Genomic DNA, 57,671 nt, shown 5'->3' on the forward strand with positions numbered 1-57,671 from the left:
ATCTACAACAGTTCCAAGTCAAGGACCAAGGACATTTGCGGCGAAACAAAATGGCCAGCAGGTAGTAACTCAAGCGACAACACGAACAGTTACACCGCATGTTCCTCAGGCAGTGTCTACAACAGTTCCAAGTCAAGGACCAAGGACATTTGCGGCGAAACAAAATGGTCAGCAGATAGTCCCCCCAGCGACAACAAGAACAGTTGCACCACATGTTCCTCAGGCAGTGCCTAGAACAGTTCCTAATCAAGTGCCACGGATATTTGCGACGAAACAAAATGGTCCGCAGGTAGTACCTCAAGCGCCAACAAGAACAGTTACACCGCATGTTCCTCAGGCAGTGTCTACAACAGTTCCAAGTCAAGGACCAAGAATGTTCCCTGTAGCACAAAGTGGACCGCAACACGTGACAGCTGACCCTCAAAAGGAACGTCGTAAATCGAAATGCAATCCTATTTCAATTCCTGGAAATAGTTCCGGAAGCTGTTCGATTTCGTAAATCATCCAAAGCTAATGCCAATCGTACATGCCGGTACGATTGGCAAATTGATACAGACTCTAGTGAATTCCTGCCTATGTAAGTTATTATTTATTTTCAAAGAGAAGGATTAGCCTTCGAGCTAGAGTAGGAGCTCATTGTCATGAAACGCCTGAATTTTTCATTGCTGTTGGCTTTAGCCAGTTCTGGTGCATTATATGCTGCGCAAAAAACGGTTGTTTGTCACATGCAAGGAATGGAAAATGCTATTTCCTTTGTAGTGCCGAATAAAATCGGGGATTTACCTAAAATTGATTTTGATTATCCAGTCGATGTGACGCGATTTAGTATGCGAACAGGAAACTTATTGCTCGTAGCCATGGATCATGATGAAAAAGATCGCCCAAGGATTTTCATTTCAGCGCAATTAAACAAACAAGCTCAAACCTATGCTGGGCAATTTATGACGGATTTTGGTGGTAATGAATTGCAACTTGATAACGGTCCGGTTTCTTGTGCATTAAAATAGGATAAGTATCCCAAATGCAATCTTTTAACGAAAATTTAGGTTGCTTGTGATCACTGTAGCCTGGGTGCAGGTCTGAAGGACCGTAACCCGGGTTTCACATTGTTTCACCCAGGCTACATATACCCTGCTTAATCTCAGAATTTGCAGAAAATATGGATCGGATCCCATTATTCAGAATGAGATCGTTTAAAGAATTTGAGCATTTCATAAAAAACGAAGGGTGCAGCATCCCGATGGTCGAGTGTGTCACTGACTGATTGGATAAAGACAGCACTGCTGTATTTTGTAAATTGATCATAAGCGAGTTCTGCACCACGATAAGGAACATCTTTATCACCTTTAGTGCCAACGAGCAGCAAAGGTGCTGTGGGTGAAAAATCATAATGATTGAAATAGTTCTTAAGCTCCTCTGAATTGCCATCTGTATGATCTAAGATGGCATTGAAGAATTCATATTGAAAAATTAATGCTGGATTTTGAGGTAGCGCCTTAAGTATTTCTTTAGAGGAATGAAATCCATCGAATACTTCTGGAACAATGGCATTATAGGGACTAACAAAAATCTGATTTAAATCAGTCCAATAGTTTTTATAAGTTTGTAGGGAATAGAAAAAATACGCTAAATAGGCAGTTGCTCTTGGTCCAGGCTCAAGCATGACAAACTTCATGGTTTCATCCCAGTCATAAGGTGCGGAACCTAATGCAACCGCAGTAACTGGTATGTTTGGATACTGTTTGACAAGTAATTCAAACATCACTAGAGAAGAAAACCCACCCTCTGAGTAACCACCGATATAAAGCTTATCATTTACTTTAATATGGATTATTTTGGCGAGCTCTTTGGCAGCTAAAAGCATATTCACACTGCTGCTGGCAAGCGTTTCATGTTGTACGTAAGGATGCAGAATTAACTCGCTGTCTCCGAAGCCAAGGTAATCCGGCATAACAGTAAGATAACCACCATGACTAGCAAACAAAGCAGGATAAATCGCATCGCCTTCGTTCATTCTGGAAGGAGCATCTTCATGGTTAAATCGGGTTCCATGTTGATAACTTACAATTCCCTTATCACCTGGTACTGAGGGTACAGCTACGAGACCAGAAGCAATAGTCATATGTCCATCAGGTGCAGGGGTTTTATAGACAATTTTATAAAGTGTTACATCGTAATTTGCTGTAAGCACATCAAGTGGAGGCATTTTTTTTAATGATATTTGTGCCACTTCTTTAGGAAATGTCCCAAGATCAGTATAACTAACTAGGATTTCCTGATGGCTTTTTTGTGATTGGCTATACGCATTAATACTTAAAAAGAAATAGAAAAAAAAGAATATTATTTTTTTAAAATGGACCATAGCAATCTTATTTTCTTTGAAGTATTTGATGGTTCAGCTTATTTAAGTTTTAGTTAAATATCAAGGAATAGAATAGATCAAATACCTCGCAAGGATTTCATTTCAGTTCTTTATTCTTCTCTATGAAGCCAAAGGTTTTATCTTATAAGAGCTAATGTAAACCTGTAGACAACCAATAAGATTCTGTTAATCTATAGCCGCAGAGGATTTCTGATTTAATTTAATCTGTTAAATGGAGTGAACGTGATAATTTTAAAACAAAAAAGGAAGTTTTTTTTCAGCTTATTTCTTGTGAATAGTACCTTGGCTTTTTCTGGCGTTATGGGGGGTGGTCAAGACCTTACTCATGGCTTTTTCGTTACTGGGGCTCCAATCTATGGCTCTTTAAGTGATGAAGGAATTAATAAAACTTTATTTGCCGATACCTTTGATGCTAATGGTGCAATTGAGGGACACCAAATAAGCCTTGATTCACGTTGGGGTTTTTTAGTAGGTGTAGGTTATAAATTTAGTCCAGACAATGATATCACCTTGACGTATACCAATTTAAAAAGTAAAGGTTTTAGCGATATCGATAATACTGGTCCTGATGGGGTATTGTCTAATCGATTAAGTCAAATCGTACAAAATGAAACAAATTTCGTTGCAAATAATCCTGTAACTAGTATATCGTTTGATGGGCAGCAAATGCTCGATGCGAGCGCATCTGTTAGTTCTCATTATGATTTTCAAACGGTTGAGTTACTCACCCATCATTATTTCCAAAACTCATTTTTAAATAATGTTCGATTCTCACGTTTTTATGGAATAAAGGCTACTGAGTTTAAAAAAGGATTTTCTGCTGAGTATGCTGGTTCATGGGCATTATTCGATACGGATGTATTTCCACCTACTACAGTTCTAGTCCCATTAGAGGACGAAATTGATTACGCTGCAAAATATTTCGGAATTGGTCCCCAAATTGGTATGGGTGCAACTTGGAGTCTAAATCGTTATATTAGTATACTTGGTGATGTATCTGCGTCTGTTTTAGGTGGTTCATATAGTTCTAGCTGGGATGAGGATTTAAATACTGCAAGAGCCATTCCTAATGTTCCAGTTATCCCAACCAATGGTCATTATAGTTACGATCAATCTACGCCAACAACTCTTTGGACTTCTATTGTAGTAGGCTCGAATTTAGCAGTTGCGGCACAGATTCCTTTCAAGAATGGCAGCAGTTTTGGCATTCAAGGTGGTATTAATACAGAGCAATATTGGTCACAGGTTAACGCCGATTCAATACGTAGCAGTATCACTAAAAATAATGTCTATTTTGCTCAAAGATTTGCTGTTCGTGATGTGTTTATTAAGTTAAGTTACATGAGTTAATCTAAAAACGTGATACCCAGAAGTTCGTTTTTTAGATTTAAAAAGCTTTTTAAGGTGCATTATGTTTGAATATTTAATGTACCTTTTAAAAGCTTCGTGGTTTTCGGATTTAAGTTGTGGAGGTAAAAATGCTAGTGAGTCAATTAGATCATTTAGCAAGTAATGTTATTCCTACCCCGAATCAAATTCATCCAACTGCATTGATTGCTCCTGGTGCTAAAATAGGCTCTAATGTCACAATAGGCCCTTATTCTATTATTGGTGAAAATGTAAAGATTGCTCAAGGAACATCAATCGCATCTCATGTAACCATAGAGGGTTGGACAGAAATTGGAGAATGTAATCAGATAGGATCTGGGGCAATTATTGGAGGCATCCCTCAGGACCTCAAATTTAACGGTGAGATCAGCAAGGTACTCATTGGCAATGATAATATTATTCGAGAGTACGTTACTATAAATCGTGGAACAAGAGGAGGGGGCGGTAAGACCTGCATTGGTAATAATAATGTTCTTATGACTTCGGCCCATGTAGCCCATGATGTACTTATTGGAAATCACAATATCATTTCAAACGCAGTTGCTATCGGTGGGCATGTGGTCATTGAAGATTGGGTAACTGTGGGTGCGCTTTGTGGTTTACATCAATTTATTAAGCTGGGTCGCATGTCTATGATAGGAGCCCTTAGCTTAATCACGAAAGATGTTTGTCCTTATGCTTTGGTTTCAGGAAATCCGGCGAAATTATATGGTATTAATGTAGAACGTTTGCGTCGAAGAGGATATTCACCTGAAGCAAAAAGTTGCATTAAGCGCGCTTATAAAATTTTATTTAATAAGGGATTAAGTATTGCAGAGGCAATGGTACAAGTACAATCCGAATTTGCAGATAATATTGATATCCACCACATAATACAATTTCTTAAAGGTTCAACTCGTGGATTGTATCGTTAAGATTCACTAATTAAAGGTATCTACATTGTGTCGTTTCGTTTTTCAACTCCCAAAGGCCCTTTTAGGTTGGCTTATTTAGCTGAGTGTTCTGGCGCATCACTTCATCATCATGATAGTGCGACATATAATGTTTCAGATGTTGCCCCCCTTGCGAATGCTGAAGAAAATCATCTTTCTATGTTGCATGATAAAAAATACATAAAAGCGTTAAAAACCTCTCAAGCAGGAGCATGCATTATTTCACCACATTATGTCCACCATGCCCCCAAACACATGCATTTATTGGTTCATCCTAATCCCTATAAAGCTTATGCACTCATTGCACAGGTTTTTTACCCAACTGATTCGATTAAAAGTTTTATTGCTCCCTCCGCTTTTATTGCTGCAAGTGCTGTCCTTGGTGCAGAGTGTTATATCGCTCATGGTGCTTATATTGGTGAGCATGTTCGCATAGGTGCCCGTTGTAAAATTGGCGTCAATACTTTTATTGGTGATGGAGTAGTCATAGGTGACGATTGTTGCATTGAAAATAATGTTAGTATTAGCCATACCGTGATGGGAAATAAAGTATTGATTTATCCAGGAGCTCGTATTGGCCAAGATGGTTTTGGTTTTGCTGGTGATGCGCAAGGATATTATAAAATACCACAAGCTGGCGGGGTTGTTATAGGAAATAATGTCGAAATTGGTGCTAATACGTGCATTGATAGAGGTTCTATGGAGAACACCGAAATTGGTGATTGGTGTCGTTTGGATAATTTGGTGCAAATTGGCCATAACGTAAAAATAGGCAAGGGATCCATTCTTTGTGGGCAAGTTGGCATTGCAGGCAGCAGTAAATTAGGTGAATACGTTACTTTAGCGGGTAAAGTAGGAGTAATTGGCCATCTTACAATTGGTGATCGTGCAACAGTTTTAGCAGGTTCTAACGTACTTCAAGATGTTGACACAGGCGCGCGCGTGGGAGGATATCCTGCTCTTCCCGACCGTGAATGGCACAGACAAACCTACTTTTTAAAAAAAAGAATTAAGAACGAGAAGACTCCAGAAGTTGATAAATAGCTAAGGCGGCGTTTTCATTTGCTTTTTGTCTTAAGCAGTGGTGTATCGATGTAAAATGCTTTTTTAGTTCCTCGGCATCTGGAGCGTTTAACAGCTGTACTACTTTTTGTGCAATCGGCTTGGCTGATGCTTCTGATTGGATAAACTCAGGAATTAATTTTTGGTTTGCTAAAATATTAGGTAACGAGATAAAGGGTATTTTAACCTGGGGGGCGATGATGGCGTGATTCAAAGCACTCCATTTAAATGCAACAACCATGGGACGCTTTAATAACATTGCCTCCAATGTAGCCGTTCCTGATTTGACCAAGGCAAAATTTGAAGCAAGCATGGCTTCACGAGATTGTCCATCCAGTATCTTAAGTTTTAAATCATAACCCTTATTCTTTACTTGTTGTAAAAAAAGAGCTTTTAGATTGGCATTGGCTGTTGGCACAATAAACTGAAGTTCAGGCATCTGAGCCGTGAGCTCATGCATGACGTCAAGAAACAAAGGCCCCATGTATTTTATTTCACTGGCCCTACTTCCTGGCAGGACACTAATTATTTTATCTTGAGATGAAAAACCAAATTGCTTTCTGATGGGTTCTGCATCAATATCTAGCTCAATGTGATCAGCAAGAGGATGACCGATGTAGCGTACTGGGACATCGAATTTCTTATATAAAGCTTCTTCAAAAGGAAATAAAGTAAGAATTAAATCAACGGCTTCCTTGATGTAAAAAACTCTTTTTTGCCGCCAGGCCCAGATTTTGGGACTGACTAAATGTACTGTTTTAATCCCCAGTTTTTTTAAACGCAATTCCAGCGATAAATTAAAATAAGGATAATCAATGCCAATAAAAACATCCGGTGGATTTTTCTGCCATTCTTTATAGAGCGTTTTCCGGATTTTAAATAATTTGGGGTAATGAAGTAGGGTATCACTAATCCCCATAACAGAAAGGCGTTGCATAGTGATCATGGAGTTAAAACCTTCCCGTATCATCTCAGGACCACCGATCCCCATCCATTCAATATGTGGCAGGTATTTTTTTAACTCCCGTATTAATCCTGCGCCTAATAAGTCTCCGGAAGCTTCTCCGGCAACGATTGCAATCCGAGTTGGGATTTTGAGTGTATCCATAATGATTCAATGCGATAGATTTTTAATGGGTTGATATTACTGAACAGGGATCTAAAAGCCAAATACTATTTTACTTTCTAAACTACCGCAGGTAGACTGCGTGAGCAAATTTTCTGCTTGTTTCAATCTACCGATTTAGGATGCTATATGCTCGAGTTGAAACGCAATTTTAATATGCTTCCAGTGAATTGGGTGGGATGGATTGTTTACTTCCTAATGCCTGCGAAGTACAGCATGGCTCAAAAAAATATTGAGCGGGTATTCCACGGCCTCCTTTCCGCATATGAGAAGAAACGTATTACTATTGCCTATTACTCACACATGTTTCTTTGCTTCAAAGAACTTTTTTTAATGAACTTCCTCAGTAAAAAAAATTTGGAGAAAAGGGTTAAACTTGTTGGAGTCGAACATCTATATAAGGCCCTCAAAAAAGAAAATGGCGTGCTTATTTTAACGGGACATTTGGGTAATTGGGAATTTGCTCCTCTTTTCTCTTTGAATCAGGTTGAAAAAGGAACACATTATTTCTATTGTGTTCGTAAATCATTGCGACTCCGTTTTTTAAATTCTATTTTTTGGGGCCGTTTTGAAAAAGCGGGCTTTAAAATAATTAACAAAAATAATGCTCTTGCTGAGACCCGTCTTGCATTAAGAACTAAAAATGTTGTTTTTTTCCCTTTTGATTTAAGACCACCGTGTCATAGTAAGTCCAGTTTAAGAACCAGTTTCTTGGGACAATCAAGTAAAACCTATGGAAGCCTAGCTTATCTAACCCATCGTCTGAATTGTCCTGTATTGTCTGTTAGTTTTTATAGACTAAACAAAAAACAACACATTATCGAATTTTACCCTGAAATTCCCAGTGATGCTTCTAAAGACAAAAAACAAGCCTATCTGGAAAATACGGAAAAATATAATAAAAGACTGGAGGAAATGCTGCTTGCATATCCTGAGCAGTGGCTTTGGTCGTATAAGCGGTGGTGATGTCGTAGGAGATGTAGTTGAGAAGTAAGTGTCGCATTAGTATTTCAGGGTTTCTATTTTATCATTTATTACCGATACGTCGAAAAATCGTACTGGAAAATATCGATCGAGTTTTTAAGAATCAGCTTTCTTCAAAAGAGAAAAAGCATTTGGCTTGGGCGTTCTATTCGCATGTGGCTTCTACTATAAAAGAGTTAATCTTTATGGATTGGTATGCACGCTTTGATAATTGCGTGGAAATTAAAGGGATTGAGCATCTTTTGGAAGCAAAAAAACAAGGGCAAGGATGTTTTCTTCTTATGGGACATTTAGGGAATTGGGAGTTAACTATTTCACTGGTACTTTCTCAATTGAAATCTTTAATAGGTCCTATTTGGATAATTAGGAAGGCTATTCGAATACAGTGGCTTGAACGACTTATTTTTAACCGTAATCTTCGTTATGGTGCACAACGAATTGATAAAACTGGAGCCCCGCTAAAAATAATCAAGGCACTAAAAAATAAAGAAACGATTTTATTTGCCATGGATCAGCATGCTGAACTTAAAAATAAAGAAGGTATTGCCGTAAATTTCTTTCATGCTAAGGCAGGAACGTTCCGAAGTTTGGCTCTTTTTGCAGGTAAATATCAAGTTCCGGTGGTTCCTCTTGCGTGCTATCGCCAAGCCGATGGGAAACATGTGCTGGAGTTTTATCCCGCTATGTCATGGGAGCTTCACCCGAATGAAGAACAAGCAATCTACAATAATACCTTACGCTATAACCAAAAATTAGAACAATTAATTCTCGAACATCCTGAACAATGGTGGTGGGTTCATCGTAGGTGGAAACTGTGAGTATTGAAATTGCAAGCTCTTTACCGATTAGTTTTAATAAGATGAAAAAATGAAAATATTGGTCATGCAACATAAAAAAATTGGTGATGTTTTAATAAGTAGTATTATTTGTAATAACTTAAAAAAAATAATGCCAAATGCGGAGATTCATTATTTAGTGAATAAAGAGGCTTTGCCTGTACTCGAAGGAAATCCTAACATTAATCGGGTCATCACTCTTCATCCAAAGCATAGGACAAATGCTCGCGCTTTTATAAAGTTTGCTTTGCAAATCAGACGAGAACACTATGATATTGTGATTGATGCATACACCAAGTTGGAAAGTTGGATTATTGTTTGGCTGTGTGCAGCAAAACGTCGTATTTCCTACAAAAAAAAATATAGAACTTTTCTATATACCGATAATCTTTCCCGGGAAGCAGTAAAGGTTACTCAACCTGGCCGGGTAATTGATTTAAAGCTTCTTTTAATTCAACCATTTTTAAATAATGTGTTACCGGATCGTTATCCGCAGATCTATCTTTCTGAGGATGAAAAACGAAACGCGGCACTTTTATTTAAGAAACATCATATTCCTACTAAAAAAAGTCTCATGCTTAATGTTGTTGGGAGTTGTCCTTTAAAAACATACCCCCTGGAGTACATGGCAGCTTTAGTGAATCAAATCGCAAGTCAGGTGGATGTAAATATTTTATTTAATTTTTTGCCTCACCAAAAAGAGGAAGCGCAAAAAGTCTATGAGTTATGTAATGATGACGCGAAAAAAAGTATATTTTTTGAGTTATCCAATTATGACTTAAGAACGTTTATTGCCATAATGAATCAATGTGATGCAATTATTGGTAATGAAGGTGGCGCGATCCATATCGCTAAAGCCCTAAACAAACCTTCGTTTACGGTTTTTTCTCCCTGGATAAATAAACATGATTGGTCTACTTTTGAAGATGACTTAAATCATGTTGCTGTTCATCTTTGTGATTTTAAGACGGAGTTATATGCGAATACTCCCGACGCAGAATTTAAGGAGAATGCGCTTGAGCTTTTTAAAGAGCTAAAACCAGAATTTATTTTACCCAAGCTAAGCTCCTATTTAGCTTTTCACCTTGAACAAGATACTGATTAAGCAGCATTTTTATTTTTATCTACTGTAATTGAATCTTTCTATTTTTCACAGAACCCATTAGAGTACGGAATAATTATTTAAGGGATCAATTTTTAAAAGGAACTTATTATGAAAGCATTTGTATCTGGATTTGCTCGTTCGTTTATATCCGGTCAGCCTATTGCGGATGCAACAATTACCGTCCTTGAAAATAAGCAACTAAAATTTCAGACGGACTCTTCCGGAAAGTTTGGACCGATTGAATGGACTGTTGGAGAGCCCATTACTTTAGTTTTTGAGAAGCCTGGATCTTTTTGGACTGGTTACAAGACAACACAAACAGCAACTTTGATTGTCCCTCCAGAAGGAATAAACAATGAAGATTTCTTAAAAAATATTTCATTCCAAGTTGCTTCAAACATGGCTTATAAATTTCTTGCTTTTGCTATGGGGGAAACTGAAGATCCGGAAGCGTGCCAAATTGCCGCGACCGTGACGCCTCCTAATACGACCATGGATGATATTCCTCAAGGAGTCGAGGGGGTTACGGTTAGCTTATCCCCTAAAGTAGATGTAAGAACATTTTATTTTGGTATTTTTCCAATTGTCCACAAAACAAATCCTTTTATCCGAACATTAGACAAGACTTCGTTGGATGGCGGAGTGGCCTTCCTCAATGTTCCACCCGGTGATTACACCATGGAAGCAAGAAAGGATGACATTCCTTTTTCTAAGGTAACTATCAGAGCACGCAAAGGAATCGTTGTGAACGCAAGCCCACCACAAGGGCCGACTATGCTTATGGATGCAAGTTTGGCACACGATACGACAATGACTCAAAAACCGAAAATGCATGGAGTAGAAAGGAAACCCAATCAATTTAGTTTTTTTAGGCCTGCTTTAGCATTGGGATTAACTGCGGCAGCAGTGGGAGTCCTTGCTGCAACTACACTAAGCAAGTCTTGTACCCCATAAATTCGCTAATGAACAAGTGAGCTATAATGTTAGATACTCACTAAAAAGATAATACTTAAACATTAGCGAATAGTGTGAGAGCCCATCAAGGAACAAAAAACATGACTACTACAGCAATGGAAAGAATCGTTAGAAGAGTTTTTGATGAAATGTGGAATCAGCAAAATGCTGCGGTAGCCGATGAGCTCTTTTCAGCAAAGACAGCAATTCATTTTAGCTATGAGCAAGCAGCAAATTTGCAAGATTTTAAAGACGCCTTGCTGCAATGGTATAAGGCGTTTCCCGATCTTATGCATTCTATTGATGACTTGATTGTGAGTGGCGATAAAGTGGTGACGCGCTGGCATGGTCATGGAACCCATCGAAGTGAATTTTCAGGAATTCCTGCAACAGGGATGCCTGTATTCTATAGTGGCATTACCATTTTTCGTTTGGATGATAAGAATCAAATTGTTGAAGCTTGGGTATACAGTGATTTAAGTGACATGATTGCCAAAATGCAACAAAATCAAAAATAATGAGCCTAATTATGGAAAAAGATAGAGCAAAGCGTTACGAGAAGTCAAAAAAATTTCTTCCTCAAAATGTTGTTGGTTTAATCAAGAATTTACAACCTGCGATCGCATGGTCACCCAGTGAAAAGCTTATTTGCTATCGTCATGATACTGCAGAAGGTTATGAGTATCTTATTTTTAATCTAGAAAGCAAAAAGAAAGGGCTTGCTTTTGACCATTCATTACTGGCAAAAAAAATTTCTGAACAATTAAAGAGAGAAGTAAACGTTCATGCATTGCCTATCAATAAGGTCGATTTTTTTAACGAGCAAATTTTACAGCTTTATATTGAGCAATTTATTTTTCAATATGATCGAACAACTCAGACGCTTGAGCTTATGGCGGATACATCAAAGCAAACGACCATGTCCCATTGTCCTACGATTATGGAAATTTGGGGATTTGTTCCTAGTTCAATCGCATCACGAATCAGCTCACCGGATCAGCGTTGGGAAATATACAGCAAAGAACATAATCTATTTCTTTTTTCATTGGATGAGCATAAAGAATATCAACTGACTGCAGATGGCAGTACAGCCAATGCATATGCTGCCTCTCCGGATACGAATTTAACCTCGTTAACCCTGCGTCGTATGCAGGTAGTCCTTCCACCTATGGCTCTTTGGTCTCCTGATTCACAAAAGATTGTGACATTCCAATGCAATCAAGAGCATGTAAAAAAATTACCTTTACTACAACATGCTCCAGAAGATGGTTCTTTGCGTCCGCAAGTTTTTGAGGCACATATTCCTTTTGTCGGGGATAAAGTTATTCCAGAAATTAAATTGTGCTTGATTGACGTCTCAAAAAAGAAGCTGCGAGTTCTTGATTTACCTCCCTTGATGCCCGCATTAGTTGGGTCTCCGATTGAGGCAGGTTATGTCTGGTGGAGTGACGACAGTAAAAAAATCTTTTTTTTAAGAGAGGAACGGGGAAATCATCAACTTTCTTTATGTGAACTGGATGTTGCTACAGAACACCAGCGGGTTATTTTAACGGAACAATCCACAGGGTATGTCGAACCCAGCCAGCTCATTCTGTGGCAGAATTACACACGCATACTCGAAGCCGCGAATGAGTTTATTTGGTTATCCGATCAGAACGGCTGGGCGCATCTATATTTACATGATTTACAGACTGGACAAGTAAAAAATCCGGTAACTCAAGGCGAATGGATGGTACGCAAGGTATTCCATGTCGATAGCACCAATCGGTGGATCTATTTTTTGGGTAATGGCAAAGAACCAGGTGTTGATCCTTATTTCCGTTATTTATATCGTGCTCGTTTGGATGGGAGCGAGGTGCAATTGCTGACCCCAGAAACAGCAGATCACACGATTGTTTTCTCACCAACACAGGAATATTTTGTCGATTATTATTCGTCTATGGAGTCCCTACCAGTAACAAAATTACGCGATAAAAATGGTCATGAGATAGTCACCCTGGAAAAAGCCGATTTTTCCCAATTATTTGCATTGGGATATAAGCAGCCTCAGCCTTTCTGCCTTAAAGGTGCTGATGGGGAAACTGATCTTTATGGCCTTATCTATTTCCCTACTGATTTTGATCCAAAGAAAAAGTATCCAATCATTGATGAAATTTATCCTGGACCACAGTTGACTCGTGTACCTAAAACGTATTGTTCTGACCTTCCAGAATACATACATGGTTGTTGGTGGCCTCAAAGTGTAGCTGAATTAGGGTTTATCGTTATCAATGTGGATGGACGTGGCACCCCTTTTCGCTCTAAAAAGTTTCATGAGTACTCTTATCAGCATTTAGAAACTGCCGGAGGATTAGAAGACCATATCGAAGTCATTAAAAATTTAGCAAAGCAGTATTCATATATTGATAGGGATCGGGTTGGTATTATGGGGCAGTCAGCAGGAGGATATGCTGCAACGCGAGCATTATTGGCTTATCCTGATTTCTATAAGGTGGGCGTCTGTATTTCTGGCTTACAAGATTTACGGAGCTATTTGGCATTTTGGGGCGAGCGATATCACGGTTTGCCAAGCGATGTAGATTATACTGCACAATCAAATTATCTTCTGGCGGACCAATTGAAGGGTAACTTATTTTTAATTCATGGTGATTTAGATGATAACGTTCACCCAGCTAATATGATGCAACTCGTTGATGCTTTGATTAAGGCAGATAAAAATTTTGATATGTTATTAGTACCCAATGCGAACCATTCTATTTATTTCATGGACACTTATGTTTTGCGTAGAATAGGGGAGTATTTTGTTGACCATTTAAAAAATAAGCTATAACTTGCGTCCTTTGAAAAGCGATTTTTTAGTGATCCCAATAGGTAAATCAAGGGAAAGCGAAGTTCGAAGAATTCCTTGAAGAAAGAACAACCCACTGCCATAATGAATTTAATTCTCTCTCAGTATTTCAATGAAAAGGATTCCTTATGGCTACTGTAGGCACTTATCTCGCCCAACGTATTCAAGAGTTAGGAATGAGTGATTATTTTGCAATTCCTGGGGACTATAATCTGGGTTTGTTAGACGAACTACTCAAAAATAGCTCGCTTAAAATGATCAACTGCTGCAATGAGTTGAATGCAGGTTATGCTGCAGATGGTTATGCGCGCATCAAAGGCGTTTCTGCACTGGTTGTGACGTATAGCGTTGGGGGCTTAAGCGCAGTTAATGCGGTTGCTGGTGCTTACGCTGAGAATTTGCCGATCATTGTTATTTCGGGGGGACCTAATACGAACTCGGTGCAGGATGCTGAGATTTTACACCATACCCTGGCAACGGAAAATTACAGTTACGTTCGCGAAATATTTGCGAAAATTACAGCACATAGTGTTTTTATTCATAGGCCAAGTGATGCGCCCATGCAAATTGATACGGCGATTGCGATTGCACTTGAAAAGAAAAAACCTGTTTATATTGAAATTGCATGCAATATTGCTGGAGCAAATGTTTCCCCACCGACACAACGGGCGCTTAACGTCAAGCGTTTGAGCGATACTTCCTCTCTTGCTGCCGCAATTGACGATGCAGCCAATCAACTTAATGCCGCAGTCAAGCCGGTGTTGGTCGCTGGAAGTAAATCGCGTTCTTGTGAAGCAACCGCTATGATTGAAGTCCTAAGCCAATCCTGTGGTTATGCCCTAGCAGCAATGCCTGATGCTAAGGGCTTTATCTCGGAACAACATCCCAATTATATTGGCATTTACTGGGGACCAGTAAGCTCTCCTGGATGTGGAGAAATTGTAGAATCGAGTGATCTCTATTTCTTTATAGGGCCCAATTTTAACGATTATACGACTGTTGGACATGTGTGTAATATTCAGCCTAAGAAGCTCATCGTTATTGCCGATGGAAGTGTTTCTGTTGCAGGTAAAGTATACACCGAAGTGTATATGAATGAGTTTTTGCGTGGTTTAAAAGACAAATTGAAATTCAATGATGCTTCGGTTAAAGCATACAAACGTATTGCAGGATCTGCGCCCTTGTATCAAGAGCCGGACGATTTAAATTCACCGCTCACTACTCGCTTCTTGTTTGGACAAATTCAGAAGCTTTTAAGTAGTGATTATGGAGTTTTGGCGGAGACGGGTGACTCATGGTTCAATGGCATGCGTCTCAATTTACCCGAAAACTGTCCGTTTGAAATTCAAATGCAATATGGATCGATTGGTTGGTCAGTAGGCGCACTTCTGGGCATGCAAGCCGCGCTTCATAATAAAAAGCGCGTTATTGCTTTGATCGGTGATGGTTCATTCCAAATGAGTGCTCAAGAACTGTCAACCCTCATTCGTTATGGTTATAAACCAATTATCTTTTTAATGAATAATGCTTCTTATACGATTGAGGTGCAAATTCATGATGGTCCGTATAATGTGATTAACAATTGGCATTATGCTGATTTAGTGGATGTTTTTAATGGAGATCAAGCTAAAGCCAGGGCTTTTAAAGCACCTACGCATCAAGCACTTCTCGATGCAATCGTAGAAGCAAAAAAAACAGACGCCCTATGCTTTATCGAAGTGATTTTAGATAAAGATGATTGCAATAAAAATCTGTTGGAATGGGGCGCTCGAGTCGCATCATACAATGGCCGTTCCCCAAGAGCGAATTAGCTGTTTTCAATAAAGCTACTCAAGGGCAGATGTGCTTCTGTCCATCACACGGCGTACTTACCTACGTGAACGTATGCATGCCCGTGAGCGCGCCCGAAAAAGATTGTACCTATTTTGTGGTGAGCATAGACACGATTTTTAATAAACCCGCTCATTGGAATTATCAGCAAATATGCACGGTCTCAGAGACAATCCTTTTCCGGACACGCTCACGGGCACGCATACGTTCACGTAAATGATCTTTTGCTAAAAGGACTATACTTAGAGACACACTCATGATTAAAAGGACTTTTATGAAAAGCTATCTCAATCCCCAACCATATGCCGTGGAGCGCATTAATAAGCTTAAGAATAAACCCAGTAGTATGCCAGTTCCTAAACATGAAAAAGTAGCGGTAGATCGATCAGAAAAGTCAGATACAGAAATTTTTGAGACTGAATCTGAAGAGCAGGCTTGGAGAGACTCGCTCGAAAAGGATAAAACGCACTAAAAGACCAAGTGATCAAAAGTTGTGACGGTCGATGGGATACAAAAACTGATTGTCTCGCACACTGAGAAAGCTCTGCAATTTGCACTATATTAATAATAAGCTTCAATAGCTTTTACAATGTTTCTGTGCCCATGCAGCGACAAAAAGAATTTTTTAATCTTCTGTTTGACATTATTACGAAAGAATATGAATTTACTGAGAAAGAAGAGGCGCGCAATTTTTTTGTGAAACTGACGGGCTTATTAAAGAATTTAAACTATTCACCACTCAATTCTGATAGTTATACCAGCTATTACAACAATATTATTAAATTAACCAAACTGTAATGGTTTAATCACTACAGTCTAAGCAGATACCTCCACAAATTAACACCCAAACTCATTACGTTCCACGCATAAGGCGTGTAACGTGCTTGAAGTAAGGTCTAGCTTTGTCCTGACTTACGGCATCATTGTCCAGAGGGCGAATTCCTTTAAATGCTCTACTCCTCATTAAGTTTTTAATTAATTCGTTTTGCAAATTTATTTGTTTTAATGTGCTAAATTTATCATAATGGCTGCTTTTTCAGTCTAAGGGTCCTATGTCATCATTGCTTACAGTCAATTTGTTAGAAGATTTAGTTTATGCCGCACAGTTGAATCAAGAAGGTAAAACTGCAGATTACATTCCAGAGCTCGCTAATGTGAATCAAGACTTAACTGCAATTGCTGTGCAACCCTTGGGTGGGCAGCCTCTTTCTTTCAGCAACAGCCCGCTGAATCCAGTAACATTGCAAAGTACAGCCAAGATGATTCCTTTGATTGGACTACTTGAAGAATATGGGGATCAAGTGTTCGAATGGGTTAAGGTAGAACCGTCTGGGGACGATTTTGCTTCAATTACCCGCTTGGAACAATTTGGTCCTAAACCCTCAAATCCCATGTTGAATGCGGGGGCGATTACCTTATGCTCACATATTCCAGGAAAGGGTGAGCAACAATTTGGATGGTTGGAATATTGGACACAAAAATTATTCAATCAACGCCTCAGCATTAATCCTTTAGTTTTTGCTTCTGAAAAACGAACAGGAAATCGAAACCGCGCTCTTGCCTATTTACTCAAAAGCAGAAGTAATCTTGCCGCGGATGTTCATGAAACCTTGGATTTATATTTTGCCCTCTGTTCTTATGAAGCCAAGTTAGAACAAATGCTTTTCCTGCCTACACTATTAGCCAATGCAGGAAGAGACCCAGACACTGGGGAACAAATCATCTCCACTGAAACCACTAAAATTACCTTAGCGATTATGGCAACGTGTGGACTCTATGATGAAACGGGAACCCATATGGTCAAAACTGGGATGCCCGCGAAAAGTGGGGTGTCCGGCTATACCATCGCGGTTGTTCCTGGCAAAGCAGGAATTGTGGTACTCAGCCCAAAAGTCAATGCGAAAGGCAACAGCATCCGCGGTGAAATCATGCTCGAAGGTTTGTCAAAAGCAATGAATTGGCATTTTGCATTGCCTTAATTTTCAAAGATCAGAATTGAGCCTGGGTGCAACGCAGCATAACCCTCGTTACACTCGGGGTGTCAGTAAAAAAACCCGGGTTAGCTGTGCTGCACCCAGGCTACAATTCTATCCTATACTGATTAAAATGAAGATTTTTTAATGAGTGAGCCGAGATCTTCAAATACTTTTTCGAAGTCCACTGGTGTTGCCTCATCTTCCTCGGAGTCGTAGTCTTTAGTCGAGGAAAGAGCCGTGGCGTCATTGGATGGGGAGGAAAATATACCGGAAAATTGAGTCAATAAATTACCCATTCCCTTTAAAGATTCAAGATCTTGACTTAGGGTTTTAAGCTGTTCACTCAGTGAGGCAAGTCCTTCCAAAACTTGTGAAGAATTGTCCATCGCTTCAAAAGCTTGCAGCAAAGGATTTTTTTTCTCTAATTCGCTTATTTCTTGTAGTAATTCATTTTGTTCCCTCAGTAGCGCTTTGTACTTTCTATTTTTGCTATTATGGTGACGTTTTATCTCTTTCTGAAGATCGATGAGCAGTGATTGTTTCTCGATCAATTGTAAGTTATTGTTAAAACCTTTTAGAACTTGAGTTTTAAGGAAATCAAAATCAAAGCTCATTACATCGATTCCGTCTAAAATCTTCTCCAAATCCTCGAGATTATTCGATAAAAGAATTTTTGCTTGTCTTTTTTGGGCCTTACTGAGTTTAGAATTTAACGCAGCAGCAGCTTTTTGAACTTTTTGGTTTAATTCCATTACATCAGAATCTTGGCGCAATTTACTTATGAACACCCCAAGGTATTTTTCTTCCAGATGGTTTGCACGTTTCATTAAAAAACGTGAGCTTGGATCTTCCAGATGGGCATTTTGCAAAATCTCCAATTGATACTCAAAGCTTTTCAAGTCGAGCTCTATGGTGTTTTTTTCATTTTCACTAAGGCTATCTTGTGTTAAGCAGGCTCTCAGCAAGGCAATCAATTTTTTGAAAAAGTCTATGGACTCAATCGTTCTGGAGCGATTCATAAATAATGCTTTACGCAGTGGATGCATGTCACCGGTGAGTATTGAATAAACAAGAGGTAGTCCTTTATTGTCGGGGGCAAATAGTGATGCACCGTGTTTAATAAGAACAGAGAGACATTCACTCATAGGATTTGAAGGGCTATCTCCTTGCACACAGGCGTGTACAGCAGATGGAAATGCATGATGGTGCACGGTAACGGGTTGATTGTTTATATCAATACCACCATGTGTCAAAATAAAATCAAGCAATTTTGTATTGCGTGTTTGTAACGCAACAGAGAGGAATTTTTCAGCGCGTAACATGTGGTGGCTTGAAGTTAATAAGGCAGCCAGCTCAAATTGGCCTTTGAACAGTAAACTAGGTAATAAATCAGCTTCAAGTTTTTGTAAATCTCGACGTATCTTTTGTAACTGATGTAAATCATTCAATTTGATTTGATGTTCGTAAGTTAGGTTAATTTCATAGGTTTTAGCCAGTAATTGTTCGATTTTTTTAGCCTGAACCTCCATAGGCGCCATACTCAGCTCTTCGAATTGAGTCCCTAATGTCCTGATTTCCTTTTCTAACTGCTGAATAACCAAATTTGTTGGTTTTGTAATTTGGCGCATTTTTTCATGCGAGAATGGAGCTTCCTTGGGATCACCTTCATCATGTAGGTCACCTTGTAAAGGGGATTCATCTTGGGTATTAGAGTTTTCTTCCGCAATATCTTGAACATCCTCACTCGCTTCAACCCCGTTCCTATCTGGTTTCTGAGTGCTGGTAATGTGTTCAAGGGCTTTCTTAAGAGCACGAGCACTGGCTTCATGAAAACGAAGAAATCCTGGGTAGCTTGAAGAGCGAATAAGAGGAATAAGTTCTTTTAATACCTTACACGCTTCTTCTGTTATTGCTAAAATTTCGGCTGCATTTTTCTGATCTAAATCAAAATATTTTTCGAGCTTTTTATCACAATCCTTATAATGGGCTTCTAAACCTTTAATTTTTTCATAATGTTGTTGTCTCAATTCCTTGATTAGAGGCTCTGTATGCTTCAGTGCCAAAATGATTAATTGGTTCCGCATAGTTTTACTATCAACCAATTTATAACCATCAACAGTTTCTTGCTCAAAGGCAATGTTTTGGATTAATTCATCGAACGCATTGAAGTACACATGAAGACGATAGCGTTCACCTGATTGGTTTATAAATTCGGCAGTGTAATGATATTGGCTTAATTTGGGATTATTATGATTTTCATTCTCGTACACACTAATGTGATGATTATCCAGTAGATAATGGTTTTCTTGGTCTTCTACCATAAATTTTTCTATAGGAAGTTCGATACGGTAATAATAGTGCTGGCTGGTTTTATTGAAATCTAATACTAAGCTATGTTCGGGGAGTAAACGGACAATATCTTCATTTTGGGAAAGGAAATTAAAAAGAGTATTTTTAGCCATTTTTTGGTCCTATAATAAAAATTTGGCCCACATTATAATCAAAAAATACTTTTAGTAAAAAAATATATTATTTTGGGCTTTTGAAGTTCCTTTTGGAATTATAATGATCTTTTTTCCTATAAATGATCAAAAAAAACAATAGCTTATAAAATAAAACTTTTGCTTAGTAATAATTGATTAAAATTCGTTCGCTGCGTTTGTCGCACGCAGTTTTCTTACATCTCTAAGTAAAAAAATTGCGGGCTGCTGCTTGCAAAGGAATATTAAATTTTTATAATGCGCATAAATCTTACTCACATTAATTTTACTATGATTCTCTTTGCCAAAGTATATTTCCCCCGTTTCTTTAAAGCACCCTCTGAAAAAAGCATTGATGCAAAGCTTTCGGCTAGGGAAACTTTGAACTGGGAACGAGATAAATATCAGTCTTTATTGAAATTAAAGCAGCATGGCTCAAGAATCATAACAAGTCTTTGTGAGTTAAAAGCGATCACCAAGACACAAGAGACTGATTCACTATATGCATGCGTTGAGGGAGTAATGCAAAAAGCGATTTCCAATCGTTCTTTCAATCCCGCTTTATATTCTAATGAATTGAATAATCGATTTACGCTTTTAAAAGCAAAGATTGCGGAGGATAAAAAATTAGATAAGTGTTTTTCTGGGCTTAATATAGTTACGAATTCAATCTTCTCTACTGTAGGATTTTTGGGTGTTGTTCTATTTGGAATGGCTATAACTACTGGACCATTAGGTGCGGCCCTTTTCGCAGTAGGAATGACCATTGCGTCTGCATTGGTAGCGACAATTACAGCGTATAGTGCTTATGTTGATGCACGCTTTATAGGCGATAAACAACTCAAAGAAATTGAGGCCGGTATAAACTTCATAAGCAATTATCCTAATGGGGCGCTGCTTGATGAAGTAGACGAGCGCAACACTTTATTTTGTATATAAAAAAGCAGGTTGGGTCTTGACTCAACAGCCTCGCGAAGCGGTACTTTCAAAAAACAAAAGGTTAGGATTATGAAATCAATGATATTATGGGGCATATTTTGCTCTATTTGATTGATAAAAGAATAGAAATTATATTGAGAAAAGCTTAAGGCTTTATTGTTGATGGATATGAATAAAGTTCGCTCATAAAGTTAAGGTGTTAAGCAAATAAGCCCCCAAAAATTGCTAAATTAGAGTACACTTAAAATAGTTTCAATTGTTTTGTAGAGAATAAAACATGGAAGAAAAAAAAGTCAGCGAACGCGAACCTAGAGTTATGTGGATTGCAGGTCAAAATGAAACAGTTAGAAAAACGGCTGCTCAAAAAGGCTTCCCTGCAACGGTAGGGTTGGAGGGATGTGTGGCACTAATTATTGCTGATAAAAAAGGCAACGTCAGTATCACTCATGTGGACGCAGAATACCGATTTATCGTTTATTATGAATGAAGTTGCTTTGATGGATGGGGACTACACCATTGATTTAATAAAAAGACCTGATAAAGGTGAGTTACATCTAAAAGTCCTTGCTGCTTTAGAGGACTTGGGCTTATCAAAAATACCGTCATCTGGTAAACAGAGAGTTATCGAAAGTGATGAAGGGACCGTGGTTTATAATTATTTAAAAGGAGTTCCTCAGGTTTTTTCTTTTAATGATTTTAAAGAAATTGCTACTCCAGGTATGATCCCCAAAGAAACAAATAAGTTACATACCTTAGGTTATAGCGCTGAGACATGTGTCGATGATCCTTTAAGATTCCAGTTAAGAGTGTATACCCGTCAATTAAATCAGGCTTTATCCTCTAAGGCTACGGCCTTACCAGTAGTAGTGCATGATGCATCAGGTTGGTTAGAAACAGATACTAAATTAGATAAGGAAGTAGAGTTAATTGTAAGTAAAGGAGCGGTGCATCACGACTCATTTTTTCAACCCTCTAAAATGATCTCTTTAAATCATGTTTTACCGCGCTACATCGGACTTATGAAGCACCTTGAATCACTGGAAAAGAAAGATCCTTCTTCTGATCTTTAAAATTGAGTAAGTCCGTCCGAAATCCAAACCATTCCCAACAAAAGAATAGAATCTTCATGAGTTCTATCGTATGAAACTTCATTGTTAAAATATTATGCTATATTTATATTTGATGAAGCTAATGCTAACCTCTTAAATGTAAGTAATTTAAGAGCTCACTTTTTCAACGTGCATCTCTAAAAATAATGGAGTATGTTAGATGAGCACTCAGCAATCTATCCGTATTGGACAGTCATCTTCAAAGGATCCACAGGCCGCAGTCAAAGAGTTCCATGCTGCAGTGTATCAACCGAATATGGAACTTGTTCTATTTTTTTGTTCAAGTCACTATGATCTTGATGCCATAGCCAACGAAATAAATTCGCTCTTTCCAAAGCAGAAGGTAATCGGATGTACAACCGCTGGTGAAATTGGGCCCATTGGTTATACAGAGTATACCCTTTCAGGAGTTAGTTTCTCGTCAGATGGTTTTACAGTTGCTGCTGGATATATCAATGATTTAAAAAATATTAATTATGAAAAAGGACACGTTTTCGTTAATAATCTCCTTCAACAACTTGAAGCGCGGGTACCCTCGACTAACTCCGAAAACAGTTTTGCTTTTTTGTTAGTGGATGGATTATCTCTGCGTGAAGAACAAATAACTCATATTTTGCAAGATGCACTAGGAGAAATTGCGCTTTTTGGTGGGTCAGCAGGCGATGATCTACGTTTTAAAAGCACTTGGATATTTGCTGATGGAGCGTTTCATACTGATTCTGTAGCGCTTGTTTTGGTCAATACAATCTATCCTTTCAAGTTATTCAAATCACAACATTTTGTTTGTGGAAACGAAAAGCTGGTTGTGACTCAAGCAGATCCCGAGCGGCGTGTTGTTAATGAAATTAATGGTTATCCGGCCGTGGAAGAGTATGCGCGTATCGTAAACACCCAAGTTGACAAACTTGATCCAATACAGTTTTCTGCTACACCGCTGGTGATACGCATCAATGGAGTTGATTATGTGCGCTCAATTCAAAAGGCTAATCCCGATGGAAGTTTAAAGTTCTATTGTGCAATTGATAACGGTTTAGTTTTTATGGCGGCTCATGGAATTGATCTTATAAAAAATATTGAGCAAACATTCCAAGAAATTCATTCATCTATTGGCAAGCCACAATTGGTTCTAGCTTGTGATTGCATACTTCGCAATCTGGAGATGCAGCGTCAAGGATTGAAAAAAGACGTAGAGAAGATTTTTCAGAACAATCATGTCGTTGGTTTTAGCACTTATGGGGAACAATTTAAGGGGATTCATATAAATCAAACCATTACCGGTCTAGCAATAGGCGCTTTACGGAATAACGATGCCAGAGAAAAAAATGCTTAATAGTAAACAGGAGTTGCAAGCAGAAATCGAACGCCTCAACAAAATTATTAAGGCATTGATTGACAAAGCGGAGCAGGATATGAATGCTCCGAGAACCGATTTTGGAGTATTTCAAAACACCATTATTCTTGAAGATAAGGTAAGGAACCGTACTCAAGCGTTAGAAGAAGCACTCCAAACCAATGCAAAGATAGCGCGTGCTTTACATCAAGCGAAAAAGCAGGTGGAACAAAGTGAGCAGTATTTGCGTGATATAACTTCTGCACTTGGGGAGGGATTATTAGTCATCAATAAAGAGGCTGCGATTGAGTTTATTAATGCGGCTGCTTGCAGTATGTTAGGTTATAATGAAGCTGAAGTGCTTGGTAAAAACGCCCATGTACTCTTTCATCATTCGTACCATACCCATGCTCCTTATCCCATAGAAGATTGTAAAAATTTGGAAGTAATTAAAACAGAGAAACCTTATGTGAGTGATGATGATTATTTTTGGCGTAAAGACGGTACTTGTTTTCCTGTTTCTATAATTACAACCCCAATTAAACTCAAAGAAAATACCAATGGGGTTGTGATCGCATTTCATGATATAACCCAATCGATACAAGAGCGAAATCATTTACGTGAAATGCAGGCAGCGATTGAACAAAGCCCTGTATCAGTACTGATTGTTGATAAAAAAAGAAATATTATTTATGTTAATCCGCAATTGATTAAATTGTCAGGCTATACGAAAGAAGAATTATACGGTCATAAAACAGATATTTTGCATGGTACCTTGACTCCAAGGGACGCAGTCGCTGATTTACGGAAAACGATTCGATCCGGTGCGTCCTGGAATGGTGAACTTCACTATCAGCGAAAGGATGGAAGCGCGCTTTGGCAATCTTGGAGTTTTGCTCCCGTATTTAGTGATCATGGAGAAATCCAACATTATGTGGGCGTAGGAGAAGATATTACTGAAAAAAAGAAACTGCAAGTTTTGCTTCAAGAAATGTCTTATCTGGATGGATTAACTGGGATAGCCAATCGCCGTCGATTCGACGACGTACTTAAACAGGAATGGAAGTGTGCATTACGCAATGCACAACCAATCGCAATGATTATGATGGATATCGATTTCTTTAAACGTTACAACGACAGTCTTGGTCATTTAGCTGGTGATGATGCCCTCAAGCGTGTTGCGCATGCATTAAAAGACAGAGTGAGTCGTAGTACTGATTTACTGGCTCGCTTTGGTGGTGAAGAGTTTACTTGTATTTTGCCAAATACTCCTATTGCAGGTGCACTTAAATTAGCAGAGGAATTGCGCCAAGCTGTTCATGCACTGAAATTGCCGCATCCTGATTCAGAAATTTCTCGTTTTGTAACGATTAGTGTAGGTGTTGCAGAGTGCATCCCACAGAAAGATAGCCCGACTTACTTACTTGGGCTTGCTGATGATGCTTTGTATCGCGCTAAAACGTTGGGACGAAATCGTGTTGAATTTATTGATTCTTAAGAGATATATAGACACGTAGCTTGCGTGAAGGCGAAGCCGTAACCCGGGATCAAAACTATATGTAGACACCGGATCCCGGGTTACGCTATCGCTTCACCCAGGCTACAATGTTTTCTTAAGTTGGCATTCAGGCCTAAATATGCGTTTGCTTATTTGAGTGTAAGTTGTTCGGCAGTTGTAGCCGGATTGTTATTAATACCAGGTTGAAAGAATGAAGGCGCTGCTTTTTTATTTAAATCGTCTAAAAATTCATTCATTAAAGTTAATTGATTTTTAAAATCTTCCTCCAATTGAGGATTCTTTAAGCGCTTTTCTTCAAACATTGTTATTGTGAGTTTAAGTGCCTCAATGGGTGGAAGAGCGCCGTTTTTATCTTGATAAGCGTTCAGTTCAGAAGAGATTTCGCTTTGAATGGCAATAAAGGGTAAGTGATTCTCAATGGCACCATAAAGGTTAAGAGTAAATAATTGTGCTAACTTTTCTTTGAGCGAAAGCTCATCTTTTGCAAACTGGTTGATGAATGCATTTTTAAGCATTATAAAGCCAGTTAATATTTGTCCCATCGAATGTTGTTTGGAGATTAATGGTCTGTGCTTAAATTTTTCCAGATTTTCATTAACATAGGGATAATAATCCGCAGCTTGCCCCCCACGAAATTGCATGACCCCATCACTATACAACCATGTTGTTATTTTATCTTTTTCTAAGGCAGTAGCTTCGACGACCTTATCGATGAAGGCTCGCATTTCTTTTTCATAAACACTAAAAGTAGAGAAATTGGGCATGAATGATCCTTATTCATTAAATTTTAAAAAAAGCAGAGTACATAAAATAGTAACAGGGGTAAAGAGTTATTTTTAGGGTGTGGAACTATTAGACATAATTAGTTCTATTTTGGTAGAGTGCTCTAATCCTGATATTGTTGTAAGAAAACGGAATGTCAATAAAAAACGCGATATTAAAATTGATGGCTTCGGATATAAATGACCTCATAGTCTTATCAAATCGAATTAAGAATCATACAAATTATTCACGTGTTCATTCTATTATCAAGATCATGCGCCAAGTAGTTCTTGAACGAACACAGTTATTAGATAACCCTGTATCGAATCCGGCACGTTCTAAGCAAGTGCTTCAAGATCTTTATCATCAACTGGAAAGGTTGCTTACTGAAAATAACCGATGTACTACTTGGTTTCCAAAAATTATTGATCGCTATTGTTCGAATGATCCCGAGTTAAAACAGAGATTGAATTATTTTATTCAGCGAACTCTTGGTCCAGTCCTAAAATTATCGGAGGGTGTTCAGGGTGATAAAAGATCATTAGTTATTGAGTTTCCAAATCAGGGAATACGTGATGTGTTTTTGAGTCGATACAGAATAAAAGAGGAACAAAAAAGTGAAGAGACGGATTCAATCTCCATCGATGGAAATGCGATTTTTTTCCCCGCTACCCTATCAAAAAATCAGCAATTAGAGGTCACTTTTCCGACAGTTAAAGCAAAGGAGCGTTTGATTCATATGCTAAATTTAGCTAAAGCGAATCTTGTTGCTTCTAATCCCAATGAGTGCACGCTCTATATTCATGATAGACGCATACATGATACCGCTTCACGATTTTATATTGCAGTAGTTTGCCCTTACTTTGCAGAATATTATAAAATTCAATATGCTTCTCATATGCTTGCTCAAGCATATCGTGATGGCAATAGTTTTTTTAGTCCGACTAGATTTCCAACTGAGTTGACGTTAAAAATTGCAGCGGATAGTTCTTCATCCGATGCAATTTCTGAAGATGAGAAAAGACAAATTGCATATGACAATTTTCATCAACTATAAACTAACGTTTAATGTAATAAGTATAGGTTACATCATCATCGGTTTTGGGGGATGACTTTTGCACCTCCGGACTTTCCTTGCGTGTCGGTAGGTCTGAGTCATCCTTAGCAAAGAAAGTACATTTGCTTACATTTTTAAAACCCAAACAATTAGGCTTAGGTCGTTCAGTTTCAGCTCCAGCATCACACGTTTTTGTTTGCACCGTGACGGATTTTTTACCGAACTCACCCAATCCAGTGTAATAGAGTTCTGCTGAGCCGCTATTATCTAAGTTGATTGCATCGGTACAACCGAGCGCCTCAAATAAATCCGCAAACTCTTCAGCGGTGACACCAACATTGCGCTCAGTATTATGAATAACCATCACAACCACAGTATTTCCGTTATTTTTGTATCCAACACCTGTACGTGGCAATCGATTTAAATGATTATTATTTAATTTAGGTGTTCTTAATTGCTCTTTATCTTTGAGAATAATAAATCCAGATACGGCATTTTTATTCTCATAAAAATTAGGATCTTTTTTCAATTCTTTATCAATAAGAGCATGTGCAATGGTCGCCACTTTTTTAGCTGATGTGTCAAAGACAATCGTATCTAACCCAACATTCTCTTGATCAAGCACTTTATGTGTGGATACCAGTTCACCGTTACTTAGTGATAAGCCGATAAGATACGTACGTGCTTGTTGTCTAGGATTGATTTTTACACCTTGGTTTGCAATTCCTGTTGTCCAGACATTAAACCAGTTCGCATTGACTAATAAATCAGGCTTATCACCAGGATGTCCTTTGTCCCAGTTATCACGCCATTCTTTTAATGTGAATAATGGTGCATCAAACTGACCACTTACATAGGGTTGGCCATAGCGATCAGGGAAGTGAGGTCCATTGGGTACAAACGTTTCATATTCAGATAATGGAATTTCCGCATAATAACCCTGAATATGTTCACGGTGCGGATTTTTACTCAAAATTTGATCTAAGTTTGTCAAAGATCTTATGTCTTGTACTTCAGTAGCTTTCGTAATGCGGTTGATTTTTTCATTAACTACATCAGTTTTTGTTTTAGATTGCTTACTAAACACAGATTAACCTCGTTGCGATTTACATGGAAATAAATTTACTGAGGTTCTTATAATAATATTTATTTATTAAGGGATTATTAAAAAAAGGTCTGTTTGTTTACTTTGTTGTCATAAAATGCTGTTTTATTTATCAAATAATTTTTATTTTGCGTGGATTTTTCCAAGGAGCCTCTATTGACGGTAGAGTCGAATCAGTAGAATCCTTAAAAAGAAGGGCTATAAAACCTGTAATTAGAAGGTTTTTTTTCAACTTGCTGTGTTAATTCACTGATTTTTTGTTGCAGCTCGCTAATTATTTGTTGCTGCTTGTCGATAATAATCTTTTGCTTTTCTTCTCTTGCTAGTGTTCTTTTATACTGGATGTAGAGCAAATAAAGGGTCAGCATTTGTTTTGAAGAGGCACTTTCCACTTTTTTTTGTTTTTCTTGGTGTTGCGTTGATAATGAGTTCAATTTCTCTTCTTGTTCTGAATTTGTTTTTTTATATTCAGCAATTTGAGCAAATAACTCAGGTACTAAACGAGTAAGCTGATGCTCCATGCAAATTTGTTCTGCAATGGCTTTAAGGTCATCATTTGAAGAATACGTAGTGATACCGAATCGTTTGAAAACTCCTTCTTTTAAAATATCTCCTGAATTACATAGTCCGTCTTCAAAAAAACCTTCACTTTTTAGACCAATGAGGGCAATGGGAACCGCTGGAGTATCTTCGGATTTACTGTAAGTTACCTTATATTTTTTTGATTTTGGGGTATCCAAAATTAGTTTAAGATCAATAAATAATTGAGCGATTTGATTTTTGTATTCTTCTAATTTTGTAGCTTCAAGTGAACTTGTTTTGTCCAGTAACGCTTTGAGAGAGGTTACTTCATGCAAAATATAATATAAGAAAGGCCTTCGGCCACTATCGGTACATTGTTTAATGAGATTACTTAGTCGTATTTTAAAATGAACTACTGGGTTTTGGATTATTTCTTTAGCACAAGTCAGATATTTTTCTTTAGATTGCTCTTCATCCATTTCCGCAACTAATTTGTTTACTTTGGGTTGGCTGTCGTGATAACGAATGATCACTGCAGTTAAGGAATAGAGTAATTCTTCTAGTCTTGTCATGTAAAATTCCTTTTAAGTTATCAGGGCCTGTTTATATTTCTACTATCTTGGCCAAAATGGCTTGGTTTTCTGTGCTCCGATGCTCACATACCCTATGTATGCTGTGCTTCGGTGCTCGAAAATCAAGCCATTTTGGCTGAAGCTAGCGAAATGTAAACAGACCCTAGTCTAATTGTGGAACTACATACCAACTTGATATTTTACTATATTGAATGTTTTGCTGGAGTGCAAGGTCTAGCTCATTTTTAAATTTGTGACTATATTTGTTTATGCCGCTTCAATAAAGGATTAAAAATGAAAATAGCCGTAATTGAACCCATAGGCATTCCCAGCAAGGAAATTCAGTCTGCATTATCCAATTACACGGTGACGGAATACGACAGTCGTAATTGGTCTGATGAGCAATTAATCGAGCATGTAAAAGACGCTAATATTATTGCACTTACAAATCGCCATTTATCTGCTGAGGTGATTCAGGCAGCAACTGAATTAAAGTTTATTGCGGTCGCATTTGCCGGAATCGATCATATCGATATGGATGCTGTAAAACAAAGACAAATTCCAGTGAAGAATGCTGCGGGGTATGCCAATACAGCTGTGGCTGAACTGGTATTTGGGCTTATGATCTCTTTAGCGCGTAATATCCCTGGTAATAATCAAAACATTAGGCAAAAAGCAGTAACGAATACTGGGATTGAATTAAAAAATAAGACATTAGGTATTGTCGGTTTTGGGGCAATTGGGGCGGAGGTTAAAAGAATTGCTAGTGCATTTCAAATGGAAACGCTAATTTATGACAGAAGTACCCAATTAACATTAGACGATTTATTTGCTCAAGCTGATTTTGTTACCTTGCATGTTCCACTCACTAACGAAACCCGCGGAATGGTGAACTTAAAGCTGCTCTCTAGAATGAAAAAATCGGCCTATTTAATCAATTGTGCCAGAGGACCTATTGTAAAGAGTGATGATCTAAAACATGCATTAGAGCAACATGTGATAGCTGGTGCTGCATTAGATGTATTTGATATCGAACCTCCATTGCCAATCAATTACGATCTATTTGAGGCGCCTAATCTTATTGCAACACCGCACATTGGATTTAATACTATGGAAGCACTTAGAACGAAAGGCGAATTAACGATAAAAAATATTAAAGAGTTTTTAAATACCTAGCTTAAGGATCTACGTGAACGTATGCGTGCCCGGACAATAAGATCTGCTTTTTTCGGACACGCTCACGCATACGTTCACGTAATAAGTGCAAATATCAAGGCTCCTTTCTATTTTAATCCATCATAAATCGCACGTAATAATGATTGAGGCTCTTCAAATGCTAAATCCTGTTGCAAGCTCCAGAAGGATACCCCTCCGAGTTGTATGTGTTTTTTTTCTTTATTGCCAATCGCATTTCTCCCTTTAATATAAGCCATTTTACGTGCAATCGATTGTGGGCTGTCACAACTCATGAAACGATACCTCGTGGTATTTTCGATGGGTATAAGACCATAATAATTGATGGAGTCTGGAGTAGAACTGGTTTGATGTTGGTAAGAAAATAATGCTTTTCCATAATCGTTCCATGCATCAACATAACTTACTTGTGAATTAATATTTGGATCAATCACCGATACATGTAAGCCAGGGTTTTTTGACTGAATATCAATTGATTTCGCATCCACATAATAAGAATGGCAATAAAATGGTACGCCAAGAAGAATTTTTTCAGCAGTTAAGCCTTGCTGATAATAATGGGACACTGCCATGTCACCTGAGGCTTTTGGATAGGGGTAATTATTGTCATCTGGACGGTCGTTTTCATATAGGGCGGCGCCATGTTCCGTTCTCATGCCAAAGGTGCCGTAATGATCATATGCCATAATGGTTGTCCAATCTACGGCCGAATTCCATAATTGTGCATCTGGATATTTTTCCCAATACCAACTCGTTGCGGGTACGGCATTACTCACACAATATCCTGATGGGCCAATTTCTGCTTTAAATTCGCGTATCAATGCAGCAATATTTCTTATTTCTTCTTCAGACGCCAGTAACTCATTTTCCCAGTCAATATCGAGCCCATCCAATTGGTTTTCTTGAAGTAAGGATTTTGTTGCCTCGATAAAAGCAGCGCGCTGTTTTGGATCGTTAACAAACTTACTGAATCCTTCGCGGTCTCCCCAGCCACCAACAGCAATTACAACGGGCAAATCAGCTCTTAGCTGTTTTAATGTTTGGATATTTTTTATATCGTTTATTGTTAGTTTGGGGACAATGTTACCCTGGGAGTCTGGTTCAAGTCGTACGAAAGCATAATTAACCACATCAACTGCATTCAATTGTGCCTTGAGCTTTGTTACATCTTCTTGTTCAATATCCCATTGGGAGTCTGCCCCTAAATAGGCAACTATTTTCTTAGTTTTAGTTGCCGCTTTGGAACAAAAGGGTTCCCAGGCATGAGCGCTTAAGGTGGTCAATCCTAACAAAATGAGGAGTGCATATTTTTTCATAATTTATCCGCTTATTTTCAAAAGCCTTTGATGGTCAACGCCGATGATTCGTACCTATCATTGTACTCAATGTAAGCAATTAATCGGATCTGTTATTTCTGACAGGGGCTAGTACCGTAATTGTTATTGAACTATACTTTTTGTATGGAATCTAGGCAAAAAAAGTGGACAATGAAGAGCAAATTTGAAGAATCGCAACGCTTAATGAAAAGCGTACATAATAATTTTTCAGCTTGGCAGAAAATGGAGATGCCTCCTCAACTTCGCGAGGAACACCAAACTGTTACAAAGGCTACCCGCCAACGTGTAGAGGAATTGGAAAAAAGCCTTGCAGATGCTGCTCCTCCTGATCCCGAAGGCCGTATTGATAAGGTTTATGAATCGCTTCTAGAATTGAATAAAAGTACTACTGCAGCGCAACTGTTGAGTCAATCTGTAATGATGACTTATGACCAAAGCAAAAAAGAAGGCAGTCAAAAAGCACTGCAAGAAATGGGTACGGATGCGTTGAGAGTTGCATGGAATTTGGCTACTGGTTTAATTCGTGAAGATTCCAAATCGTTAACAGAAAAAATGATGGGTTTTGCTAAGGCATGCGTCTATGGAACGATAGGAATGTGTCAAGGAGCGCTGCAAGGATATGATAAAGGCAGTGGTTTTTTTAACACAGTGAAGAATATGGTTGTAGGGGGCTTCGAACAAGGGATGTCTGGCTATAACAAATCACTTGCTTTAAGCATAATGAGTGATGAGGAACGAGCTAAACGGATTATTGCGGATCTTAAAGCAGAACATGAAAAGGTATTGAGCGATCCGGATACCAGTGATCCCATAAAACAAGCACGCAAACAGGTTATCGAGGAGGAAGACAAATACTTGAAAGAATTGGAACAACGATTAGAAAAAAGTTCGACTCCCAAAGAGCGCTCCAATGCAATTCGCTCCTTAGAACTATTACAATTAAGCAATGCCGCCACCTCGTTGCAAAATTCTGGACTGTCATTCATACATCGAGTTGCTCTTGGGGAAGATAAAAATGTAAATCCTAAAGCACTAGCGGACATAGGCAAGAATATTGTAAATATCACCAAAAATGTGAATCAAATACTGGATGATCCCTCTCAAAAATGGCCATCGAAATTATGGACCATGACAAAAGCTTATGCTAGCGCGGCACAAGAAGGAGTCAAATCGTTTGTGCATGGATTTGAAGGAGCCAATTGGAAAGAAAAAGCTTTAAATGGCATTGTAAGCGCATTTTCTGGTTTTACAAGTAAGTTTGCTCAATCCCTTGAGCAAAGTAAAGTCCAAGAAAGCTCTGAACCTACTTTGAGTGCTCCTCCTTCAACACATAAAATAGGTCATACTTTACAAAAACTTCCAAGCGTTGCGTCCAAACCCTCTTCAACTGTTAAAAAAGATGAAGAAGAAGGTTATGAATTGACGGATATGAGCCAATCTAAAAAATCCACAATCTAAGAAACGTTTGCTCCATTTAGAGATGTTCATTATTTATCTCTCATCCGCCCTACGGGCACCTTCTCCCTACAAGGGAGAAGGGAAATCTCATATTAGGTAGATAGGAAGATCCCCTCTCCCACTAGTGGGAGAGGGGTAGGGGTGAGGGCTCTCTACCCAATGATTGAATTTTCCACCTTGTTGTAATAGCTTAAGTAGTTCATCTTTCACGATTTCTAAATGTCCTTAATTAGATGTTACAAAAAACCACTTTTATTATCCTTCTCTTCACGGGTACTTTATCTCTTGCGGAATCGGTTGCAAGTACGAGTGTTTACCCCTGCGCGAATGGAACCATCCTCACTTATTTTAAACGCCCAACGATTATTACCAGTGCATGTCCTGTGCCCTATGGTCAATTTACATTTGAAGGTGGCATACAATACAACGAGTTTATTAACAGAGGCGAACAATGGACATTTCCTCAGTCAAAAACCCGGATTGGTTTACCATGGCTCAGCGAATTAGCCATTCTTTTCCCCAGTGAACGAATCAATCATCAAGTGAACATTTCAGGGCTTTCCACGACGCAATTGGCATTAAAACATGATATTGCCTATAACAAAAATTGGAATGTCGCAGGAAGAGTAGTGTACATTCCTGCATCAGGGAGCAAAGATTATGGCACTGCACGTGATGGATATTCACTCAATGGCATTTTAGCGTATAAAACCAAAGTGTTTAATATTTCTGCTATGGCTTCCATATCCTCTTTTAGCACACCCAGTGCAGCTGGAGGCTTACGTTATAACGCGTTCAGCCCTGATGTATGCATTACTTGGTATACTAGAAATTGGTTGCACGTTTATTTTGAGGTATTTGGTCAAACGCGCACGGCACCGGATCAGGGGGCAGGATACAATTTAGATACAGGATTCATTTTTCTAGTGACCAGGGATTTTGCAATCGATATGGAAATAGGGAAAAGACTCAGCGGCCAACTTGGAAATTTTAAAACCTACTATGGAGGCGGAGTGAGCTTTATGTTTTAAAAAATTTTGCCAAAATAATCATACTGTTTACCATGATGGTTATTTACTGCAGAGCACGCATAATCAAACAACATGACAAACATGGACTTTCACTATCAGTTACAGGAGCAATGATGTCATCTGAATTAATCGATACAAATCGTCGAAATTTTCTTAAAAATGCAGCCGTTGTTGTTGGCGGTACTCTTATTGCTGGTTCTGTGCTTGCTAAACCGATATTGGGCTTAGAAAAAAAAGGGGAAGAAGTATCTCCTGATGAGGACTTAATGCGGGAACATGGCGTTTTACGCCGCATCATCCTTATTTATCGAGAAGCCATTTCCCGAATTGAAAAGAGGGGGGATTTGAATCCAGTACTCATTAATAGGTCCGCAATGATTATTCGCCAATTTATTGAAGAGTATCATGAAAAACTGGAAGAGAATTTTTTATTCCCTCGTTTTGAAAAAGCAGGTCAGTTGGTTGATTTAGTGGCTACCCTGAGAACACAACATCAAGCTGGCAGGAAATTAACGGATTCTATTTTAGAGATGACTCGGGCAAAAAGATTCAAACCGCACGATAAAAAGTTCATTGAAGTTTTATATCAATTTATGAACATGTATGAGCCTCATGCTGCCCGCGAAGATACCGTTCTTTTTCCTGCTTTTAAGACCATTGTCTCTGATAATGAATACAAAGAATTAGGCGAACAATTTGAAGATGAAGAGCATAAACGATTTGGAAAAGCGGGATTTGAAGGAGTTGTTTCGCAAGTTGCAGAAATAGAAAAGGAATTAAATATTTATGATCTTGCAAAATTTACGCCTAAATAAGAAAAAATCGTAGCCTGGGTGAAGGCTCAGCCGTAACCCAGGGGTATCGAGCCATGATTCAAGCCTCGATCCCGGATTACACGTCACATATCAATTTCTTTTCACAACAACCATTTTTTCTTTGGACATATCCTTCATAGTCCAAGGTATTCCGCCAACGCCATAACCTGACTGCTTTAATCCAGCAAAAGGCATCCAATCGGTACGGAAGGCTGTATGATCATTAATGAGGACTGTAGAGGCCTCAAGACATTCTGCTGCTTTCAATGCGGGTGTTAAATCTTCTGAAAATACGCTGGCTTGAAAGGCAAAGGGTAAGGAGTTTGCGATATGAATGGCTTGCTCAATCTGTTTATATTCATAAACACAGGTGACTGGACCAAAAATTTCTAATTGTGATACTTTGGTATCAGCGGGTGGATTGAGCAGTACTGCGGGAATTAACGTCGTTTCAGAAAGACGCCCGCCACCAAACAGTTTTGCTCCTTTTGCTACGGCTTCATCAATCCATGAGACGACGCGTTCTGTTTCACGAGGGAGAATCAAAGGCCCTACCTCGGTTTCTTTTAAAAGTGGATCACCCACGCGCAGTGCTTTGACGCGATCCACGAACTCATCTATGAAGGAAGAGATAATTTCTTGATGCACAAAAATCCGTTGTACGGAAACACACACTTGTCCCGCATGATAATAGCCACCTTTAGTAAGGGCTTGTGTGGTTTTAGTTAAATTGGCACTGCGATCGACAATTACTGGGGCTGCACCTCCATGCTCCAGGGCACAACGAGTTCCTGGTGCAAGTTTGCTTCGTAAGTACCAGCCTACTTTAGCTGAGCCAATAAAACTTAAAAAAGCGACCCGTTCATCAGTTACCAGCTGCTCAGCCAAGGAATTATCCTCGGTAATGAAGGTTTGACACCACGCTTCAGCAAGGCCGGCCTGCCGTAGTAACTTAATCAGTTCCAGACAACATAAGGGAGTTGTTGTTGCGGGCTTAATAATGACTGGACAACCCACCGCGATTGCTGGCGCTACTTGGTGAACAATGAGATTCAGTGGATGATTAAATGCAGAAATAGCCGCGACAACACCAATAGGTTCTTTAATCGTAAATGCCCAGCGGTTCTCGCTTGCAGGAGTAAGGCCCATAGGAATTTCTTTGCCTGCAAAATGTCGCAGTTCTTCTGCCGCATCGTTTAATCCATCGATAGCTCGGGTTACTTCAATTGCTGCATCAGTAAACGGTTTTCCTCCTTCTTGCGCAATCAGTTTCGCGAAGCGGTCTTGATCGGCGGCTAATAATTGAGCGGCACGTTTCAGGATGGTCATGCGTTCATGAGGTTGCAACCAGCCAGCGCGATTTTTTAGGGCAGATGCAGCGGTGCCCAGCTTTGTTGCCAGTGCTTGTGCATCATCCGCTGGAATTTCTTTGATTAATGCTCGATCAAAGGCTCGTACCACGTGCAGTGTTTTTTTCATTTTTTTCCCTTTTTCTCTGGGGGCAGACGTTTTTGTAATTCATCCACCAGCACGCGTTTATTTTCTGAATAATCAATTGGAAAAATTACAAGATGTATCCCTCCAGCATTGAACGCGTTCTCAAGAATGGATTGGAACTCTTTAATGTGTTTAACACGTGTGCCTTTCGCCCCATAAGCTTCCGCATATTTGATTAAATCAGGATTGGTGAATGTCATTCCGAAGTCGGGGAAGTGATCTACTGCTTGTTTCCAACGGATCATGCCAAATGCGTTATCTTCAATGATCAGTACTACCAGATTTAATTTAAGACGGGAGGCAGTTTCTAACTCTTGGCTATTCATCATAAAACCACCATCACCACAAATTGCCATCACACGACGATCAGGATATAAGAGTGAGGCCATGATTGCTGATGGAAGGCCAGCTCCCATAGTCGCGAGTGCATTATCAAGAAGAATGGTATTGGCCACTTGTGTTCGATAATTGCGCGCAAACCAGATTTTATACATGCCATTATCTAATGCGAGAATCCCATCGCGCGGCATCACTTGCCGAACATCATAGACTAAGCGCTGGGGCGTAAAACGATCTTCAGTAGCGCGCGCACTAATTTTGTTTAAAATACCTTCGCGTAAATGAAGAAGCGCATCCGCATGAGGAAGCTTACCCTCGAGTTTATCTGCAAGTAATTTTAATGAAGGACCCATATCGCCAATAACCTCTGCCTGGGGAAAATAAATTTGTTCCACAGTGGCCGATTTGTAACCGACATGAATGACTTTAAGATGAGGTCCCATGATAAACGGTGGCTTTTCTACAGTACTATGACCAATAGTGATAATAAGATCAGCTTCTTCTATCGCTTCATGTACATAATCGCGCTCTGAAAGGGCTGCTGTACCCATATAAAGTTCTGTTGCTCCAGAAACAGTCCCTTTTCCCATTTGGGTGGTGAAATAAGGAATTTTTGTTCGCGTAATAAATTGCGCAAGTGCATTTGTTGCTCTTGGACGTGAAGCGGCTGCGCCGAGCATTACAAGCGGACGCTCCGCCTCCATAATCATTTTAGCAGCGCGATCTAAAGCTTCCTCACACGCTATAGGATATTCGACAGGATGCGGTGGGATGACTTCAACCTTTTTACTTTTCTCTGCAGCAATATCTTCAGGAAGTTCTAAATGAACCGGGCCAGGGGTTTCTTCTTGGGCGAGATGGAATGCTTCTCGCACTATAGTTGGGATCATTGACGGGGATACAATTTGTCGTGACATTTTGGTTAAGGGTTGCATTGTTGCCACAGTATCTACCATTTGAAACCGTGCTTGACGCGAGGATAAAACACCTTTTTGTCCGGTAATCATGATCATCGGCATGTGTCCAAGAAGAGCATATGCAGCTCCAGTAGTGAGATTCAATGCACCGGGTCCTAGTGTGGTGATACAAACGCCGGGTTTACCGGTTAGTCGTCCATAAGTTGCTGCCATAAATGCGGCGGCTTGTTCGTGGCGGGTTATTACGAGTTCGATAGACGAGTTACGAAGAGCTTCTACAACATCAAGATTTTCTTCACCAGGAATACCAAAAATGTGTTTTACACCTTCGTTTTCCAGGGCTTCAACTAAGAGTTCGGCGCCTTTGATCATGTTATCCCTCATGTTTTCAAAATAGTCCTTCCCCTTATTATAACCTAAACTCACTTATATTTTTTTATAATGCCGTTTGCTTAGAGAAATCAGTTATTAATCAAATAGGTTGATTGCATTAGGGATGCAATGAAAGAAATTGTTTTTTTATGGGGCACAACGTACAATTATTTCATTTTACTTAATGTAAAAATGCACTCTAAATCCGAGAACACAGTAACTCCTGTGGCAAAAACCCACACGCCTAACAAATTACAAGATATTATTCTTGCCAAGATTGCTGAAGATCCTTGGCTTAGTCTGGATATTATTCACAATGAGCAACTTTTGATATCTTACTTTAAAGAAGCTTTAAAGAATAGCGCTCCTTTTATCAGCATAGTACCTAAAGAGCTAAAGTTGTTAATCCTTGAGTTGACTCCGATTAAGGACTGGAAATCATTAATGAAAGTGAGCAAAGAATGGCGTCAACTTGTCGCCGAGGCGGTAAATCCGCGACTTCATGTACTTGCGTACAACCTCGAGCCTATTTTAACCCATGATATGGGTCCTACGATGGAAACATTATTGTCTCAAGTTGAGTTTTACTCTCAAAGGTCTGGTAGACGAGCTAATCAGGTTGAGCAATTAATGCAACTTGGAAAGGACATGCTCATTTTAACAAAGCCTTTAGCAAAATTTCTTCATTGCCAACAAACGATAAGTAAAATTCAAGGAGCTATAGAAGGACAATATAGTGGATTTGGATTTTATTTCGGCACCCCCCGAAATAGCCAATTGTTTCAAATTATTAGTTCCTATGCCCCCAAAAGTTTGAAATTAACCAATCAACCCTGGTTTAAAGAGTTAATGTTTTATATCGGGCTTTCTCCCGAGCATGCAGTTTCTAAGTTGTTTGCTGATGCTTATTTAGAAATAAAAAATTTGAAGTGCTTGACACCTAAAGCAGATTTTGAAGCAGAAGCAAGGATTATGGCAATTTCTATGTAGCTTTCCTAGTCGTTCTTGTAGCGTTTCACTTTTCTAAATAAGCGAAGTAATTTGATGTTGAGCTGATTTTCTAACGCAACAAGAGTGACTTGATAACGGTCTAAATGCAAATCACCAACAGGTGACTTACTGGCAAATAAAATATAATTCTCGCTTACTGTTGGACAAATAAAGAGTTCAGCAAAATAATCTTGCATGCAGTGAATAAATGCGGAATCCCATTCAGGAAGCTCGTGAAAATTGATAACGAGCCAACCCATATCATCCAAAATACGATGAGTTTGTTCTATAAATTGTTGTTGGATTTGAAATGAGTCCATCCCGTAATCGAGGTACATATCTGCAAAAATGATTTGCGTGCTGTTACTTTTTTGAAATTTGATTGCGGTTTGCGCATCCGCAATGAGTATATCGATATTCTTGGCTTCTGGTAATTGAAAAAAATCCATTGCCACATTATAGACTTTCTCGCGAAGTTCGATACAAAGCAGCGAGCACTCGGGAAGGAGAAAATGAAGGCAGTGAATCAAGCTTCCACCGCCTAATCCTAATAACGTGATATGAGTTGGTTTTAAAAATGCCAGAACTAACAACATCACGCGTGTATATTCATGTACAGGGATATGAGGGTATTGAATATAGATACCGGTCTGATCATAGACTGGATCAAAGTTAAGTGCTCTGATACTTCCTCTATCAATGACAAAAATATCGCCCCAAGAATCATTGGTGCGATAAATAATCGTGTTGCCAAAGAAATCATGGTCATTGAAGTTATTCTTTGAATTCAATTGCAGATCCTTTAATGCATCATGTACTTTTCTACCTCTTGTAGCCTGGGTGAAGGCGAAGCCGGAACCCGGGGCGGTTTGCGCCAATATTCCCCGGGTTCCGGCTTCGCCTTCGCCCAGGCTACAAAAGATTTAACAGTGGACTTAAATAATTGTTGGAGTTACTGATTTTTTAGGAGCATCTGTTGTAACCTGGGTTGGCAACGTAAACATACCATGCTGAACTGCAGCTTTTGCACTACCGGGCAATAAAACAGACTCCACGGATTTCTTCGCAAGCGATCTTTTATCATCAAGTAAGGTTTTACCGTTACCGTCTTTGATCGTTAAATGCAGGCTTTCATTATTCTGATACTGCTGCGGTTTTAATGCAACAAATTGTCCGGACATATCACAAGACTGGACATATTCTTCTGACTTAGTATCTAGACCAGAACTGTCAGCAATTTCTAAACGACAGGTGAATAATTCTCGAGCGGCAGCCCATTCTTGCAACTTGCCTTTTTCAGATAAAGCGGCAGTAAAATCAATGGTGTTTGTCTCAAGCACGGGGGAGTCGAATGCTTGCGCCACCTTGTGCAAAACCTCAGGCTGCTTTGTGCCATAACTTAGAATGAAAAATTTATTACGCACTCGGATTAAAGAAGCGCTTCCACCTAAGGATTCAACCATTTTCTCTAGAGCTTTTGTTTGGTCTTCTTCATTTCCTATAGAATTTTCACCGTCTGTAAATAATATGACGTTGTTGTGCTGTGTGGATTGCACCAGCATTGACAATTGATCGGAGACTGTCCCCAAAAGTCGGGTTGAATGATCTGCTCGTAATTTATTGATATCACTAGTTAGCTGGGTAGCGTCTTGTTTGCGATAACTACCTACTTTTCGAGTAGTAGAATTGAATTCAGAGATATTAATGACAGCATCGGGTTGGAATTGAAATAAGGCATCCGCCAATTCGATTACGCTCTTTTTCAAGGTAGTTAAACGCTCTCCTTCCATGCTTCCGCTTGTATCCAAAACAAAATGATAGGCAGGGGGTGTCAGCGCATCAGGAACGAAAAAGTATGGAGTGATTTCAGTTGTGTCCTCACTTACTTTTTTCTCCGCATAAAAAACTTTTTTACTTTCAAAGGATTCCGAGTGGGCAAAAAGTAAGGGTGATTTCCCATCAATTAAAATGAGTTCTTGTTTGTATGCTTTTAAAAACTCTTTGATGTTAAATTTGATCTTCTCACCTTCGATACTCATGTACTTATAGGTTAGAGAATTAAATAATGGTGCATAAGCAGCAGATGGAAGTTGGATATTTATGTATTCCTGTTGCTCGTCCAGCGTGTATTCGAGTCCGGTTAATTGCAGAACACTCAACACTGCCAAACACGATTTTTTGTGGGTTTCGCTCATTGCACTATCAGCGCAGCTTGCATAGGTAATCTCCTCAGCAAGTAACTCAGCAACCGTCTTTTTTCTAATCGTTGGTTTTACAGTATCTTTTTGCAGGAGATCCTGTAAATTCGCTGCCAACGCCTCAGCTTCTTTTGTGGTTCCTGAATTAAAAATGACACGTTCATCTTTGCAAGCAACTTTGGTGTTCTCTAAAGGAACACCCATAGCGTTCAATAGCCCCACCATATTTTTTGTTCGTAAAATATTATTAACGAGATGCTTCATAAAAAACCCCTTTTATTAAAATTGACGCAAAGTTGCCGGGGATAATACACAGAAATGAAAGGGAAAAATAGATAATTGCAACACGTGTAACGTCTTTTTTGAATGGTTTGCTAAGTATTATGTACTATTGATAAATCCCATCTGTTCGGGGAGATGTAGCAATAAAATTTTTATTTTATTCAATTAAATAGCTTTATTAAAAGGCTATTTCTATGTTTTAGCCGTCATGGACTGTTTTAAAATTATACTATAATTAAGGGCAGTGAAAGTCTAATTTGGGTAAATAATCATGTCTAAAAATCCAAATGATGTAAAAAACGGCCTTGAAGATATGAAGGCAGCTGCTAACTTTGACGAAATTTATAAACAAATAACAGAAGATATGTTGCAAAATGGGACATGGAGTGACGAAGAAGTAGAGGCGATGCGTTTAATTTCCGAGGGGACTCATGATCCCGAATCGATTCGCGATCTAATAGAACTGGACGAAGAAGCTAATAAAAAAATAGCAGACATGTACTTTATGATTTTGCTTAATACATTGATACGCAGCAAGGCTCTAATGCCATTTAAGTTGCCTGAAAATGAAATTAAATCTTGGCCTGACAATTATTCCAGGGGGCAATTTGCCGCCGATCTTTGTAACTATAAAGAACAATTGAGTCGTAGCGAAGTAGGAAAGAAGGCAATGAAGGCTGCTTCTGAATATACTGCATTATACGAAAGCACTGTAGGTCCAAAATCTGAGGACGCAGCTAAGGAATCGGAACAAACAGCTCATAAATTAGCAAAAGGTGATAGTTCAACGTTTGATAAGGTGTGCGATACCTTAGGTTTTTTATATGGTGTAGCAGATGCTTTATTACCTGGGCCTTCTGGTCCAAGCCTACAAACGATGACCAGTCAGTCAGCAACTATGGGATATGCTGCGGGAATGTTTGCCAATGGTGTTTTGGAACTCGCTAAGTTCGCTCTATCGGCACGTTAGTTAATCCAATGATGATTTTTGTGTGTAGCCTGGGTGAAGGCAAAGCCGTAACCCGGGTTTCGCTGCGCTGCACCCAGGCTACAACGATCACAGGCAACCTAAATTTTCATTAAAAGATTGCATTTAAAGACAGTATCTACATGAGGTTATTATCATAAGACATTTGACAGTTCCATTGCCACTTTGATGTCCATTTTCGTAATCAGTGAAAATACATGGTCTAATTCTTGGGGCGAACTATTATTCTTTAAAAATTTCATACAGCGATAAGTTAAAGTAAGTGCTTCTAATGCCAAGCTTGGTTCCCAGGTAATTAATTGATGTTGCTCAATGAGCTCAACAATAAATGCAGTATAGGGTTTTAAAATGGTGAGTTCATTTGCAGCGAGCAATGACTCACATAAAGCCATATAAGCAAATAACTTCACCTTATCGCTAATTGAGTCTTTGTGAAGCAATTCAAGCTGGTGGAGGTGCGTAGTTTGTTTTTTCTTGTCCGACTGAGCAATTACTTCTTTTATCTCTTGAAGTTGCTTTTGTTCAATTGCAGACAAGGTTTTCTCACTGTCCCCGCTATGAGGGATCTTTTTGGCCATGAGAAGGTTCATTTGTTCCGCATAATTTTCGCTAAGAAAAGGGGTATTGTCGTTAAATTGTAATTGTTCAATGCCAGGAATCCTGTTTATAAAATGGATTAATTCGAGCTTGACTGCTTCATAGGCATGATTAAATTTTCTATCGAGTTTTTTCAATGCATTAAGGCTAATCAAATTTAAATCCAGCCAAAAAGGTTCCTGGGGTATTATTTCTTCTGCTGTTGCTACTATCTCCGTTAAATTCCCTATATTTTGAACTTTTTTGATGCGCTCTCGATTAAAGTACTCGGGCGGTTTTACGAGGGTCAATCCCTCTTCGTTATAAGGTATGGCATTGATTCCGCCCCAAGCAGCAACCCGATTTAAATAATAAGCATAGGGATTGGTTGAATCCTTTTCCATTAATTCTCGTGCGGATTGAGTGAGTATCAGTAAGGCAGGTTCTAAATGGATGTTTGCTGTTTTCTGTTGTTTGGATTCGTGCAACTCGATAAACGATTTTTCTTTTGGTTCCATAACTGGAGGAACAAATGTATTAGCCGATTCTATTTTTTCTCGTAAATTTGCAAAAAGATCAATATTTACTGCACGAGCAAGCAATTCACTCTCGAGTTTTTTTAAGGTGTAGGTAATTTGTTGCTGGTATTCCTCATCATCGTGCGTTAATTTTATCTGCGATAAATGGTTCAATGATTGAGTCGCGTACCAGTTTAACGATTCAATTTTTGCTTGCAAACGTCCTTGAGGGTATGCGTCTTCCCAGAAATTTACAACGAAATCCAAGAGAAATTTGAGTCCGTCAGCGAGTCCTTTAAATTGATACTGGTGAAATAAACTGTACGCCAGATACGAGGCGATTTGTACGTCTTTAGTGTGATAGGTCAGCAACTCAACTGCATTATTGCTAATGTGCTGCCAATCAACGTCCGCTGATTGGCCAATCCTTGATAGTTTTTGAATTTCATTACGAATAAGGGCATATTGGGAAAACTCATAACATTGTTGCCCCGCTTTGTTGAAACCGGGAATTGGGTCTGTTCCCAACTTATTTATGGAGTCGATTCTAAACATCGTACTCTCCCTGAGCCCAACAATCTGTGATAGTTCTTGGAAGCTTTGATACCTGGGCGAGATTGTGTTGTGCTACTCTTAAGTTTCTTTGCGCTGCAAAGTATTTTTCAATCTGCCACATGATGTCGCCGCCACCCTTGACGTAATAACTGACGCGAATTTTATCAATTTTGTGCGCTTGCAAAAATTTCGTATGTTCTGGAAAGCCCTCAGGATAAAAATCTTTTACACCGGTATTAAAATCCTGTAAAAATCGCAAAAATCCTTCATCTCCATGGTACTGAACTACTAATCTAGCGCCTGCGAAGTAAATAGAAATTTCGGTAGGACCACAACTTTCCAATTTCCAATTAGGAATTAGTTGCTGAGAGGGGTAGTTATAATTTTCTAATGTATATTGTTTTTCCTTACATTCCACGCGTAAAACCGTTTTATAAGGAAGAGTAGTGGCTTTTACATCTAAGTTTGTGGGTTGTGCATAAACCATTAAATCAACGGCTGAGCCCTCATCTTCCGGTTTTTGTTTCAGATGGCGTAGCGCGTCCATGTCTTCATTAATTTTCATTCCAGCTGTTAGTAATTGATAATACTGAGGCGTGAAGGGGAACTCATGATTTAGAACATATCTGGGTAAGAAAGTGTTCCCTATTTGTTTGACGAAAGGAAGGGAATATTTGTCATGAAAAAGCCAAACCAGACCGCCTTTAGCAAATAAAGTCTGATTCAATTCTTCGCCACTCAAAGCGATCGTGCGCAGATACACTTCATCGAGCCACTTCTGTTGTATAAAGCAAGAGGCAAAACGATTAGTATAGTCAATGTAGTAATCCAACGGACCACGCATTAACATCCAAAAAGGATTAGAGGAATCAAGTTGATCAAAATGCTCCAGTGATCGTCTCATATCGACCAGGGCTTGATATGCTTGCATGACTACGGAAGACTGTCTATCTACTTCAATTTGGCTCAAATACAGTTCTCTAGCAGTCATATAAGCCTTAACTGCTTGTACGTAGGGTTCCTTATAAAGTTGTTTTAATAAATCACGGTATCTCATATAAGCCTTCACCGCGCTCACTTGGGTATTAAAATTTAATTTATTCGCAACGCTAGGAGGTCTGTTGTTCATGTTATTGGGACCAACAACGTTAGCGGGATTTTTATTATCAACGCTATTATTGTTCAACTGAGAAGGTCTCTCTTGGAGTTTTTTCATCCACTGAGAAACCAGGTCAGAAAGTTGCTTAAATTCGACTCCCTTATCGCTACTATGGCTATACACCATAAGATCGGAGAATTGAAGAACAAGCTGAATCCAATGAGGTGTTGTAAAGGGCAGTTTACTTTGAAATTCGGACGCCAAATCTTGTAAATAGGCATTATAAGGACTACTGGGTTGCAGCATGTCATTAAAGGTTTGATCCCATTCATATTGGAAGGCAAGTGTCTTGGTCCCTTTATAAAAATTAAGTGAAAAATTTTTCCATACACTGAGTCGTGCTGCGGCATACCACATTTCAAAACTACTTTTGGGGCCACTAATGTCGATATACAGAGGTAAGGCTTGATTAATTTGTAGCAGTAAAGACTGAATGGCTTCAAATCCTGCTTTGGTGTATGCAGGGACTATGAGATAATCTCTAACGATATTTGAGCCTATCCAGAAACTGTTTAAGCCAATTTCAGACACACCTTCTTGGGTATTAGCCCACTCAAGCAGCCAACGCAAATCCGATGACAAGATATGGGATTGATCAAGCCACAAAATTAACTTACCTGATTCGCCTCGTAGTTGCTCTGTGTTCGGATTCCAAATGACATAATCTTTGTATAGTGGACCAAAAGTATTAAGAAAACGTACGGGTAATTGGTTGTATCCCAAGTATCTTATTTGCGGGTCGGGCATTTGCATTAATGTGTTGGGACTGACACCGCTTATTATCTTTGCTTGGATTAAATTAATCCGACTTACCATATTTTGGACCAAATATGCTTTTTGCGTATCAGTTAAACTACCGCCATGAGCAAGCATTTGCTCCATTCGATCATCAAGAAGCGTTAATATATATGCTTTAAAATTATCTACATATTGCTGACTATAATAAGCGTATAATCGATTTAAACCTCCTCGATAAGGTAATACTTTAATTTGCAATTGATTTCTAAAGAGATCGAGTTGACTCATCAAAGCATGATAATCGCCAAACTGCAGTAAATTTTGTTCCAATTGATTGGAGAAGGATTCTTTTTTGGGTAAAGGCCTTATCAGTTCAACTAAACGATTGGAGGTCGCATTATAGACATAGATGAGATAGCCTGCAGCAACCGCACCCACAAAATACCAGACACCTAAATGCTCCCATCTCCGTTTGTTTCTATGTTTAATTTCAGAGCCTAATAAGGACATAGGGCGTATCAGCGAGAGCTGAATTTGATCAATAAAATCATAGTAAAAAACGCTCTCTTCCGTGCCATTATTCTGATATTCGCCGAGCAAATAAACCCCGTGCAGCACCGCGGGCTCAGTATAAGGTGACGAAGAAAAAAATAAATTGGTGAACCTGGAATAATTTTCTTTGAGTTTTTTCAAGGTCAATGGGAAATTAAATGCCGTCACGTCTATGGGTTTTTGCGTTTCATATAAAACAATATCAATGACTTCTTCAGCTCGATTGCTGATGTAATTGAGTGGTTCGGCTGAAGTGGAGTCCTTGAGTGGGTTAGCAACAATATAACCCATAGCTTGAGTCCATAAGCGATTAGGCATGAGTCCCACAAACTCTTGAAAACCATCTAATTCATTACATCGAGTGATGCAAAACAGTACTTGTTGCCGATAACCCGTGAGGAGACTGACTTGATCAATACGATCTTTCAAGGTTCGTGCAAGATGAGCAATGTCTGATTTATCACCACTTAAAAGCTTAGCGGCAGGCAGTTCAATGACTACTTGGTCTACGGGTGTAATTGCTTTTTTCTGACTCTTAATGTACTTAAGGAAATCCAGCCATTGTTTTTCTACTTGTTTTGAGGTGTTTGCTTCAAAAAGCTCTGCATCAACACACCATATAGCAAAATTATCGAGTACATAAACTTGATTACGCTGTAGCGCTTCATCTTCCGCATCACCCACCATAAAATGGGTATGTAGCTTCAATCCGTTTGAAATGAGAATGGTTGTTTTACCAAAATAAATTATCCAGGGCATTTGCCAGAAACGTTGTGCTCCACCGGCGATATGATTTGTTTCAATATAATCCAGTGCATTTTTTAAAGTGAGACGTAAACCTTCCGTCTCAATTTTTTCACCGGCTTCTTTGGCTTTCGCAGCTTTTCTTTTTTTATACCACTTCCGAATAGCCCATGTAATGCTGTCGAGAATTATGAATCCCAAGAGCATGCCCAAGAAAATAACTATACCGACCCATATAGGATAATCGAGATGAAACGTTATAAAGGCGGCATAAGCTCCCAAAATAACGACAAGCAAGATCCAAAAAATGATATGTCCTAATCGTCCCATTTGACTCTCTTGCTTAGGTCCTGTTTCCATTTCTACTATCTTGGTCAAACTGCCCTGACTTTCTGTGCTCCATGCTCACATACCTTATGTATGCTGCGCTTCGGTGCTCGAAAATCAAGTCATTTTGACTCAAGCTAGCGAAATAGCCCATTTCTATTATCTTGGTCAAACTGCCTGCTTTTCTGTGCCCCCATGCTTACATACTTTATGTATGCTGCGCTTCGGTACTCGAAAATCAAGTCATTTTGACTCAAGCTAGCGAAATGGCCCATTTCTATTATCTGGCCAAACTGCTCTGATTTTCTGTGCCCCCATGCTTACATACTTTATGTATGCTGCGCTTCGGTACTCGAAAATCAAGTCATTTTGACTCAAGCTATGAAATGTAAAACAGGCCCTATTTAATTAAATGTAAATAATTAGTAACTGTATTATTAATTACAAAATAAAAAAAGAAATATATTATTAAAATCACTGGAATAGGTAACAACCACCACAGAAAACTTCGATATTGATCTAATTTTGGAGGAGCAACTTGTAAATTATCATTTTTATAAGCCAAAGGGAATGCAACAAACTCCTCAGGATAGTTCGCCATATTAAACCCATGACTTAACTGTTCTAATGCAAAATTTTTATACTTTAGCAAATCAGGTTTATCAACCGGCTTATGATAAACCCCTTCAAATCCTAAAATCAAACATCGATAATAAATTCTAAATAAGTCATCTTGTTTACTGGGTATTTTGCTTAAGCGAGTAAAAAACTCTTCGCCGGCACTCGTCGTATTAAAATATTCAGCTTGTAACAATTTATCTTGCCACTGTCTAACACCTGCCCAATTTGATTTTTGTACTAACTCATCAATCCAGGCACAAACGGCAAATAAAGCTGAATTTAAATTATGTTTATCAACCTCATGTTCTTTCGTTTTAATTTCAGCAATTAAAGAAGTTATTTTGCTTCTGAATTCATCGTAATTAACGGTCGCAAACTGATTTGCATTTAAATCCCAAGTGTATTTAAATAAATCATAAAAAATAGTTTGCAGATTCACTTTATCCTCCTACAGCGACAACATCGATCAATATGTCTACTGGTGTTTTTCCTAGATAAAATGCAACCTTTCTTTCCATCTCGATTTTGGACCACATTACTGATTTATGGTCAATATGATAATAAAGACAGTTAGCTCCTTTAGGTACACCTTCAGGGGCCGTGAGAAGTCTGGAGATAGGCGCTCCGGGTAATGCAAAATCTATATAATTTTCAATTTCTGAATGAGCACATAACTTACCGAAATCTTTAATCATCTCAGCAACTTCTTCTTGATCATTTCGTGCATAAATAACCAAGAAATAATTTCTATCTTTTTGGATAAAATTGTTACCAAGATCTGCGTAATAATGAGTCTTCTCTTTAACCATTCGACGAATGCGATCCGGATCTGCGGAAATAATCGTTAATAATTTTGTGACAAATGCTTCGATTAGCTTAAAACTTTTGCTCAGGTCACTATGATCGTAAACAGGTATTGCTGAAATAGTTCCACTACCCCCCTCAAAAAAATTAATTTCAGTTGAGTAAAAACTTAATTCGCCGATCAAACGTTGTAAAAGACCATATATTTCCCAAGGATGGACGATTTTGGCATTGAGGCAATGCCCCATTATGGCAACATTTTGTAATAATGATCGGAGTGAAAATAAACGCGCAAAATTGCTGTCATCTATATGAGTGCTGTACGTATCAAGCGGCTTTTTAAATTTCTCTAATTTGCTCGTCGTCCTAACTAAATCATTCTGAATTCGGTTCAGCAATGAATTTAAATTTTTGTGTGCGCTAATACTGACACAAGAAGGATAAAAATCAGGAGCATAATACATTTCGTCATTAGTCCGTCGTAATTCGGCTACCTGGATAATGGAATAATTGTGCGTATTTTCAATTTCGAATTCCCAGAATAACTTGACAACATAAAACAAGGATCGCAAATGCGCTTGTGCTCCTTGATGATAATAATCTGGAAGCTCATCACCTGCATTGCAACTTATATAACGCGTACCCACGCTATTTAAATTTTCTAGACTCTCAACAGTGGTTACATTCGCTACATTTTTCGAAAGTTCTTTAACACCAATGTATACTTTCAGTGAATTCGTGTTCTCTGGCCAATCCGACTTAAATGATCGGGGTAAAAATTTGGCATTCACATCCACCTCAACAAACTCACCGCTGGGTAAAAAAAATGCCATTTTTTCTACATCAAAAATACCGCTTTTAAACGATTTATCATTCACTTCCAATTCAGTAAATCCCCAAAAGTATGGGGTGATGTAGCGTAAAAATTGTGAGTGAACATAATGCTGATTCAGCTCAGTATATTGAAAATGCTGAGGTTGTAAAAAAAGTCCATGTTCCCAATCAATCGGCGTATTCCAAATCATATTTATTTATCCCAATATTTTTTTAAGGACACACGATTCCTTGTTTTCGTGATTATAGACGCTTTTGTAGAACTTTCAGTGTAGTTAATAGCTCGGGATCCAAATTCAAGATAAATACCAAGTCGTCCCATCTGTCTTGTTTTTTTCCAAAATGTAAGTGGATTCCATTTATTAAATACTGGAACTTCATAGATACGCACTACCCCAGCAGCTGTTAGATTGTAATATCCAGCGACAACAAGAACTTTTTTTGTTTCTGCCATACGTGCAATTGTAAAGGTTTGGGTCATTCCAGGTGCGATAAAAAAAGTTTGAATATGTACTTTTTTATTTGTTTGAGTGAGGTTATCCGCTTCGGTATCCGCATCAAGCAATTGACTAATTCCTTCGGCAGTTACGATTTTGTTTTGCACATCTTCTAATTTTTCTACCTGAACTACAGAGAACTTTAAAGTATGTTTTTTATGGTCATATAGATTTAAGTCTTTGCTGGCTACCGCCCGAATAAGGATCGCATTATCTTGGTAGCTGCTTGCTAATTGGGGTTCAGTCTGCTTCCCACCCGTTGTGCAGCCACCCATAATGAGCATTAAGAGACAAAATATTATTCTTAGCATGGCTTTAATTTTATTATCCTTAAACATGAGCGTTAATCAGGGGCTTTTGATCATTCATCGTTCTGCCCACGCCTTGTGGCGTGTTTCTGAAAAATCCCCATAAACTTTTTTACGCTACATACCACGCATAAAGGTGAAATGTAGTCCTTCTAAGGAAATGAATATTTATTCCCATGGTATCAGAACCTTTAAGGAAAACAATAGAAACCCTAGTGCATAACCTCTCTAACGTCTAAAATAGCCTTAATCCCGGATTACGACTTCGTCTAATCTGGGCAACACGTCCTTAAGCGATGCCATTACGTGACCGCTTATTACATTACTTTAACCAATACCGTACTTTAAACATCTCAATATCTTTCTGTGGGGATAACCAACTGACAACGCCTAAAATACTCGTTGTCTCGCAGGCTAATCGTATCGGCTTGAAACAACCTTTGTCTAAAATAACTTCAATAAAATAGGAGAAGGGTTCTTTTACGTAAAGTTGGAGTAGTAATTTTAATCGATTTATATTTTCAGTATTTGCTAAAAATGTAGGAAATACATCAGCACCTAGAGGGCCTATAGAAATTAATAAACTATTACTATTCGATTTAAATTGGCTTCCTAGGTATGCAGTTCTGCTTAAGTGATGATTCGCTTTACCCAAAAGGCAATATTGCTCTTCGGGTATATCTTGTATTGATCGAAAAAATGAATGGACATCAATCGGTACTTTGAAATAATCATTTAAAAAACTTTTTAGACTCCAAATGGATTTACTGTCAGAAACCCAGTGGCTGGAATAGCGCAGCAAGCAACTGTAATTAGGTATTTTATTTCGCAGCTCTTTTCCCGCTAATCCGATAAACCCATAAAGGGCTTCTCTATAAGTGGCATCATGATGTTCTGCAAATTGCTCAAATATTCTATTTTTCGACCATGCTTGAAAAAGTATCTTATAAAGTCGCTTATGAAAGATATCGAGCAAACATTTCACTTCATCTGAATCCAGATCATTATCTTGGATAAGTTGTTCCGTATAAAAAGTTGGCAGCGGAGAGGTTGTCCCATATAAACTAAAAAAAGTAGCGATTAGGGTAAACTGGTTCGTTTCACTATGGCGTTTAATCTCATGAATATCGGTTTCCGGAAAGGCCAAGCTCAATAAAGGAATGATATCTAATTTTCCTTTTAATCCGCCGTGTTTTGCTTCATAGGTTAAGAGATGGCCAATCAAACGAATTGCTTGATAAAAATTAAAACTTTTAGGTTGAGTTAATAACTTTTCTAAGATATTAAGCTCGGATTGTTCAACCTCGGTTGCCATTTCCATACCTCTTTAGTTCTAGCATTTTGTAAATGTAATAGAGTAAATGTATTGATTGGTGCATTGAATCCAAAAAAAACATCCATCACGCAGCCAAATAAATACATATCTCCAATGCATTTAAAGCAATCAGGGTCACAAATTAGAGTAATATGAGATCCTGCGATCATTTCTCCATAATAGAGACGACGTGCTTTATTGACAATTATATTTTCAATACCTCTTACTCTACTCATATTCAGTTGGTAATTTTCTCCTTTTTCATAGAGATATAAGTTGAAAATATGTCTGAGGCGATCTTTATCCAATATTTGCAGCAAATTCAATGCTAACAATGACTGAAAATTCCATATTAAAGCTCGGTCATAGGTTGGGACTAAAAAAGAGGATGGAGGGATAAGATTCGTATAAGCCAAATTTTCAGGTGAGGTGTCAGTGGGTAAAGTAATATCTCCTTTATCTAAGAGCCTGGGTAAAGCACCATTACTACACACGAGCTCTATAGATAAAGTTTCATCAACAGGAAACTCTTTATTAAAATCATAAAAGAAACTAATGTAGGTATTTCGGCCAGGCCCAGTAACTGAGGGTCTATGATGATAGGTGTATTTATAGTTTAAATTGAGTTCTTGGTTAAAATTTAATAAATGATCGTAGTCGATGCGTTTTCTTTCTTGTTGGCGATACCCTGTAACTTTTTTTACATCATATACGGCATAGTTTTCACCCAAATCATTGTTAGGAATAATTTGATAGTCTGGTTGTTTATGATCGAGAAAAATAGGTTCAGCGTAATGATCAAATAAATTAATTATTGGAACGGCGTGCAGTACCAATTGTAAATTATCTAGACCATTCATCCATTGAGGAATCTCTTCCAATTCAAAATTGATTTTAAAATCAAATCCATCCGTATTGCGGTTCCATTTTTCTAAACCATCTAAACGTAGAAATAGAAACTTATAGGGTTGATGGAGATACTCATATAAAACTCTATGAGGATGATGCACGTTAGAGGCGAGTGGGTATAAAACCTCTTCATTATCAAAACCACATGGTTGTAAATATTCTGGAGATAAAACCAGCCTTTCTTCACCTTGTGCTTCAATTGTAATTCTACTGACATATCGTTGCAGTAGATAAAAGGTATTGCAAGCATCTTGCAAACTTTGATTAATAAAAAAGCGCAATGAGGAGGCTTGCCAATTTTTTAATGTGATGCCGCAAAGATGGCAATTGATTTCGAGTTGACTCACACCACTAATTGAATCTTGGAAATTAATATCAGTAATAGTAACTGGTTCTACTATGAGGGGGACTGTCGTACGAAATAGGCATTTAATCTCATTAATAGGAATAGAGGCTAATTCCGTTCCTTTAGGGACGAACAGAGCCTCGCTTAAGTTACTTTTAGGAATAAACTGAATGACCGATGTACTGGGCACTGGTTTGGAATAGAGCGTAAAAAATAATTGGGTTAAATCATCCACCATTCCAGGTAATTTTTCATCAATTACCATCTGCACCTGGCTCGTCAGAAACGCAACTCCTTCTAACAAACGCTCGATGTCAGGATCGGTGCTTTGCTCCCTTAACAAAGGTGCGATTGCAGGATAATGCTCCGCATACTCTCGCGCTAGTTTTCGTATTTTATTTAATTCATTCTGGTAATAATCAATTATCATATTTCTACCTTAGAGCCCCGTTCAATGTCTCTTATCTTGTAGCCTGGGTGCAGCGCAGCGGAACCCGGGTTGCGGCTTTGCCTTCACCCAGGCTACGATGTTACGTGCAATTACGTGTTTTCAGCCTTAAGCGAAAAGACTTTAAACTGACTCTCAGAGTTACAACGTAACAAGCACGCGACCTTTGCTTGTTAAAATAGTAGTAAAATAAACAGCGAGGCTATCAAATGACTTATTTAGCTGCGCTAAAATATTACAAGTAATAATTTGCTTACTTGGGTCAATTAAAATTTTAGACACTTGAACAGAATCCAAACGTGGTTCATAACGAAGGATGGTTTCTTCCAAATGAGCTCTTAATTCTTCTTGATAAGCGAAAGAATAATCCTCAACGAGTATGGATAATTCAGATAAGCCGTATTCCTTATCAATTGGCACACTACCTTGTCTTGTGGATAATATTTTTTCAACGTGATTGCGAATTGATTCAATCAATATGGATGAATCCAATCTGGCTGATAGAAGAGATCCTTGACGAGCATAGCGACGAACTCGTTCCGTTAAACGCTCTTCCCTCATTAACCAACTCGCATTAATTTAGTTAAATCCCAACCAAATTCTTGATTGTTCTTCTTATCCATCACTTTATAAACCGTAGGGCGCATATCCACAATAAACAGGGGTCCTGCTGGATGAGAATAAGCGTAATCTACCTCTAATACTTTGGCCTTCTCTAAAGTAATCTCAACTGCAGCTTCAACTTCGCCCGAAGCACTGGATCGCAGGCAATGGATAATAGCCGAATTGATGTCCTCGCCTGTAAAGATACTTTGAGTATGGGGGACAACACCTGCCTGATCCCACAATCCTGTTAGACGAAAATATTTACAATCGGGAACGCCAATCAATTGATTTTGTGCATCGAATGCTCGAGTGATGCGTTGTTTAAAATCTAGAAGCGTTACCCATCCCTCATATCCTTTTACTGTACTGCTGCCTTTCACGACTCCGGAGGCTTGGGTGGTAATTTTTGCCATAAGCTTATATTGAGTTCTGGCAATCTCAGAGTCTGGTAACATAGGTAATATGGCTATGTCATTTCCCTCACTTTCATTCGCAGCCACTTTTATTCTCCTTGTTTAAGATCGAGACTACCCGTTAATTGTAATGTGATATAAGCACCCATGAATTTAAAATGAGGCCGAACAATTAACACACATTTATACCATCCAGGCTCACCAGGAACATCTTCTACACTCACTTTGGCAAGTCTCAATGGTTTTTTTGCTCTGACTTCGGGGACTGGATTATCCATATCAACAACATAACCATTAATCCAGGTATTTAACTCACGTTCTATATCATCACGTTCTTTGGCTAGACCAATTTTTTCACGTTGTATCACTTTTAAATAATGAGCCAGCCTACAAATAATAAACATATAAGGGAACTGTGTTCCTAATCTATAATTTGTTTGCGCTGTTTTGCCTTCAGGGGTATCTGGAAAATGTTTCGCTTTTTGGATTGAGTTTGCTGAGAAAAACGCAGCATTATCTGCCCCTTTGCGCATCGTGAGTGGAATAAATCCTTGCTCGGACAATTCATATTCGCGTCGTTCTGAAATGAGTAATTCAGTCGGGATTTTAACTTGAATTTCACCCATTGCTTCATAGAAATAAGAAGGTAAATTTTCAACAGCGCCACCACCTTGAGGTCCAATGATGTTGACACACCAACGATATTTGGCAAAACTCTGAGATAAGCATCCAGCAAGAGCAAAAGCACTATTTCCCCACGAAAAAGCATTTTCACCGGAACTTACATCTTCCTCGTAATTAAATGAACGAACCCCATAAGTTTCTTTACCATAGGGCATACGTAACATAAAACGGGGTAAAACCAAACCTATATAACGCGAATCTTCAGATTCCCGCAAGCTATGCCAGGCAATATAAACAGGGCTTTCAAATATTGCCTCTATATCATTTAAATGGGGTAATTCAGACATCGATTTGATATTGAAAAATTCTGGACTTGCTGCGGATAGAAAAGGAACATGGGCCATAGCACAAACGGCAGCGATATTTCTTAGCAAGTTCACATCTTTATAACTTGGGCCAAATGAGTAATTACCAATGATGGCACCATAGGGTCTACCACCAAATTGACCATACTCTTTTGTATAAACTTGTTTGTATAAGCCGGATTTAGGAATTTCAGGTGCATCAATAAAGTCATCAAACAGTTCATCTTTTGATACATGGATGAATTCAATCAAACTATTTTCACGGAAATCGGTGCGATCCACTAAATATTTTAAACTGCGCCAAGCGGACTCGAGTTTTTGAAAATCTGGATTATGGAGAATTTCGTCCATTTGTGTGGAGAGTTGTTTATCCAAAATCGCAATTACGTCATCCACTAACGCAGGAGTCACTGTTTCATCGGTCCGTTTACTTTCAACAATATTATCTATAAAAGCGAGCAGGCCTTTTTGAGCGAGGGCATATTGCTCTTCATCCGCTGTAATATTTGTTCCAGCAAATAATTTCTGCAGGGATTTATCTTCTTTCTTCTTAGCATTATCTTGTGCATCAGCCATGGCTGTCTCCTTGATCCTGCGGCTTTATTTTGGCTTATTTCTTGTCCTTAATTTCCTTGATGAGTTCTTCGCGTGCTGCAGAATCTTTAACAATCGCATCCAATCTGCGTCGAAACTCTGGAATATTTCCAAGAGGGCCCTTTAGTGCTTTTAATGCTTCTCGTACTTCAAATAGTTTTTGTAATTGTGGGACTTGATGTAAGATTCCATCAGGATCAAAGTCTCGCATCGATTCAAATTTTAAATCAATATTTACGGTATCCTCTTTGTTTTTGCTAAAACGATTCGCTACGCGTAAGGATAATTTTATGTGATGTTCTTTGAGCACTTCATTAAAATTGTCTTTGTTGATGTTCACGGTACGGCGTTTTTCTAAGGGAGTGTTGTCTCCACTAGGGTAAAACTCTCCGAGAACGAGTTGTCGTAAAGGAAGTTCAATCTCCTCCTCAACCCCTTCGATGAGCGCTTTATATACAATATTAATACGTTCTTTTGGAGCGACAGATTGTTCCTTGTTAGTCATTTTTTATCCTTAATAAATCGAATTCATTGTAATAAAAAAGCCTGTAATAATAAAAAATTAGCATAAATTTCAAGATTTACAAAATTATTCCAGAAACAATTCTGTTCTGTCATCCCTCGCTGTGCTCGGGATGACGTACATAGCCGTCACGGTTAAGGGAAGACATGCGATAAATTTTATCTTTCATCCTAATCCTAAAATTAGAGGTTTATTCATTTTCTTTTGCGATATACTCCGGTGTATGTATTGTTGGGCTTAACACATGGCCCTTATCTGCTAGTTGCACCCCTTTTCCTGCTTTAGCCAGGACAGGAGAAATAAGTTTTTCATTTGCCTTATCAAGCTGTTTTACCAAAGTTGATCCTAACTCTGCAGCAGCTTCCAATCCAGGAATCTCTTCTTTAGCCGCAGCCCAAGCTGCTGTTGCCGCTGCTTTAAGCGTTGCTGTCATACCTGTAGCCATAACCAACTCTTCTACCTTGACCACATTAACTGCTGCTGCCGCTGCTTCGGCCTCTTCCCCTGCGCCTGCACCAAGTTCCACCATAGGGCCTCCAGATATATTACCGAAGATATTCACATCGACCGTTGCTAAATTGGTTATTGCCCCCGCTAAGGTGATATCTGCTTCAGATAAGATACCGATTTCAGGTGCTTGGATTATAATTGATTCTGGAGTAATGGTAATGGAACTGGCGCCCACCGTCAGCGAAATGGTTGCTTCGGCTTCCAACATTACAGCAGGGGCTGTTTTTAAACTCGTCGCCCCATCTTCTTCATAACGCCAGCCTTGAGTGAGTTTCACATGAAACCCAGTGGTTGTTTCTATAATAGCACCCAGTCTATCAATATAATCGAGTCCAACTACCGATTGAGCTCTCGCGCCATAATACGCATAATAAGCTGCCCCTTTATTGGAGTAGGAAGTGGTACCCCACACATCGATGAGGTTATTACCGCCAATACTTTGTGCCTGATGTCCGGATATGTCACTTATAGAGTTTTTTTCAATACGTTGATACGCATTACTTTGTGTATTGAGAAAAAAGCCTGCGTCAAGTTTTGATTCAAATAC

50 protein-coding genes (1 of these 50 only partly in view) are annotated in these 57,671 nt (G+C 38.7%); 27 read left to right on the top strand and 23 right to left on the bottom strand.

Going from position 1 to position 57,671, the window contains the following annotated elements; translation table 11 throughout:
- Together Lstg_RS17940 and Lstg_RS13610 are read left to right on the top strand one after the other, a co-directional pair.
- On the top strand, nt 1-499 hold a 499-nt coding region (locus tag Lstg_RS17940; RefSeq protein ID WP_202972793.1), incomplete at its 5' end, for a hypothetical protein.
- 142 nt (nt 500-641) lie between these two features.
- On the top strand, nt 642-1,007 hold the full coding sequence (locus Lstg_RS13610; RefSeq protein WP_058478222.1) for a hypothetical protein: 366 nt from the start codon (nt 642-644) through the stop codon (nt 1,005-1,007).
- Between the two features lie 167 nt (nt 1,008-1,174).
- On the opposite strand, the gene Lstg_RS13615 is transcribed toward Lstg_RS13610, so the two are convergent.
- Entirely contained in the window at nt 1,175-2,362 is a 1,188-nt protein-coding gene (locus tag Lstg_RS13615; RefSeq protein ID WP_058478223.1) for an alpha/beta hydrolase family protein, read from the bottom strand.
- Between the two features lie 243 nt (nt 2,363-2,605).
- On the opposite strand from Lstg_RS13615, the gene Lstg_RS13620 reads away from it, so the two are divergent.
- The 3 genes from Lstg_RS13620 to lpxD all read left to right on the top strand — a co-directional run bounded on the left by Lstg_RS13620 (nt 2,606) and on the right by lpxD (nt 5,748).
- Nucleotides 2,606-3,733: an Lpg1974 family pore-forming outer membrane protein gene (locus tag Lstg_RS13620; RefSeq protein WP_058478224.1), complete on the top strand. Its 1,128-nt coding sequence runs from the start codon at nt 2,606-2,608 to the stop codon at nt 3,731-3,733.
- Nucleotides 3,734-3,861: 128 nt separating this feature from the next.
- The gene (gene lpxA / locus Lstg_RS13625) at nt 3,862-4,686 is read left to right on the top strand and encodes an acyl-ACP--UDP-N-acetylglucosamine O-acyltransferase (RefSeq protein WP_058478225.1); all 825 of its coding nucleotides are present in this window, start codon (nt 3,862-3,864) and stop codon (nt 4,684-4,686) included.
- Between the two features lie 24 nt (nt 4,687-4,710).
- Complete coding sequence (gene lpxD / locus Lstg_RS13630; RefSeq protein ID WP_172462840.1) at nt 4,711-5,748, top strand: UDP-3-O-(3-hydroxymyristoyl)glucosamine N-acyltransferase; 1,038 nt, start codon at nt 4,711-4,713, stop codon at nt 5,746-5,748.
- Here lpxD and lpxB read toward each other — a convergent pair.
- The gene (gene lpxB / locus Lstg_RS13635) at nt 5,714-6,874 is read right to left on the bottom strand and encodes a lipid-A-disaccharide synthase (RefSeq protein ID WP_058478227.1); all 1,161 of its coding nucleotides are present in this window, start codon (nt 6,872-6,874) and stop codon (nt 5,714-5,716) included. The genes lpxD and lpxB overlap by 35 nt on opposite strands.
- Nucleotides 6,875-7,021: 147 nt before the next feature.
- Between lpxB and Lstg_RS13640 the strand changes: the two genes are divergently transcribed.
- From Lstg_RS13640 to glsA, 10 genes are all read left to right on the top strand, one after another.
- Nucleotides 7,022-7,858 (top strand): lysophospholipid acyltransferase family protein, encoded by an 837-nt coding sequence (locus Lstg_RS13640; RefSeq protein ID WP_058478228.1) that lies wholly within the window; start codon nt 7,022-7,024, stop codon nt 7,856-7,858.
- 17 nt (nt 7,859-7,875) lie between these two features.
- Nucleotides 7,876-8,694: a lysophospholipid acyltransferase family protein gene (locus Lstg_RS13645; RefSeq protein WP_058478229.1), complete on the top strand. Its 819-nt coding sequence runs from the start codon at nt 7,876-7,878 to the stop codon at nt 8,692-8,694.
- Nucleotides 8,695-8,743: 49 nt separating this feature from the next.
- A complete protein-coding gene (locus tag Lstg_RS13650; RefSeq protein WP_058478230.1) occupies nt 8,744-9,817 on the top strand; it encodes a glycosyltransferase family 9 protein in 1,074 nt (357 codons plus the stop codon).
- Nucleotides 9,818-9,925: 108 nt separating this feature from the next.
- Nucleotides 9,926-10,771, top strand: coding sequence for a hypothetical protein (locus Lstg_RS13655; RefSeq protein ID WP_058478231.1), 846 nt, complete (start codon nt 9,926-9,928; stop codon nt 10,769-10,771).
- Between the two features lie 101 nt (nt 10,772-10,872).
- Complete coding sequence (locus Lstg_RS13660) at nt 10,873-11,289, top strand: ester cyclase (RefSeq protein WP_058478232.1); 417 nt, start codon at nt 10,873-10,875, stop codon at nt 11,287-11,289.
- 11 nt (nt 11,290-11,300) lie between these two features.
- The gene (locus Lstg_RS13665; RefSeq protein WP_058478233.1) at nt 11,301-13,601 is read left to right on the top strand and encodes a S9 family peptidase; all 2,301 of its coding nucleotides are present in this window, start codon (nt 11,301-11,303) and stop codon (nt 13,599-13,601) included.
- 146 nt (nt 13,602-13,747) lie between these two features.
- Nucleotides 13,748-15,430: a thiamine pyrophosphate-binding protein gene (locus tag Lstg_RS13670; RefSeq protein ID WP_058478234.1), complete on the top strand. Its 1,683-nt coding sequence runs from the start codon at nt 13,748-13,750 to the stop codon at nt 15,428-15,430.
- Nucleotides 15,431-15,723: 293 nt separating this feature from the next.
- Entirely contained in the window at nt 15,724-15,921 is a 198-nt protein-coding gene (locus Lstg_RS13675) for a hypothetical protein (protein ID WP_058478235.1), read from the top strand.
- Nucleotides 15,922-16,052: 131 nt separating this feature from the next.
- Nucleotides 16,053-16,247 carry a hypothetical protein gene (locus Lstg_RS13680; RefSeq protein ID WP_058478236.1) on the top strand — a complete coding sequence of 65 codons (195 nt, stop codon included), beginning with the start codon at nt 16,053-16,055 and terminating at the stop codon, nt 16,245-16,247.
- Nucleotides 16,248-16,501: 254 nt separating this feature from the next.
- A complete protein-coding gene (gene glsA / locus Lstg_RS13685; protein WP_058478237.1) occupies nt 16,502-17,428 on the top strand; it encodes a glutaminase A in 927 nt (308 codons plus the stop codon).
- Between the two features lie 122 nt (nt 17,429-17,550).
- Here the strand turns inward: glsA and Lstg_RS13690 are convergent, their stop codons facing one another.
- Entirely contained in the window at nt 17,551-19,887 is a 2,337-nt protein-coding gene (locus Lstg_RS13690) for a hypothetical protein (protein WP_058478238.1), read from the bottom strand.
- Nucleotides 19,888-20,286: 399 nt separating this feature from the next.
- On the opposite strand from Lstg_RS13690, the gene Lstg_RS13695 reads away from it, so the two are divergent.
- From Lstg_RS13695 to Lstg_RS13715, 5 genes are all read left to right on the top strand, one after another.
- Complete coding sequence (locus tag Lstg_RS13695) at nt 20,287-20,844, top strand: hypothetical protein (RefSeq protein WP_133129202.1); 558 nt, start codon at nt 20,287-20,289, stop codon at nt 20,842-20,844.
- Between the two features lie 277 nt (nt 20,845-21,121).
- Nucleotides 21,122-21,331: a hypothetical protein gene (locus Lstg_RS18015; protein WP_058478239.1), complete on the top strand. Its 210-nt coding sequence runs from the start codon at nt 21,122-21,124 to the stop codon at nt 21,329-21,331.
- Complete coding sequence (locus tag Lstg_RS13705; protein ID WP_238585439.1) at nt 21,291-21,914, top strand: hypothetical protein; 624 nt, start codon at nt 21,291-21,293, stop codon at nt 21,912-21,914. Before Lstg_RS18015 ends, Lstg_RS13705 begins: the two co-directional genes overlap by 41 nt.
- A gap of 199 nt (nt 21,915-22,113) precedes the next feature.
- Nucleotides 22,114-23,283: a nitric oxide-sensing protein NosP gene (gene nosP, locus Lstg_RS13710; protein WP_058478241.1), complete on the top strand. Its 1,170-nt coding sequence runs from the start codon at nt 22,114-22,116 to the stop codon at nt 23,281-23,283.
- Nucleotides 23,261-24,781, top strand: a complete 1,521-nt coding sequence (locus Lstg_RS13715; RefSeq protein ID WP_058478242.1) for a sensor domain-containing diguanylate cyclase — start codon at nt 23,261-23,263, stop codon at nt 24,779-24,781. Before nosP ends, Lstg_RS13715 begins: the two co-directional genes overlap by 23 nt.
- Before the next feature lie 149 nt (nt 24,782-24,930).
- Here Lstg_RS13715 and Lstg_RS13720 read toward each other — a convergent pair whose 3' ends face one another.
- Entirely contained in the window at nt 24,931-25,566 is a 636-nt protein-coding gene (locus tag Lstg_RS13720; protein WP_058478243.1) for a hypothetical protein, read from the bottom strand.
- 152 nt (nt 25,567-25,718) lie between these two features.
- On the opposite strand from Lstg_RS13720, the gene Lstg_RS13725 reads away from it, so the two are divergent.
- Nucleotides 25,719-26,621: a hypothetical protein gene (locus Lstg_RS13725; protein ID WP_058478244.1), complete on the top strand. Its 903-nt coding sequence runs from the start codon at nt 25,719-25,721 to the stop codon at nt 26,619-26,621.
- 1 nt (nt 26,622) lies between these two features.
- Here the strand turns inward: Lstg_RS13725 and Lstg_RS13730 are convergent, their stop codons facing one another.
- Both Lstg_RS13730 and Lstg_RS13735 read right to left on the bottom strand, forming a co-directional pair.
- Nucleotides 26,623-27,708, bottom strand: a complete 1,086-nt coding sequence (locus Lstg_RS13730) for a phosphodiester glycosidase family protein (protein ID WP_058478245.1) — start codon at nt 27,706-27,708, stop codon at nt 26,623-26,625.
- A 203-nt stretch (nt 27,709-27,911) separates the two neighbouring features.
- On the bottom strand, nt 27,912-28,820 hold the full coding sequence (locus tag Lstg_RS13735) for a hypothetical protein (RefSeq protein WP_058478246.1): 909 nt from the start codon (nt 28,818-28,820) through the stop codon (nt 27,912-27,914).
- A 294-nt stretch (nt 28,821-29,114) separates the two neighbouring features.
- Between Lstg_RS13735 and Lstg_RS13740 the strand changes: the two genes are divergently transcribed.
- Nucleotides 29,115-29,996 carry an NAD(P)-dependent oxidoreductase gene (locus tag Lstg_RS13740; RefSeq protein ID WP_058478247.1) on the top strand — a complete coding sequence of 294 codons (882 nt, stop codon included), beginning with the start codon at nt 29,115-29,117 and terminating at the stop codon, nt 29,994-29,996.
- A gap of 107 nt (nt 29,997-30,103) precedes the next feature.
- Here Lstg_RS13740 and Lstg_RS13745 read toward each other — a convergent pair whose 3' ends face one another.
- Nucleotides 30,104-31,330 carry a glycosyl hydrolase family 18 protein gene (locus Lstg_RS13745; RefSeq protein WP_058478248.1) on the bottom strand — a complete coding sequence of 409 codons (1,227 nt, stop codon included), beginning with the start codon at nt 31,328-31,330 and terminating at the stop codon, nt 30,104-30,106.
- Between the two features lie 171 nt (nt 31,331-31,501).
- Between Lstg_RS13745 and Lstg_RS13750 the strand changes: the two genes are divergently transcribed.
- The 3 genes from Lstg_RS13750 to Lstg_RS13760 all read left to right on the top strand — a co-directional run bounded on the left by Lstg_RS13750 (nt 31,502) and on the right by Lstg_RS13760 (nt 34,655).
- Entirely contained in the window at nt 31,502-32,809 is a 1,308-nt protein-coding gene (locus tag Lstg_RS13750; protein WP_058478249.1) for a hypothetical protein, read from the top strand.
- Between the two features lie 233 nt (nt 32,810-33,042).
- Complete coding sequence (locus tag Lstg_RS13755; RefSeq protein WP_058478250.1) at nt 33,043-33,840, top strand: transporter; 798 nt, start codon at nt 33,043-33,045, stop codon at nt 33,838-33,840.
- A gap of 110 nt (nt 33,841-33,950) precedes the next feature.
- Entirely contained in the window at nt 33,951-34,655 is a 705-nt protein-coding gene (locus Lstg_RS13760) for a hemerythrin domain-containing protein (protein ID WP_238585440.1), read from the top strand.
- Between the two features lie 90 nt (nt 34,656-34,745).
- On the opposite strand, the gene Lstg_RS13765 is transcribed toward Lstg_RS13760, so the two are convergent.
- Both Lstg_RS13765 and Lstg_RS13770 read right to left on the bottom strand, forming a co-directional pair.
- Entirely contained in the window at nt 34,746-36,134 is a 1,389-nt protein-coding gene (locus tag Lstg_RS13765) for an aldehyde dehydrogenase family protein (RefSeq protein ID WP_058478252.1), read from the bottom strand.
- Nucleotides 36,131-37,780, bottom strand: a complete 1,650-nt coding sequence (locus tag Lstg_RS13770) for an acetolactate synthase large subunit (protein WP_058478253.1) — start codon at nt 37,778-37,780, stop codon at nt 36,131-36,133. The genes Lstg_RS13765 and Lstg_RS13770 overlap by 4 nt, the downstream gene beginning before the upstream one ends.
- 129 nt (nt 37,781-37,909) lie before the next feature.
- Between Lstg_RS13770 and Lstg_RS13775 the strand changes: the two genes are divergently transcribed.
- Entirely contained in the window at nt 37,910-38,770 is an 861-nt protein-coding gene (locus tag Lstg_RS13775) for an F-box protein (protein WP_058478254.1), read from the top strand.
- Between the two features lie 5 nt (nt 38,771-38,775).
- Here the strand turns inward: Lstg_RS13775 and Lstg_RS13780 are convergent, their stop codons facing one another.
- Together Lstg_RS13780 and Lstg_RS13785 are read right to left on the bottom strand one after the other, a co-directional pair.
- Entirely contained in the window at nt 38,776-39,561 is a 786-nt protein-coding gene (locus tag Lstg_RS13780; protein WP_058478274.1) for a class I SAM-dependent methyltransferase, read from the bottom strand.
- A 144-nt stretch (nt 39,562-39,705) separates the two neighbouring features.
- Entirely contained in the window at nt 39,706-41,232 is a 1,527-nt protein-coding gene (locus Lstg_RS13785; protein ID WP_058478255.1) for a VWA domain-containing protein, read from the bottom strand.
- Nucleotides 41,233-41,521: 289 nt separating this feature from the next.
- Between Lstg_RS13785 and Lstg_RS13790 the strand changes: the two genes are divergently transcribed.
- Complete coding sequence (locus Lstg_RS13790; protein WP_058478256.1) at nt 41,522-42,220, top strand: hypothetical protein; 699 nt, start codon at nt 41,522-41,524, stop codon at nt 42,218-42,220.
- A gap of 152 nt (nt 42,221-42,372) precedes the next feature.
- Here Lstg_RS13790 and Lstg_RS13795 read toward each other — a convergent pair whose 3' ends face one another.
- The 12 genes from Lstg_RS13795 to Lstg_RS13850 all read right to left on the bottom strand — a co-directional run.
- Nucleotides 42,373-43,887, bottom strand: coding sequence for a TssA family type VI secretion system protein (locus Lstg_RS13795; protein WP_058478257.1), 1,515 nt, complete (start codon nt 43,885-43,887; stop codon nt 42,373-42,375).
- On the bottom strand, nt 43,880-47,440 hold the full coding sequence (locus tag Lstg_RS13800) for a type VI secretion protein IcmF/TssM N-terminal domain-containing protein (protein ID WP_058478258.1): 3,561 nt from the start codon (nt 47,438-47,440) through the stop codon (nt 43,880-43,882). Before Lstg_RS13800 ends, Lstg_RS13795 begins: the two co-directional genes overlap by 8 nt.
- 367 nt (nt 47,441-47,807) lie before the next feature.
- A complete protein-coding gene (locus tag Lstg_RS13805; protein ID WP_058478259.1) occupies nt 47,808-48,467 on the bottom strand; it encodes a DotU family type IV/VI secretion system protein in 660 nt (219 codons plus the stop codon).
- Nucleotide 48,468: 1 nt separating this feature from the next.
- Nucleotides 48,469-49,857, bottom strand: a complete 1,389-nt coding sequence (tssK, locus tag Lstg_RS13810) for a type VI secretion system baseplate subunit TssK (RefSeq protein WP_058478260.1) — start codon at nt 49,855-49,857, stop codon at nt 48,469-48,471.
- Nucleotides 49,858-49,859: 2 nt separating this feature from the next.
- The gene (locus Lstg_RS13815; RefSeq protein ID WP_058478261.1) at nt 49,860-50,501 is read right to left on the bottom strand and encodes a type VI secretion lipoprotein TssJ; all 642 of its coding nucleotides are present in this window, start codon (nt 50,499-50,501) and stop codon (nt 49,860-49,862) included.
- A gap of 292 nt (nt 50,502-50,793) precedes the next feature.
- Complete coding sequence (tssG, locus tag Lstg_RS13820; RefSeq protein ID WP_058478262.1) at nt 50,794-51,786, bottom strand: type VI secretion system baseplate subunit TssG; 993 nt, start codon at nt 51,784-51,786, stop codon at nt 50,794-50,796.
- The gene (gene tssF, locus Lstg_RS13825) at nt 51,747-53,471 is read right to left on the bottom strand and encodes a type VI secretion system baseplate subunit TssF (RefSeq protein WP_058478263.1); all 1,725 of its coding nucleotides are present in this window, start codon (nt 53,469-53,471) and stop codon (nt 51,747-51,749) included. Before tssF ends, tssG begins: the two co-directional genes overlap by 40 nt.
- Before the next feature lie 159 nt (nt 53,472-53,630).
- Nucleotides 53,631-54,050, bottom strand: coding sequence for a type VI secretion system baseplate subunit TssE (tssE, locus tag Lstg_RS13830; protein ID WP_058478264.1), 420 nt, complete (start codon nt 54,048-54,050; stop codon nt 53,631-53,633).
- Nucleotides 54,050-54,595, bottom strand: a complete 546-nt coding sequence (locus Lstg_RS13835; RefSeq protein ID WP_058478265.1) for a type VI secretion system tube protein Hcp — start codon at nt 54,593-54,595, stop codon at nt 54,050-54,052. The genes tssE and Lstg_RS13835 overlap by 1 nt, the downstream gene beginning before the upstream one ends.
- A gap of 2 nt (nt 54,596-54,597) precedes the next feature.
- Complete coding sequence (tssC, locus tag Lstg_RS13840; RefSeq protein WP_058478266.1) at nt 54,598-56,073, bottom strand: type VI secretion system contractile sheath large subunit; 1,476 nt, start codon at nt 56,071-56,073, stop codon at nt 54,598-54,600.
- 34 nt (nt 56,074-56,107) lie between these two features.
- Nucleotides 56,108-56,596, bottom strand: a complete 489-nt coding sequence (tssB, locus tag Lstg_RS13845; RefSeq protein ID WP_058478267.1) for a type VI secretion system contractile sheath small subunit — start codon at nt 56,594-56,596, stop codon at nt 56,108-56,110.
- Between the two features lie 208 nt (nt 56,597-56,804).
- Nucleotides 56,805-57,671 carry the end of a type VI secretion system Vgr family protein gene (locus Lstg_RS13850; protein ID WP_058478268.1) on the bottom strand. It continues 1,530 nt past the right edge of the window, so 867 of the gene's 2,397 nt are visible here — the last part of the coding sequence; its start codon lies beyond the right edge, outside the window — the gene reads right to left on this strand; it ends in the stop codon at nt 56,805-56,807.

It is taken from the genome of Legionella steigerwaltii (genome assembly GCF_001468065.1).
Lineage (GTDB): Bacteria > Pseudomonadota > Gammaproteobacteria > Legionellales > Legionellaceae > Legionella > Legionella steigerwaltii.

Coding starts and splice junctions, on each gene's coding strand:
- tssF (WP_058478263.1), bottom strand. CDS start 53,471: ATGATAATTGATTATTACCAGAATGAATTAAATAAAATACGAAAACTA.
- Lstg_RS13680 (WP_058478236.1), top strand. CDS start 16,053: ATGCAGCGACAAAAAGAATTTTTTAATCTTCTGTTTGACATTATTACG.
- Lstg_RS13740 (WP_058478247.1), top strand. CDS start 29,115: ATGAAAATAGCCGTAATTGAACCCATAGGCATTCCCAGCAAGGAAATT.
- glsA (WP_058478237.1), top strand. CDS start 16,502: ATGTCATCATTGCTTACAGTCAATTTGTTAGAAGATTTAGTTTATGCC.
- Lstg_RS13775 (WP_058478254.1), top strand. CDS start 37,910: ATGAAAGAAATTGTTTTTTTATGGGGCACAACGTACAATTATTTCATT.
- tssB (WP_058478267.1), bottom strand. CDS start 56,596: ATGACTAACAAGGAACAATCTGTCGCTCCAAAAGAACGTATTAATATT.
- Lstg_RS13755 (WP_058478250.1), top strand. CDS start 33,043: ATGTTACAAAAAACCACTTTTATTATCCTTCTCTTCACGGGTACTTTA.
- Lstg_RS13615 (WP_058478223.1), bottom strand. CDS start 2,362: ATGGTCCATTTTAAAAAAATAATATTCTTTTTTTTCTATTTCTTTTTA.
- Lstg_RS13670 (WP_058478234.1), top strand. CDS start 13,748: ATGGCTACTGTAGGCACTTATCTCGCCCAACGTATTCAAGAGTTAGGA.
- Lstg_RS13660 (WP_058478232.1), top strand. CDS start 10,873: ATGACTACTACAGCAATGGAAAGAATCGTTAGAAGAGTTTTTGATGAA.
- tssK (WP_058478260.1), bottom strand. CDS start 49,857: ATGATTTGGAATACGCCGATTGATTGGGAACATGGACTTTTTTTACAA.
- Lstg_RS13650 (WP_058478230.1), top strand. CDS start 8,744: ATGAAAATATTGGTCATGCAACATAAAAAAATTGGTGATGTTTTAATA.
- Lstg_RS13715 (WP_058478242.1), top strand. CDS start 23,261: ATGCCAGAGAAAAAAATGCTTAATAGTAAACAGGAGTTGCAAGCAGAA.
- Lstg_RS13790 (WP_058478256.1), top strand. CDS start 41,522: ATGTCTAAAAATCCAAATGATGTAAAAAACGGCCTTGAAGATATGAAG.
- Lstg_RS13705 (WP_238585439.1), top strand. CDS start 21,291: ATGTGGACGCAGAATACCGATTTATCGTTTATTATGAATGAAGTTGCT.
- Lstg_RS13750 (WP_058478249.1), top strand. CDS start 31,502: ATGAAGAGCAAATTTGAAGAATCGCAACGCTTAATGAAAAGCGTACAT.
- Lstg_RS13665 (WP_058478233.1), top strand. CDS start 11,301: ATGGAAAAAGATAGAGCAAAGCGTTACGAGAAGTCAAAAAAATTTCTT.
- Lstg_RS13770 (WP_058478253.1), bottom strand. CDS start 37,780: ATGATCAAAGGCGCCGAACTCTTAGTTGAAGCCCTGGAAAACGAAGGT.
- Lstg_RS18015 (WP_058478239.1), top strand. CDS start 21,122: ATGGAAGAAAAAAAAGTCAGCGAACGCGAACCTAGAGTTATGTGGATT.
- Lstg_RS13795 (WP_058478257.1), bottom strand. CDS start 43,887: ATGTTTAGAATCGACTCCATAAATAAGTTGGGAACAGACCCAATTCCC.
- Lstg_RS13800 (WP_058478258.1), bottom strand. CDS start 47,440: ATGGAAACAGGACCTAAGCAAGAGAGTCAAATGGGACGATTAGGACAT.
- tssE (WP_058478264.1), bottom strand. CDS start 54,050: ATGAGGGAAGAGCGTTTAACGGAACGAGTTCGTCGCTATGCTCGTCAA.
- Lstg_RS13745 (WP_058478248.1), bottom strand. CDS start 31,330: ATGAAAAAATATGCACTCCTCATTTTGTTAGGATTGACCACCTTAAGC.
- nosP (WP_058478241.1), top strand. CDS start 22,114: ATGAGCACTCAGCAATCTATCCGTATTGGACAGTCATCTTCAAAGGAT.
- tssG (WP_058478262.1), bottom strand. CDS start 51,786: ATGGCAACCGAGGTTGAACAATCCGAGCTTAATATCTTAGAAAAGTTA.
- tssC (WP_058478266.1), bottom strand. CDS start 56,073: ATGGCTGATGCACAAGATAATGCTAAGAAGAAAGAAGATAAATCCCTG.
- Lstg_RS13815 (WP_058478261.1), bottom strand. CDS start 50,501: ATGTTTAAGGATAATAAAATTAAAGCCATGCTAAGAATAATATTTTGT.
- Lstg_RS13690 (WP_058478238.1), bottom strand. CDS start 19,887: ATGGCTAAAAATACTCTTTTTAATTTCCTTTCCCAAAATGAAGATATT.
- Lstg_RS13610 (WP_058478222.1), top strand. CDS start 642: ATGAAACGCCTGAATTTTTCATTGCTGTTGGCTTTAGCCAGTTCTGGT.
- Lstg_RS13765 (WP_058478252.1), bottom strand. CDS start 36,134: ATGAAAAAAACACTGCACGTGGTACGAGCCTTTGATCGAGCATTAATC.
- Lstg_RS13725 (WP_058478244.1), top strand. CDS start 25,719: ATGTCAATAAAAAACGCGATATTAAAATTGATGGCTTCGGATATAAAT.
- Lstg_RS13720 (WP_058478243.1), bottom strand. CDS start 25,566: ATGCCCAATTTCTCTACTTTTAGTGTTTATGAAAAAGAAATGCGAGCC.
- lpxB (WP_058478227.1), bottom strand. CDS start 6,874: ATGGATACACTCAAAATCCCAACTCGGATTGCAATCGTTGCCGGAGAA.
- Lstg_RS13655 (WP_058478231.1), top strand. CDS start 9,926: ATGAAAGCATTTGTATCTGGATTTGCTCGTTCGTTTATATCCGGTCAG.
- Lstg_RS13640 (WP_058478228.1), top strand. CDS start 7,022: ATGCTCGAGTTGAAACGCAATTTTAATATGCTTCCAGTGAATTGGGTG.
- lpxA (WP_058478225.1), top strand. CDS start 3,862: ATGCTAGTGAGTCAATTAGATCATTTAGCAAGTAATGTTATTCCTACC.
- Lstg_RS13785 (WP_058478255.1), bottom strand. CDS start 41,232: ATGAAGCATCTCGTTAATAATATTTTACGAACAAAAAATATGGTGGGG.
- Lstg_RS13675 (WP_058478235.1), top strand. CDS start 15,724: ATGAAAAGCTATCTCAATCCCCAACCATATGCCGTGGAGCGCATTAAT.
- Lstg_RS13735 (WP_058478246.1), bottom strand. CDS start 28,820: ATGACAAGACTAGAAGAATTACTCTATTCCTTAACTGCAGTGATCATT.
- Lstg_RS13760 (WP_238585440.1), top strand. CDS start 33,951: ATGATGTCATCTGAATTAATCGATACAAATCGTCGAAATTTTCTTAAA.